The sequence below is a fragment of the Klebsiella sp. GW_Kp182 genome (genome assembly GCF_040062275.1).
Classification (GTDB): domain Bacteria; phylum Pseudomonadota; class Gammaproteobacteria; order Enterobacterales; family Enterobacteriaceae; genus Klebsiella; species Klebsiella michiganensis.
In genome coordinates, this window is the sequence record NZ_JBEAFQ010000052.1 from 1 (window position 1) to 56602 (window position 56602).

53 protein-coding genes (1 of these 53 cut by a window edge) are annotated in these 56602 nt (G+C 57.7%); 27 read left to right on the forward strand and 26 right to left on the reverse strand.

The window, feature by feature from the left end:
- The first annotated feature begins 217 nt into the window (after positions 1-217).
- From paaX to ABLU88_RS22235, 3 genes are read left to right on the forward strand one after another with little or no spacing between them, the layout of a single operon-like run.
- The gene (paaX, locus tag ABLU88_RS22225; protein WP_009652999.1) at positions 218-1144 is read left to right on the forward strand and encodes a phenylacetic acid degradation operon negative regulatory protein PaaX; all 927 of its coding nucleotides are present in this window, start codon (positions 218-220) and stop codon (positions 1142-1144) included.
- 9 nt (positions 1145-1153) lie between these two features.
- The gene (gene paaY / locus ABLU88_RS22230) at positions 1154-1750 is read left to right on the forward strand and encodes a phenylacetic acid degradation protein PaaY (RefSeq protein ID WP_014838356.1); all 597 of its coding nucleotides are present in this window, start codon (positions 1154-1156) and stop codon (positions 1748-1750) included.
- An 8-nt stretch (positions 1751-1758) separates the two neighbouring features.
- A complete protein-coding gene (locus tag ABLU88_RS22235) occupies positions 1759-2169 on the forward strand; it encodes a GFA family protein (protein ID WP_086074107.1) in 411 nt (136 codons plus the stop codon).
- Positions 2170-2206: 37 nt separating this feature from the next.
- Here ABLU88_RS22235 and azoR read toward each other — a convergent pair whose 3' ends face one another.
- Positions 2207-2812, reverse strand: a complete 606-nt coding sequence (azoR, locus tag ABLU88_RS22240; RefSeq protein WP_014229193.1) for an FMN-dependent NADH-azoreductase — start codon at positions 2810-2812, stop codon at positions 2207-2209.
- 204 nt (positions 2813-3016) lie between these two features.
- Between azoR and hrpA the strand changes: the two genes are divergently transcribed.
- On the forward strand, positions 3017-6919 hold the full coding sequence (gene hrpA / locus ABLU88_RS22245) for an ATP-dependent RNA helicase HrpA (RefSeq protein WP_209419960.1): 3903 nt from the start codon (positions 3017-3019) through the stop codon (positions 6917-6919).
- A gap of 48 nt (positions 6920-6967) precedes the next feature.
- Here hrpA and ABLU88_RS22250 read toward each other — a convergent pair whose 3' ends face one another.
- From ABLU88_RS22250 to ABLU88_RS22275, 6 genes are all read right to left on the reverse strand, one after another.
- On the reverse strand, positions 6968-7627 hold the full coding sequence (locus tag ABLU88_RS22250; RefSeq protein ID WP_348837989.1) for an O-methyltransferase: 660 nt from the start codon (positions 7625-7627) through the stop codon (positions 6968-6970).
- A gap of 15 nt (positions 7628-7642) precedes the next feature.
- Positions 7643-9022 (reverse strand): efflux transporter outer membrane subunit, encoded by a 1380-nt coding sequence (locus ABLU88_RS22255; protein ID WP_025107915.1) that lies wholly within the window; start codon positions 9020-9022, stop codon positions 7643-7645.
- The gene (locus tag ABLU88_RS22260) at positions 9019-10104 is read right to left on the reverse strand and encodes an HlyD family secretion protein (RefSeq protein ID WP_014229197.1); all 1086 of its coding nucleotides are present in this window, start codon (positions 10102-10104) and stop codon (positions 9019-9021) included. Before ABLU88_RS22260 ends, ABLU88_RS22255 begins: the two co-directional genes overlap by 4 nt.
- Before the next feature lie 22 nt (positions 10105-10126).
- The gene (locus ABLU88_RS22265; protein WP_014229198.1) at positions 10127-11779 is read right to left on the reverse strand and encodes an MFS transporter; all 1653 of its coding nucleotides are present in this window, start codon (positions 11777-11779) and stop codon (positions 10127-10129) included.
- Positions 11779-12210 (reverse strand): MarR family transcriptional regulator, encoded by a 432-nt coding sequence (locus ABLU88_RS22270; protein WP_014229199.1) that lies wholly within the window; start codon positions 12208-12210, stop codon positions 11779-11781. Before ABLU88_RS22270 ends, ABLU88_RS22265 begins: the two co-directional genes overlap by 1 nt.
- A gap of 175 nt (positions 12211-12385) precedes the next feature.
- Positions 12386-13660: a Glu/Leu/Phe/Val dehydrogenase gene (locus ABLU88_RS22275; RefSeq protein WP_014229200.1), complete on the reverse strand. Its 1275-nt coding sequence runs from the start codon at positions 13658-13660 to the stop codon at positions 12386-12388.
- Between the two features lie 411 nt (positions 13661-14071).
- Here ABLU88_RS22275 and ABLU88_RS22280 point away from each other — a divergent pair, with 411 nt between their 5' ends.
- Together ABLU88_RS22280 and aldA are read left to right on the forward strand one after the other, a co-directional pair.
- On the forward strand, positions 14072-14863 hold the full coding sequence (locus ABLU88_RS22280) for a YdcF family protein (protein WP_025107911.1): 792 nt from the start codon (positions 14072-14074) through the stop codon (positions 14861-14863).
- A gap of 271 nt (positions 14864-15134) precedes the next feature.
- Positions 15135-16574, forward strand: a complete 1440-nt coding sequence (aldA, locus tag ABLU88_RS22285; RefSeq protein ID WP_032719013.1) for an aldehyde dehydrogenase — start codon at positions 15135-15137, stop codon at positions 16572-16574.
- Between the two features lie 168 nt (positions 16575-16742).
- Here the strand turns inward: aldA and gap are convergent, their stop codons facing one another.
- On the reverse strand, positions 16743-17741 hold the full coding sequence (gene gap / locus ABLU88_RS22290) for a type I glyceraldehyde-3-phosphate dehydrogenase (protein WP_004850532.1): 999 nt from the start codon (positions 17739-17741) through the stop codon (positions 16743-16745).
- 255 nt (positions 17742-17996) lie between these two features.
- Positions 17997-18491 (reverse strand): GNAT family N-acetyltransferase, encoded by a 495-nt coding sequence (locus tag ABLU88_RS22295; protein ID WP_014838362.1) that lies wholly within the window; start codon positions 18489-18491, stop codon positions 17997-17999.
- A gap of 89 nt (positions 18492-18580) precedes the next feature.
- Between ABLU88_RS22295 and ABLU88_RS22300 the strand changes: the two genes are divergently transcribed.
- Both ABLU88_RS22300 and ABLU88_RS22305 read left to right on the forward strand, forming a co-directional pair.
- Complete coding sequence (locus tag ABLU88_RS22300) at positions 18581-19504, forward strand: LysR family transcriptional regulator (protein WP_162557344.1); 924 nt, start codon at positions 18581-18583, stop codon at positions 19502-19504.
- Between the two features lie 132 nt (positions 19505-19636).
- Complete coding sequence (locus ABLU88_RS22305) at positions 19637-20608, forward strand: sensor domain-containing diguanylate cyclase (RefSeq protein WP_014229205.1); 972 nt, start codon at positions 19637-19639, stop codon at positions 20606-20608.
- Between the two features lie 65 nt (positions 20609-20673).
- On the opposite strand, the gene ydfZ is transcribed toward ABLU88_RS22305, so the two are convergent.
- The gene (ydfZ, locus tag ABLU88_RS22310) at positions 20674-20877 is read right to left on the reverse strand and encodes a putative selenium delivery protein YdfZ (protein ID WP_004850536.1); all 204 of its coding nucleotides are present in this window, start codon (positions 20875-20877) and stop codon (positions 20674-20676) included.
- 291 nt (positions 20878-21168) lie between these two features.
- On the opposite strand from ydfZ, the gene ABLU88_RS22315 reads away from it, so the two are divergent.
- On the forward strand, positions 21169-21366 hold the full coding sequence (locus ABLU88_RS22315) for a hypothetical protein (protein ID WP_122117060.1): 198 nt from the start codon (positions 21169-21171) through the stop codon (positions 21364-21366).
- 120 nt (positions 21367-21486) lie between these two features.
- Here ABLU88_RS22315 and ABLU88_RS22320 read toward each other — a convergent pair whose 3' ends face one another.
- Complete coding sequence (locus ABLU88_RS22320) at positions 21487-21651, reverse strand: hypothetical protein (protein WP_004850538.1); 165 nt, start codon at positions 21649-21651, stop codon at positions 21487-21489.
- 21 nt (positions 21652-21672) lie between these two features.
- Positions 21673-21915 (reverse strand): DinI family protein, encoded by a 243-nt coding sequence (locus ABLU88_RS22325; RefSeq protein WP_004101739.1) that lies wholly within the window; start codon positions 21913-21915, stop codon positions 21673-21675.
- A 225-nt stretch (positions 21916-22140) separates the two neighbouring features.
- Between ABLU88_RS22325 and cybB the strand changes: the two genes are divergently transcribed.
- From cybB to ABLU88_RS22340, 3 genes are all read left to right on the forward strand, one after another.
- Complete coding sequence (gene cybB / locus ABLU88_RS22330) at positions 22141-22668, forward strand: cytochrome b561 (protein ID WP_048263584.1); 528 nt, start codon at positions 22141-22143, stop codon at positions 22666-22668.
- A gap of 169 nt (positions 22669-22837) precedes the next feature.
- A complete protein-coding gene (locus ABLU88_RS22335) occupies positions 22838-23113 on the forward strand; it encodes a metal/formaldehyde-sensitive transcriptional repressor (RefSeq protein ID WP_004101746.1) in 276 nt (91 codons plus the stop codon).
- 22 nt (positions 23114-23135) lie between these two features.
- Positions 23136-24254: an S-(hydroxymethyl)glutathione dehydrogenase/class III alcohol dehydrogenase gene (locus ABLU88_RS22340; protein ID WP_014229209.1), complete on the forward strand. Its 1119-nt coding sequence runs from the start codon at positions 23136-23138 to the stop codon at positions 24252-24254.
- Positions 24255-24306: 52 nt separating this feature from the next.
- Here the strand turns inward: ABLU88_RS22340 and ABLU88_RS22345 are convergent, their stop codons facing one another.
- From ABLU88_RS22345 to pcaH, 5 genes are all read right to left on the reverse strand, one after another.
- Positions 24307-24582 (reverse strand): hypothetical protein, encoded by a 276-nt coding sequence (locus ABLU88_RS22345; protein ID WP_025107907.1) that lies wholly within the window; start codon positions 24580-24582, stop codon positions 24307-24309.
- Between the two features lie 164 nt (positions 24583-24746).
- Positions 24747-27119: a membrane-bound PQQ-dependent dehydrogenase, glucose/quinate/shikimate family gene (locus ABLU88_RS22350; RefSeq protein ID WP_348837998.1), complete on the reverse strand. Its 2373-nt coding sequence runs from the start codon at positions 27117-27119 to the stop codon at positions 24747-24749.
- Positions 27120-27411: 292 nt separating this feature from the next.
- Positions 27412-28335, reverse strand: a complete 924-nt coding sequence (locus ABLU88_RS22355; RefSeq protein WP_004850547.1) for a LysR substrate-binding domain-containing protein — start codon at positions 28333-28335, stop codon at positions 27412-27414.
- Positions 28336-28507: 172 nt separating this feature from the next.
- A complete protein-coding gene (pcaG, locus tag ABLU88_RS22360) occupies positions 28508-29128 on the reverse strand; it encodes a protocatechuate 3,4-dioxygenase subunit alpha (RefSeq protein ID WP_004850549.1) in 621 nt (206 codons plus the stop codon).
- The gene (pcaH, locus tag ABLU88_RS22365) at positions 29125-29865 is read right to left on the reverse strand and encodes a protocatechuate 3,4-dioxygenase subunit beta (protein ID WP_032749246.1); all 741 of its coding nucleotides are present in this window, start codon (positions 29863-29865) and stop codon (positions 29125-29127) included. Before pcaH ends, pcaG begins: the two co-directional genes overlap by 4 nt.
- A 239-nt stretch (positions 29866-30104) precedes the next feature.
- On the opposite strand from pcaH, the gene ABLU88_RS22370 reads away from it, so the two are divergent.
- The 3 genes from ABLU88_RS22370 to ycaC all read left to right on the forward strand — a co-directional run bounded on the left by ABLU88_RS22370 (position 30105) and on the right by ycaC (position 33796).
- Positions 30105-31448: a VOC family protein gene (locus ABLU88_RS22370; protein ID WP_048263586.1), complete on the forward strand. Its 1344-nt coding sequence runs from the start codon at positions 30105-30107 to the stop codon at positions 31446-31448.
- A gap of 42 nt (positions 31449-31490) precedes the next feature.
- Complete coding sequence (locus tag ABLU88_RS22375; protein WP_048263587.1) at positions 31491-32999, forward strand: carboxylesterase/lipase family protein; 1509 nt, start codon at positions 31491-31493, stop codon at positions 32997-32999.
- 173 nt (positions 33000-33172) lie between these two features.
- A complete protein-coding gene (ycaC, locus tag ABLU88_RS22380; RefSeq protein ID WP_004850558.1) occupies positions 33173-33796 on the forward strand; it encodes an isochorismate family cysteine hydrolase YcaC in 624 nt (207 codons plus the stop codon).
- On the opposite strand, the gene ABLU88_RS22385 is transcribed toward ycaC, so the two are convergent.
- Entirely contained in the window at positions 33774-33923 is a 150-nt protein-coding gene (locus ABLU88_RS22385) for a hypothetical protein (RefSeq protein WP_348838002.1), read from the reverse strand. The genes ycaC and ABLU88_RS22385 overlap by 23 nt on opposite strands.
- 122 nt (positions 33924-34045) lie before the next feature.
- Between ABLU88_RS22385 and ABLU88_RS22390 the strand changes: the two genes are divergently transcribed.
- Positions 34046-35701, forward strand: coding sequence for a glucan biosynthesis protein (locus ABLU88_RS22390; protein ID WP_004850560.1), 1656 nt, complete (start codon positions 34046-34048; stop codon positions 35699-35701).
- A gap of 75 nt (positions 35702-35776) precedes the next feature.
- Entirely contained in the window at positions 35777-36361 is a 585-nt protein-coding gene (gene rimL, locus ABLU88_RS22395) for a 50S ribosomal protein L7/L12-serine acetyltransferase (protein WP_004850562.1), read from the forward strand.
- Between the two features lie 81 nt (positions 36362-36442).
- On the opposite strand, the gene ydcK is transcribed toward rimL, so the two are convergent.
- Positions 36443-37423: a YdcK family protein gene (gene ydcK / locus ABLU88_RS22400; RefSeq protein WP_025107903.1), complete on the reverse strand. Its 981-nt coding sequence runs from the start codon at positions 37421-37423 to the stop codon at positions 36443-36445.
- Positions 37424-37533: 110 nt separating this feature from the next.
- Here ydcK and tehA point away from each other — a divergent pair, with 110 nt between their 5' ends.
- On the forward strand, positions 37534-38532 hold the full coding sequence (gene tehA / locus ABLU88_RS22405) for a dicarboxylate transporter/tellurite-resistance protein TehA (protein WP_046877284.1): 999 nt from the start codon (positions 37534-37536) through the stop codon (positions 38530-38532).
- 2 nt (positions 38533-38534) lie between these two features.
- Positions 38535-39131, forward strand: coding sequence for a tellurite resistance methyltransferase TehB (tehB, locus tag ABLU88_RS22410; protein ID WP_014229216.1), 597 nt, complete (start codon positions 38535-38537; stop codon positions 39129-39131).
- On the opposite strand, the gene pepT is transcribed toward tehB, so the two are convergent.
- Positions 39128-40357, reverse strand: coding sequence for a peptidase T (gene pepT / locus ABLU88_RS22415; RefSeq protein WP_025107901.1), 1230 nt, complete (start codon positions 40355-40357; stop codon positions 39128-39130). The genes tehB and pepT overlap by 4 nt on opposite strands.
- A 113-nt stretch (positions 40358-40470) precedes the next feature.
- Here pepT and ABLU88_RS22420 point away from each other — a divergent pair, with 113 nt between their 5' ends.
- Entirely contained in the window at positions 40471-42063 is a 1593-nt protein-coding gene (locus ABLU88_RS22420; protein ID WP_064375244.1) for an ABC transporter substrate-binding protein, read from the forward strand.
- Between the two features lie 139 nt (positions 42064-42202).
- Positions 42203-42871 (forward strand): DUF3313 domain-containing protein, encoded by a 669-nt coding sequence (locus ABLU88_RS22425; protein ID WP_025107899.1) that lies wholly within the window; start codon positions 42203-42205, stop codon positions 42869-42871.
- A gap of 75 nt (positions 42872-42946) precedes the next feature.
- Here ABLU88_RS22425 and ABLU88_RS22430 read toward each other — a convergent pair whose 3' ends face one another.
- Positions 42947-43864, reverse strand: coding sequence for an EamA family transporter (locus ABLU88_RS22430; RefSeq protein WP_014838374.1), 918 nt, complete (start codon positions 43862-43864; stop codon positions 42947-42949).
- 182 nt (positions 43865-44046) lie between these two features.
- On the opposite strand from ABLU88_RS22430, the gene ABLU88_RS22435 reads away from it, so the two are divergent.
- Entirely contained in the window at positions 44047-44913 is an 867-nt protein-coding gene (locus tag ABLU88_RS22435) for an AraC family transcriptional regulator (protein WP_025107898.1), read from the forward strand.
- On the opposite strand, the gene ABLU88_RS22440 is transcribed toward ABLU88_RS22435, so the two are convergent.
- Complete coding sequence (locus ABLU88_RS22440; protein WP_348838008.1) at positions 44893-46059, reverse strand: benzoate/H(+) symporter BenE family transporter; 1167 nt, start codon at positions 46057-46059, stop codon at positions 44893-44895. The genes ABLU88_RS22435 and ABLU88_RS22440 overlap by 21 nt on opposite strands.
- A 179-nt stretch (positions 46060-46238) precedes the next feature.
- Between ABLU88_RS22440 and ABLU88_RS22445 the strand changes: the two genes are divergently transcribed.
- Both ABLU88_RS22445 and ABLU88_RS22450 read left to right on the forward strand, forming a co-directional pair.
- Positions 46239-46769 carry an XRE family transcriptional regulator gene (locus ABLU88_RS22445; RefSeq protein ID WP_014229223.1) on the forward strand — a complete coding sequence of 177 codons (531 nt, stop codon included), beginning with the start codon at positions 46239-46241 and terminating at the stop codon, positions 46767-46769.
- A 248-nt stretch (positions 46770-47017) separates the two neighbouring features.
- Positions 47018-48982 (forward strand): U32 family peptidase, encoded by a 1965-nt coding sequence (locus ABLU88_RS22450; protein ID WP_032693487.1) that lies wholly within the window; start codon positions 47018-47020, stop codon positions 48980-48982.
- Positions 48983-48993: 11 nt separating this feature from the next.
- On the opposite strand, the gene ABLU88_RS22455 is transcribed toward ABLU88_RS22450, so the two are convergent.
- From ABLU88_RS22455 to ABLU88_RS22470, 4 genes are all read right to left on the reverse strand, one after another.
- Complete coding sequence (locus tag ABLU88_RS22455; protein WP_004850586.1) at positions 48994-49227, reverse strand: DUF2554 family protein; 234 nt, start codon at positions 49225-49227, stop codon at positions 48994-48996.
- Between the two features lie 169 nt (positions 49228-49396).
- Positions 49397-49522 carry a DUF2474 domain-containing protein gene (locus ABLU88_RS22460; RefSeq protein ID WP_004850587.1) on the reverse strand — a complete coding sequence of 42 codons (126 nt, stop codon included), beginning with the start codon at positions 49520-49522 and terminating at the stop codon, positions 49397-49399.
- Complete coding sequence (gene cydB / locus ABLU88_RS22465; RefSeq protein ID WP_004850589.1) at positions 49522-50532, reverse strand: cytochrome d ubiquinol oxidase subunit II; 1011 nt, start codon at positions 50530-50532, stop codon at positions 49522-49524. The genes ABLU88_RS22460 and cydB overlap by 1 nt, the downstream gene beginning before the upstream one ends.
- Positions 50532-51929: a cytochrome ubiquinol oxidase subunit I gene (locus ABLU88_RS22470; protein WP_014229228.1), complete on the reverse strand. Its 1398-nt coding sequence runs from the start codon at positions 51927-51929 to the stop codon at positions 50532-50534. The genes cydB and ABLU88_RS22470 overlap by 1 nt, the downstream gene beginning before the upstream one ends.
- Positions 51930-52713: 784 nt before the next feature.
- Here ABLU88_RS22470 and ABLU88_RS22475 point away from each other — a divergent pair.
- The 3 genes from ABLU88_RS22475 to ABLU88_RS22485 form a co-directional block, all read left to right on the forward strand.
- Positions 52714-54126, forward strand: coding sequence for a PLP-dependent aminotransferase family protein (locus ABLU88_RS22475; protein WP_004850592.1), 1413 nt, complete (start codon positions 52714-52716; stop codon positions 54124-54126).
- 443 nt (positions 54127-54569) lie between these two features.
- Positions 54570-55715 carry a putative ABC transporter substrate-binding protein YdcS gene (ydcS, locus tag ABLU88_RS22480; RefSeq protein ID WP_201994061.1) on the forward strand — a complete coding sequence of 382 codons (1146 nt, stop codon included), beginning with the start codon at positions 54570-54572 and terminating at the stop codon, positions 55713-55715.
- Positions 55716-55734: 19 nt separating this feature from the next.
- A protein-coding gene (locus tag ABLU88_RS22485; RefSeq protein ID WP_348838029.1) for an ABC transporter ATP-binding protein crosses the window boundary here: on the forward strand, positions 55735-56602 show its 5' portion. The gene runs 143 nt beyond the window's last position; only the first 868 of its 1011 coding nucleotides appear in the window; the start codon lies at positions 55735-55737; its stop codon lies off the right edge, out of view.

Sequence of the window (56602 nt, forward strand, 5' to 3'; positions counted from 1 at the left end):
GGCCGGTAGCCCGGGTAAGGCGTTTACGCCGCGACCCGGGGAGTGTGCCGGGGTTCATGTATCAGCTCTGCCTGTTCCCGGCTCGCGCTGCGCTTAGCCGGGCTACGTATTCACCGTCGTCTGCGGGCCGGTCGCCCGGACAGGTGCGCCAGCACCGCCTCCGGGATTTCCTGTGCTATGATTCAAAAAGGACAAAAATCACAACAGAATGAATCAGATGAGTAAACTCGACACCTTTATTCAACAGGCCGTCGCCGCGATGCCCATTAGCGGGACCTCGCTTATTGCTTCTTTATACGGCGACGCCTTGCTCCAGCGCGGCGGAGAGGTCTGGCTCGGCAGCGTGGCGGCGCTGCTGGAAGGGCTCGGATTCGGCGAACGATTCGTGCGTACCGCGCTGTTCCGCCTGAATAAAGAAGAGTGGCTCGATGTGGTGCGCATTGGCCGCCGCAGCTTCTACCGCCTCAGCGACAAAGGCCTGCGCCTGACCCGCCGGGCGGAGCATAAAATCTATCGCGCCAGCGCCCCGGAGTGGGACGGTACCTGGCTACTGCTGCTGTCGGAAGGGCTGGAGAAGAGCACTCTGGCGGAAGTCAAAAAACAGCTGCTGTGGCAGGGATTTGGCGCGCTGGCGCCGAGCCTGCTGGCTTCGCCATCGCAGAAGCTGGCGGACGTGCAATCTCTGCTGCACGAAGCGGGCGTAGCGGAAAACGTTATCTGCTTCGAAGCGCATTCCCCGCTGGCGCTCTCCCGGGCGGCGCTGCGCGCTCGCGTTGAAGAGTGCTGGCATCTTACCGACCAGAACGCGATGTATGAAACGTTTATCGCCCTGTTTCGACCGCTGCTGCCGCTGCTTCGCGACTGCGAGCCCGCGGAGCTGACGCCTGAACGCTGCTTTCAAATTCAGCTCCTGCTGATTCACTTCTATCGCCGGGTGGTGCTGAAAGATCCGCTGCTGCCCGAAGAACTGCTCCCCGCGCACTGGGCCGGACAAACCGCGCGCCAGCTGTGCATCAATATTTATCAACGCGTTGCGCCCGGCGCGCTGGCGTTTGTCGGCGAGAAGGGCGAAAGCTCGGTGGGGGAACTTCCCGCGCCGGGGCCGCTCTATTTCCAGCGCTTCGGCGGGCTGTCGGGCGTATAAGGAGGCACCATGCCCATTTATCAGATTGACGGTATGACGCCGGTTGTACCGGACGAAAGCTATGTTCATCCCACCGCCGTGCTGATTGGCGACGTGATCCTCGGCAAAGGGGTCTACGTCGGCCCTAACGCCAGCCTGCGCGGCGATTTTGGCCGTATCGTGGTGAAAGATGGCGCTAACATCCAGGATAACTGCGTGATGCACGGCTTTCCCGGCCAGGACACGGTGGTGGAAGAAGAGGGACATATCGGCCACGGCGCGATTCTGCACGGCTGCACCATCGGCCGCAACGCGCTGGTGGGGATGAGCGCGGTGATTATTGACGGGGCCAGGATTGGGGAAAACAGCATCGTCGGCGCTTCGGCCTTTGTGAAAGCCAACGCTGAAATGCCCGCCAACCATCTGATTGTCGGCAGTCCGGCAAAAGCCATTCGTACATTAAGTGAACAGGAGCTGGCCTGGAAGAAGCAGGGGACGCGGGAGTATCAGGTGCTGGTGGAGCGCTGCAAACAGACGCTGCATCAGGTGGAACCGCTCAAAGAAGCAGAGTCGGACAGAAAGCGGCTGATCTTTGACGAGAATTTGCGGCCGAAATCATCATCCTGAGGGGCAAAATCATGGCAGAGAAATTATCCGCTCAGTGCCACTGCGGCGCGGTGGCGTTTACCGTTGAGCTTAGCGATGGTTTCAACACCGTTCGCCGCTGTAACTGTTCATATTGCCGGATGCGTGGGGCGGTTGCGGTCTCCGCGCCGCTTTCAGGAATAGAGGTGGTGCGCGGACGGGATAAGCTCACGGAGTATCGTTTTAATACCGGTCAAGCCGTGCACTTTTTCTGCTCGGTATGCGGGATCTACACCTTTCATCAGCGGCGTTCAAACCCGCAGCAGTACGGCGTGAATGTGGCCTGCATTGACGGCGTGTCGCCCTTCGATTTTCCCTGCGTGGAGGTCAACGACGGCGTGAATCATCCGAAAGATGGCGGCGGTGGCGTGGTGGGGTATTTGCGCTACGAGAAAAAATGAAACTCTCCTCCCGCCGGGAAGCGGGAGGAGTCAACTCTTACGCGGCTACAACGCTGTCGATAGCGGCTTTCGCATCAGACTGCGCTTTCGCTGCGACTTCCGGGCCGTAGGCGATGCCTTCAGCAAACACGAAGTTCACATCGGTAATGCCGATAAAGCCGAGGAAGGTGGAGAGGTAAGGGGTCACCAGATCGGTCGGGGTATCTTTATGGATACCGCCGCGGCTGGTGACGACAACCGCACGTTTACCTTTCACCAGACCTTCCGGCCCTTTCTCGGTGTAGCGGAAGGTCACGCCAGCGCGCGCCACCAGGTCGAAGTAGTTTTTCAGCTGGGTCGGGATGTTGAAGTTGTACATCGGCGCCGCGATAACAATCACATCGTTCGCCTGCAGTTCAGCGATCAGTTCGTCAGAAAGCGCCAGCGCTTCCTGCTGACGCGGCGTCAGCGGCGCGTCGCTCGGACGCAGAGCGCCAACCAGCTCACCGTCCAGTACCGGAATTGGGTTTGCAGCCAGGTCGCGCACGGTGATAACGTCTTCCGCGTGCTTTTCACGCCATTGTTCAACAAAATAGTCGGACAGCTGACCAGATTGCGAGTACCCTGCCAGAATACTGGATTTCAGAACTAATACTTTGCTCATGGGTGTTTCCTTTTTTAATGTGATTGACGGGCCGATGCCCTGGTGCTTGTTGACACTCTATTCACAATCATGCCACAGAGAAAGCGCAATAAATCGAACTCTGTATTCAGTTTTTTTGAACAAGGCACGAAATGCGCGGATGTGGTACTCTAACGCAATACTTCAAAAGAGATTTTTCCCGGCAGTGCGCTGCCCGATAACGCTATGACAGAACAACAAAAAATAACCTTCTCATCGCTCTTTGAACGGCTTGATGGCCTGATGCTGCGCGATAAGTCGCGCTTCGCCCGTCGCCTGCACGGCGTGAAGAAGGTTAAAAATCCTGATGCCCAACAGGCCATTCTTCAGGAGATGGCGCAAGAAATTGAACAGGCGGCAGGGAGAGTCCTGCTGCGCGAAGCCGCGCGGCCGGCGATCGCTTATCCGGAAAACCTGCCGGTTAGCCAGAAAAAACAGGAGATTCTCGAAGCCGTTCGCGATCACCAGGTGGTAATTGTGGCGGGGGAAACCGGGTCGGGGAAAACCACCCAGCTGCCAAAAATTTGTATGGAGCTGGGGCGCGGCGTTAAAGGCTTAATTGGCCATACGCAGCCGCGTCGCCTGGCCGCGCGTACCGTCGCCAACCGTATCGCCGAAGAGCTGCAAACGGAGCCCGGCGGCTGCATCGGCTATAAAGTCCGCTTTAGCGACCACGTCAGCGATAACACCATGGTTAAGCTGATGACCGACGGTATTCTGCTGGCGGAAATCCAGCAGGACCGGCTGCTGATGCAGTATGACACCATCATTATCGATGAAGCGCACGAACGCAGCCTCAATATCGACTTCCTGCTCGGTTATTTGCGGGAACTGCTGCCCCGTCGCCCGGATCTGAAAATTATTATCACCTCGGCGACCATCGATCCGGAACGCTTCTCGCGCCACTTTAACAACGCCCCGATTATCGAAGTGTCCGGGCGCACTTACCCGGTAGAAGTGCGCTATCGACCCATCGTTGAAGACGCCGACGACACCGAGCGCGATCAGCTGCAGGCGATTTTCGACGCCGTTGATGAGCTCGGGCGCGAAAGCCCCGGCGATATCCTCATTTTTATGAGCGGCGAGCGCGAAATTCGCGATACCGCCGATGCGCTCAATAAGCTGAATCTGCGCCATACCGAAGTGCTGCCGCTGTATGCGCGACTGTCCAACAGCGAACAGAATCGCGTGTTCCAGGCCCACAGCGGGCGGCGGATAGTGCTGGCCACCAACGTCGCGGAAACCTCGCTGACCGTGCCGGGCATCAAGTACGTTATCGATCCAGGCACCGCGCGTATCAGCCGCTACAGCTTCCGGACCAAAGTACAGCGCCTGCCGATTGAGCCGGTTTCCCAGGCGTCGGCTAACCAGCGCAAGGGCCGCTGCGGCCGCGTCTCCGAAGGGATCTGTATTCGTCTTTATTCTGAAGACGACTTCCTGTCGCGTCCGGAGTTTACCGACCCGGAGATTCTGCGCACCAACCTGGCGTCGGTTATTCTGCAAATGACCGCGCTCGGGCTCGGCGATATTGCCGCGTTCCCGTTCGTTGAAGCGCCGGACAAACGCAATATTCAGGACGGCGTGCGCCTGCTGGAAGAGCTGGGAGCGATTACCACTGACGAACAGCAGACCGCCTATAAGCTGACGCCGATGGGCCGCCAGCTGAGCCAGCTACCGGTGGACCCGCGTCTGGCGCGCATGGTGCTGGAAGCGCAAAAACACGGCTGCGTGCGCGAGGCGATGATTATCACCTCGGCGCTCTCTATTCAGGATCCGCGCGAGCGGCCAATGGACAAGCAGCAGGCGTCCGACGAGAAACACCGCCGCTTCCACGACAAAGAGTCCGACTTCCTGGCGTTCGTCAACCTGTGGAACTACCTGGGCGAGCAGCAAAAAGCGCTCTCCTCGAACCAGTTCCGCCGCCAGTGCCGGGTCGATTTTCTCAACTACCTGCGCGTGCGCGAGTGGCAGGATATCTACACCCAGCTGCGTCAGGTGGTCAAAGAGCTCGGCCTGCCGGTCAATAGCGAGCCGGCGGAGTATCGCGAAATTCACACCGCGCTGCTGACCGGTCTGCTGTCGCACATCGGTATGAAAGACGCCGACAAGCAGGAGTTTACCGGCGCGCGCAACGCCCGCTTCTCCATCTTCCCCGGATCGGGGCTGTTTAAAAAGCCGCCGAAATGGACGATGGTCGCCGAACTGGTGGAAACCAGCCGCCTGTGGGGGCGCATCGCCGCGCGCATTGAGCCGGAGTGGGTCGAGCCGGTGGCGCAGCATCTGATCAAACGCTCGTACAGCGAACCCCACTGGGAGCGCGGGCAGGGCGCGGTGATGGCGACGGAGAAAGTGACCGTTTACGGCCTGCCGATTGTCGCTGCCCGCAAGGTCAACTACAGCCAGATTGACCCGGCGCTATGCCGCGAGCTGTTTATTCGTCACGCGCTGGTGGAGGGCGACTGGCAGACTCGCCACGCTTTCTTCCGCGAAAACCTGAAGCTGCGCAACGAAATTGAAGAGCTGGAGCATAAATCGCGCCGTCGCGACATTCTCGTCGATGACGAAACGCTGTTTGAGTTCTACGACCAGCGCATCAGCCATGACGTCATCTCCGCGCGCCACTTTGATAAATGGTGGAAGCAGGCCAGCCGCGAGACGCCGGATCTGCTCAACTTTGAAAAGAGCATGCTGATTAAGGAAGGCGCGGAGCAGGTCAGCAAGCTCGACTATCCGAACTTCTGGCATCAGGGCAACCTCAAGCTGCGTCTGACCTATCAGTTCGAGCCGGGCGCCGACGCCGACGGCGTGACGGTGCATATTCCGCTGCCGCTGCTCAACCAGGTGGAAGAGGCCGGGTTTGAGTGGCAGATCCCGGGGCTGCGCCGGGAGCTGGTTATCGCCCTGATTAAATCGCTGCCGAAGCCGGTGCGCCGCAATTTTGTCCCGGCGCCAAACTACGCGGAAGCATTTCTCGGCCGCGCGACGCCGCTGGAGCTGCCGCTGCTGGATTCACTGGAGCGCGAGCTGCGGCGGATGACCGGCGTGACTATCGACCGCGAGGCCTGGCAATGGGATCAGGTGCCCGATCACCTGAAAATCACTTTTCGGGTGGTGGACGAGAAAAACAAGAAGCTGCAGGAAGGGCGTTCGCTGCAGGATCTGAAAGATGCGCTGAAAGGTAAGGTGCAGGAGACGCTGTCCGCGGTCGCCGATGACGGTATCGAGCAGAGCGGGCTGCATATCTGGAGCTTTGGCCGGCTTCCGGAGAGCTACGAGCAGAAGCGCGGTAACTACAAAGTTAAGGCCTGGCCGGCGCTGGTGGACGAACGCGACAGCGTGGCCATCAAGCTGTTTGATAATCCGCTGGAGCAGCAGCAGGAGATGTGGCGCGGCCTGCGCCGCCTGCTGCTGCTGAATATCCCGTCGCCGATAAAGTATCTGCACGAAAAGCTGCCGAATAAAGCCAAGCTGGGGCTCTATTTCAACCCCTACGGTAAAGTGCTGGATCTGATCGATGACTGCATCGCCTGCGGCGTGGATAAGCTGATTGACGAAGCGGGCGGCCCGGTATGGAGCGAAGAGGGCTTTGCCGCGCTGCATGAAAAGGTGCGCGCCGAGCTGAACGAGACGGTTGTGGACATTGCCAAACAGGTCGAACAGATCCTGACCGCGGTCTTTAACGTCAACAAACGCCTGAAAGGGCGCGTGGATATGACCATGGCGCTGGGGCTGTCGGATATCAAATCGCAGATGAGCGGGCTGGTGTATCGCGGTTTCGTCACCGGTAACGGCTTCCGCCGCCTTGGAGACACGCTGCGCTATCTGCAGGCGATTGAAAAACGGCTGGAGAAAATGGCCATCGATCCGCACCGCGACCGCGCGCAGATGCTTAAAGTGGAGAGCATCCAGCAGGCGTGGCAGCAGTGGCTGAATAAGCTGCCGCCTCAGCGCCGTCAGGATGACGACGTGCAGGAGATCCGCTGGATGATTGAAGAGCTGCGCGTCAGCCTGTTCGCCCAGCAGCTCGGCACGCCGTATCCGATTTCCGACAAGCGGGTACTGCAGGCAATGGAGCAGATTACGGCCTAGGCCGCCGCTTTCCCCGGTGGCGCAGGCTGCCGGGAAGGGCGGATAGCGTCAGGCGTTCACCCACGCGAGGGTGAACCCATCCCAGCCTTTGCTGCCCACGGTTTGCAGGGCCGTGACCGTCAGTCGCGGGTCGCTGCCCATCATGTCGATAAACGCTCTGACGCCCTGCACCCGATCATCCGCGCTATCCGGATTCGTCACTTCGCCATCGCGCACCACGTTATCGCCCACAATCACTGTCCCCGGACGGGAATAGCGTAACGCCCAGCGCAGATAGTGGGGATTATTGGGCTTATCCGCATCGATAAAAATGAGATCGAACGGCAGGCGTTCTCCCAGCGTTTCGAGGCTGGTCAGCGCCGGACCTTCCAGCACCGCAACGCGATCGTCCACGCCCGCCAGGCGCAGGTTCTCGCGGGCGACGGCGGCATGATGCGCGTCGGCCTCCAGGGTAAGTAATTCGCCATCGGCGGGCAATTCTCTGGCCATCCAGATGGTGCTGTAGCCGCCGAGCGTGCCAATCTCGAGGATGCGTCTGGCGCCCGTCATGCGCACCAGCAGGGCCAGAAACTGCCCCTGATTAGCGGCAACGTCGATAGCCGGAAGCCCGGCGCGCTGGTTATTCTCCAGAACCTGGCTGAGTAGCGGATCGGTGGGGATTAACGCTGTCACGAGATAATTATCTACTGCCGACCACTGTTGTTGCATGTCAGATTTCCCGTATTACATCCCTGATGAATCAGACCAGCCGCCTCCCAGCGACCGGTACAAATCAACTTGCGCCAGCAGCAGGTTGTTTTTCACCTGTACCACGCTGAGCTGGGTGGAAAACAGCGTGCGCTGGGCGTCCAGCACGTCCAGATAGGAAGAGTAGCCGTTGCGATAGCGGTTTTGCGCGATGCGCAGCGTCTCCTGGGCCACCTTCTCCTGCGCCTGCAGCTCCGCCAGCTGCTCGCCGTAGCGGCCGATGGCATCGAGACTGTCATTCACCTCTTTAAACGCGCCGCGTACCGTTTTCTCATAGCTAAACAGCGCCTGATTGCGCTGGGCCATCGAAACGTCCACCTGGGCATTCAGCGCCTGGCGGTTGAGCAGCGGCGCCAGAATGCTGCCGCCGAGGCTCCATAAGCGTAGCGGATTATCCAGCAGGTCGGGCAGGGTGCGATCCTGCAGGCTGCCGGTGGCGGTAAGGTTAATGGACGGCAGCAGCTGCGCCTGCGATGACGCCAGGGTGGCGTCGGCGGCCACCAGCTGACGCTGGGCCTGAACGATATCCGGTCGGCGGTTGAGCAGGGTTGACGGCAGCTGGGAAGGTAGCGATAGCGGCGACAGCTGCGCGAACGCGTTGCGCTTAACGGCGTCCGGATTGGCGCCGAGCAGAAGGCTGAGCGCATTTTCCTGCTGGGCGATTTGGTGGCGCAGCGGCGGAATTTGCGCGCGCGTGGAGCGCAGTTCGGAGTCCGCCTGCATCAGCTCCAGGCGTGAGGTATAGCCCGTCTCAAACTGGCGCTTCGCCAGGTTGAAGGCATCTTCGCGCGATTTTAACGTTTGCTGCGTCACCCGCAGCTGTTCATCCAGCGAGAGCAGGGTGATATAGCCGGCCGCTACCGAAGAGGCGACGGTCAGATTCGCCGCTGCGGCAGCCGCCTTTTGCGCCTCCAGGCTGGCTTGCGCCGCGCTGGCGGCGCTGCGGTTTACTCCCCAGAGATCAACATCGTAGCTGGCGGTTAGCGCGCCTTTATACACCGTACTGTGGACCGGCAGGCCGGTAGCGGCCGACTGTGACCGCGCGCGGGTGCCGGTCAATCCGGCGTCAAGGGAGGGAAACAGGCTGCTATCGGCGGCGTAAGCCCGCGCCTGGTACTCGTTGACCCGTTCGCGGGCTATCAGCACGTCGCTGTTGTAGCGCAGCGCCTGGTCAACGTAGAGATTGAGCGTGCTGTCGTGGAAGTTGCGCCACCACACGCCCTCAACCGGGCTGGAGGGGCCGACATCCGCCCGCCAGGCGGCGGGGATCTGCAGCCCGGGCGCGGCCCGTTGAACGTCGGCGGACTGGCAGCCGGCCAGCGCAAGCATAACGGCGAGAGCGAGCGGACGGATCATTGCTGCTCCTCCGCACGGGTATCGATGGTGACCTGCACCGACATGCCCGGCCGCAGGCGCTGGCCGTTTTTCTGCCCCTCATCAACGGCGATGCGTACCGGAATGCGCTGGGCGATTTTGACAAAGTTACCGGTGGCGTTATCTGGCGAAATAGCGCTGAACTCCACGCCGGTCGCCGGGGAGATGCTCTGCACCGTACCGGTGAATTTCTCGCTGTTCAGCGCATCCACGGTAAAGGTCACCGGCTGTCCGACGCGCACCTGGGCCAGCTGGGTCTCTTTCAGGTTAGCGATCAGCCAGTGCTGCGGCGGCACCAGCGAGGTCAAATGCGTCCCGGCGGTCACGTATGCGCCAAGGCGAACGGAGATTTGCCCAAGCTGACCGTCCGTCGGCGCGATAATACGGGTGTTTTGCAGGTCTATCTGCGCCAGCTCCAGCGCGGCTTTCGCATTGGCGACGTCGGCGAGCAGCGAGTCACGATTAACGATGGTTGATTGCAAATCCTGGCGCGACATCTCCAGCGTTGCTTTGGCCTGCTCGATATCCGCGGTGCCCTGCGCCGCGCTGGCGCGGGCGGAATCGCGTTCGCGAATCGATAACGAGCCGTCGGCGGTCAGCTCCTGAACGCGTTTTAAATCCGCCTGGGTTTTCAGATTCTGCGCGCGGGCGTTTTGCAGCGCCGCTTCGTTACGGGTGATGACCGCTTCGGCGCTTTTACGCTGCTGCTGATTGTTCTTCAGCGCCGCCTCTTTCATCGCCAGCTGAGCTTCCGCCTGATGGACGCGCTGCTTATAGATGCGGTCGTCGATTTGAAACAGCACGTCGCCGGCTTTTACCTGATTAAAATCCTGGACCTTAACCTCGGTGATATAACCGTTGACCTGCGGGCTGATAAACGTGGTTTGCCCGCGAACGTAGGCGTTATCAGTAAACTGGCTTTCTCGGGTAAACGGCGGCAGCTGCCAGGCGTAGAGAATAACCAGTACGCCAACGATGCCAATGGCGGCGGCGGTAAAAATAGAGACGATGCGAATATTATTTCGGGTATTGGCCTGCTGTTTGGCCGCATCCTGCTGACTCATAATAACTCCAGAGTGAAAATTTTTATTTGCTTCCCGTCGCGCGCTTCAGCGCGATACGAGCGGTAATACGTAATCTTATTAAGCGCCAGAAAACCCATACCAGCGTGGCGGCTGAAATCGCCGCCGTCAGCAGATAGGTATCATTGTAAGCGAGAATATTGGCCTGCAGGGTGGCGGCGTTTTGCAGCAGCGTGGTGGCCTGAACGTTGAGCAACGTGCTGTCGCCAATCTGGCTTTGATACATCTGGCTGTACTGCTGCAAACGCTCGGTAATCAGCGGATTGAGCGTGGTAAGCTGGTCGGCGAGCTGGCTGGAGTGAAACTTCTCCCGCCAGGTCTGAAAGGTGCCGAGAATAGCGGAACCCAGCAGGCCGCCGATATTCTGGCTCATGCCGAACAGCACCGAGAAGCTCACCAGGTTGCGCTGGTCGGCAATGACGCCGCCAATCCCCGCCAGCATCGCCGGGGCGAGGAAAAAGGCGCTGCCGAAGCCCAGCAGAAACTGGCTGAACATCAGCTGCTCCGGTCGCGTGAGGATCGTCGACTGGCTGTCGAGCAGTGAGGCAACCATAATCAACGCCAGCGCCGTGGCGGTGGGCCAGTAGAGGCGCTGCGGGTTGAGCGTCAGGCAGCTGGCGACGATGCCGCAGACGATCCCGGCAAAAATTGACCATGCCAGGTTGGTCATCTGTTCATTCTGCAAACCGACGTACTGCAGCCAGCCGATAACGCCGGTATTCTGCTCCGCCAGCACGATGCGGATCAGCAGCATAATCAGCCCGAGACGCAGAATACTGCCGCTGGAGAGCCATTTGATATTGAGCAGCGGGTTGCTGCGGTTATGCTCAAAGGCAATCGCGGAGACAATCAGCACCACCGCGCCCGCCAGCGCCCAGCCGATCCACGGCGCTTCAAACCACCAGTCCAGTCGTCCCAGCGACAGCACCGCGGTGACCAGCGCCATCCCCGGCGCCAGCAGGAAGAAGGTGATGAAGTCTTTCTTCTCAAACACCTTTTTACGATCGCTTGGCGGCAGCTTGAGGGCGATCACGCAGGCCAGCGACACCAGCGCCAGCCCCAGCTCAAAGAAGTACAGCCCGCGCCACTCGTCGATTTGCAGCAGCTCGGTTGAGAACAGGCGCGCCAGCGGGATCGCCAGGGATGAACCGGTGATGCCGATGGTCAGCGCTTTGAGCCGATGGCGGGCGGGCCAGGCCTGCACCTGATAATAAATCCCCAGCGAGCTTAGCGCTGCGGCTACCATGCCGTGGGCGGCGCGCACCATCAGCGCTGAACTGAGGTCGTTAACGAACAGGTGGAAAAAGGTCACCAGCACGTAGAGAACGAGAAAACCCTCGGTAAAAGCGCGCAGGCCGAACTGCTGGCGAAACTTCACCAGCAGCAGGTTGATGGAGACGTTGGTCATCACGTAGACCGCCGGGAGCCAGGCAATCTCGGTTGACCAGGCGGCAAAGGTACCCTGCAACAGCTGCAGATTGGCGGTTACCACCGCGTTGCCGAGCGCGCCCGTCAGGCAGACCAGCAGCCCGACGATCCCGTAGGCAATACGTTTTGGCGTACTGTGAATGGGGGTCGACGGCGAGCCGAGGATCGCCGGTTTTTCGTGCGGGGCCCAGTCGTGAGGAACATAGGGATTAGCGTGACGACGCGGCATTATTTTTTCTCAACCTCGCGCAGCAGCTTCTCCAGTACCCGCTGCGTCTGCCGCTGCTCTTCGGGGGTAATGGCGGTAAGGATCTCCTCCCGCAAATCATCGGCCACCGTTTTCACCTGCTGATACACCTCAAGGCCTTTGGCGGTAGCGATCAGCAGTCGTTTACGCTTGTCGCGTTCGGTTTTCACCCGCTCGACCAGACCGAGATCGACCAGCCGGTTGAGCAGCGGTACGAGGGTTGCGCTTTCGACGCCGAGCTCCTGGGCCAGCTCGCTTTGCGATAGCGGCTTTTCGTTGCGCGCGATGGCGGAAACGGCGACCCAGCTGGCCTGGCTCATGCCGAGGTCCTTGAGCCGACGGTTGACCGCCAGGCGCCAGTGGTGGGCGGTCAGATATAAAAGATGGGAAAAGTTAAGCTGTCGGTTATCCATAGGTCAGTCTGCAATATCGTTAGAGCTCTAATGATTTTTGCCTGACCAGAACGAGAATTCAAGCCTGATTGATAAAAACAGGTTAACGGTATGTGCGTTTATTGTGGAAGATGCTTTGGGAGGGGGGAAGAGAGTTCTGATCTCAGCCCGGCATTAACCGGGCTGAGAAGGGGGATTATCCCGGATAAATACCGCGATCTTTACGCGCCATCAGAATTCGCTCACAGGCCACGATATAGGCGGCGGTACGTAAAGAGCACGCTTTTTCCACCGCTTTTTCGTAAACGTGAACGATCGCATCGGTCATGATACGGTCCATTTTGGCGTTGATCTCTTCTTCGCTCCAGAAGAAGCTGGCCATATCCTGCACCCATTCGAAGTAGCTCACGGTGACGCCGCCGGCATTACAAATAACGTCCGGCACCACCACGATGCCGCGCTCGGCCAGCACGTCGTCCGCTTCCGGATAGGTCGGGCCGTTAGCGCCTTCAAGCACCAGTTTGCAGCTGAGGGTTTCCGCGCGCTCGCGCGTAATCTGACCTTCCAGCGCCGCCGGGATCAGAATATCCATCGGCGTCGTCCAGAACGCTTCTTTGTCAATTTCGCGGGCGCCCGGGAAGCCGGCAATTTGCTTGTTCTCCGCCTGCCATGCGGTCAGCGCGGCCATATCAATGCCGCCCTCGTTATACAGCGTGGCGGTGTGGTCCTGAATCACCACAATCCGCGCGCCGACGCCTGCGAACAGGCGGGCCGCTTCGCTGCCCACGTTACCAAAACCCTGCAGCGCGACTTTGGCGCCCTCAATTTCGATACCGCTGCGGCGAGCCACTTCACGACCGGTGACGAATACGCCGCGGCCGGTGGCTTTTTCACGGCCCAGCGAACCGCCGAGGTGAATAGGCTTGCCGGTGACCACGCCGGTGATGGTGGTGCCGTGGTTCATGGAGTAAGTATCCATCATCCAGGCCATCACTTTACCGTTGGTACCAACGTCCGGCGCCGGAATATCTTTTTGCGGCCCGATGATAATGCCGATCTCGCTGGTATAACGACGGGTCAAACGTTCCAGTTCACCCTCTGATAGTGAGAACGGGTCGACGCGGATACCGCCCTTGGCGCCGCCGTAGGGAATATTGACTGCCGCACACTTGATGGTCATCCAGGCTGAAAGCGCCATCACTTCATTCAAATCGACATCCGGATGGTAGCGCACGCCGCCTTTACCCGGTCCACGCGAGAGGTTGTGCTGGACGCGGTAGCCTTCGAAGTGGCGGATAGTGCCATCATCCATTTGTACCGGAATATCAACGATCAGCGCGCGTTTCGGATGGCGCAGGGTTTCGATCCAGTAGGCGAGATCGCCGAGATAGGGCGCAACGCGATCGATTTGACGCAGGTAGGTGGTCCATGGAGATGTACTACTTTCAGAAGCGTAAGATAACTTTTCCATAAGAGTCCTGTTTCGCAGTGATAATTATTTTGTTAACCGTGGAAAGGTACAGCTATAAACTCTGTAACGAGAATGTTATCACCAATTTAATGGGACGGTATTTGGCAAAAATGCAGAATATGCTGTCGTTGCGGCTGGGGTTCGGCTTTTTATGAATAAAAAAACGGAAAACAAGGCCATCAATGGATGAATATGCACCTTTGTGCATTAAAGCCGTAGTTGTGACCCTTTATCTCTATTTATCAGAATCTTGACCCTCTTCAAAAAGTGAATAAAACGCTATGTATATGTGTTGACTTTGTTGCTTAACGGGCGTGGGTGTTCTGTTCGCACTTTATTACCCCAAAGTACGCTGTACCGTCTAAGATGGTGGCCGATAATGTCAGGCTAAGAACGCTAAAAGGAGAGAACATGTCAGAGCATTTTCCATCGCTGCCGGAGGCGGTACTGGCCGCGGCGAACCAGCTGGGGGCCTGGCTGGCGCAGGATGATTTACCGCAGGATCCGCAAATAGAGCTGGTGGTGCTGGCAGGCAATGCGGTGATCCCGACCATTGATTTCGCCTGCCGGCTGGCAGCGCATCACGCCGTTCCTCTGCTGATCAGCGGCGGTATCGGCCACTCCACCTCGTTTTTATACCAGTCGGTGTTGAATGACCCGCGCTACAGCACCATTCCGGTAGACGATCGCGCCGAGGCGCATATTCTGGCCGACATTGCCCATCAGTTCTGGGCGATTCCGCGCCAACGAATCGTGGTGGAAGACCGCTCCACCAACTGCGGCGAGAACGCGCGTTTTACCCGGCAGATGCTGGAGCACAACGGCATTGCGCACCGTACGGGCGTGGTGGTTCAGGATCCGACCATGCAGCGGCGAACGATGGCGACATTTGCCCGCGTCTGGCAAGACGACCCGCGTGCGCCGACGTGGTACAGCGCGCCGGGCGGTTCACCGGTGTTGTGTAACGGGCGTGACGGCGTCACGTTCAGCGGGAAAGAGGCGGGTCTGTGGCCGGTGGGGCGCTATCTGGCGCTAATCCTCGGTGAACTGCCGCGGCTGGCGGATAACCCGCAGGGCTACGGCCCCCTGGGTAAGGGATTTATCGCTCATGTGGATATTCCGCCGCACATCGCTCAGGCGTGGCAGACGCTGCGCGACGACCGCCTGCTCTCCGATGCGCTAAGCGCGCGTCAGCTGGCTTAGGGAATGGCGCGGCATGCCATGATAGCCAGCCCGCATTTCCCCTTCGAACGCAGGACCTATTAGCCGGTAACTCTCATCCTGCCCGTTTGCGTTAGCGATATCGCAAACGGGCATCATCTGTTATTGAATTGTGATTTTTTACGCCCCGGATTGCTCCGTTTTTATGAAATATCTCACAAAAACAAGCGCTCATGCTGTCCCTTTGCCTGATGGGCGATAATTTTTAACATCTAATTCACCTGTTAAAAACAATAATCCTGAGGAGCAGACCATGACAGCACCCGTTCAACACCCTATGTATATTGACGGCCAGTTTGAACCCGGCCGCGGTGATGCATGGATTGATGTGATCAATCCGGCGACGGAAGCGCTGATTTCGCGTATTCCCGACGGCAGCGCGGAAGATGCCCGGCGCGCGATTCTGGCCGCTGAGCGCGCGCAGCCGGGCTGGGAAGCCCTGCCGGCGATTGAACGAGCGGGGTGGCTGCGCAAAATCGCTGCCGGTATCCGCGAGCGGGCCGAGGAGATCGCCGCGCTGATCGTCGCCGAGGGCGGAAAAATACAGCAGCTGGCCGCGGTGGAGGTCTCCTTTACCGCCGATTATCTGGATTATATGGCCGAATGGGCGCGCCGTTATGAAGGTGAAATTGTACAGAGCGACCGGCCGGGGGAAAATATTCTGGTATTCAAGCGCGCGCTGGGCGTGACCACCGGCATTCTGCCGTGGAATTTTCCGTTCTTCCTGATTGCCCGCAAGCTGGCGCCGGCGCTCATTACCGGTAATACCATCGTGATTAAACCGAGTGAATTTACGCCGAATAACGCCATCGCTTTTGCGCAAATCGTCCATGATATCGGCCTGCCGAAAGGGGTCTTTAACCTGGTGCTGGGGCGCGGCGAAACCGTGGGCCAGGAGCTGGCGAGCAATCCGAAAGTGGCGATGGTCAGCATGACCGGCAGCGTCGCCGCGGGCGAGAAGATTATGGCCGCGGCGGCGAAAAACATCACCAAAGTGTGTCTGGAGCTGGGCGGTAAAGCGCCCGCTATCGTGATGGACGATGCGGATCTTGAGCTGGCGGTTAAGGCAGTGGTGGATTCTCGCGTAATTAATAGCGGGCAGGTGTGTAACTGCGTTGAGCGCGTATATGTGCAAAAGGGCATTTACGATCGCTTCGTTAACCGTCTGGGCGAAGCGCTGAAGGCGGTGCAGTTTGGCGATCCGGCGTCTCGCGACGATATCGCAATGGGGCCGTTGATTAACGCCGCCGCGCTGGAGCGCGTGGAGCAGAAGGTGGCGAAAGCGGTGGCCCAGGGCGCGCGCGTCGTCCTGGGTGGGAAAGCGGTGACGGGTAAGGGCTATTTCTATCCGCCGACGCTGCTGCTGGACGTGCGCCAGGAGATGGATATCGTGCATGAAGAGACGTTCGGTCCGGTGCTGCCGGTGGTGGCGTTTGATACCCTTGAAGAGGCGCTGGCGATGGCCAACGACAGCGATTACGGGCTGACGTCGTCAATCTATACCCGCGATTTGAACGTCGCGATGAAGGCGATCAAAGGGTTGAAGTTTGGTGAAACCTATATTAACCGTGAGAACTTCGAAGCGATGCAGGGTTTCCATGCCGGATGGCGTAAATCGGGCATCGGCGGCGCCGACGGGCGTCATGGTCTGAATGAGTATCTGCAAACCCAGGTGGTCTATCTGCAGGCCTGAGTCAGCAGAGAACCGGTGGGCTTCCCGGAGGCGATGCTGCGCATCTGTCCGGGCTACCCAGCCCGCAGATCGCCTCCCGGGTCGCGGCTGACGCCTTACCCGGGCTACCCAAACGCAGGCCGCACGTACCTGTAGCCCGGGCAAGGCGCGTTGCGCCACCCCCGGGATTTATTTGGCGAACTTATCCAGTACGCGGATAAGCTGGGTAACGAAGCCATACTCGTTATCGTACCAGGAGACGGTTTTCACCAGCTGGAGATCGCCAACCTCGGCAATCTCCAGCTGCGTGGCGTCATAAATGGAACCGAAATGGCTGCCAATCACGTCCGACGAGACGATCTCCTCTTCGGTGTAACCGAATGATTCGTTGTTCGTCGCCGCGTTTTTCATCGCCTGATTGACTTCTTCAGCGGAGACCTTTTTCTCCAGCACCGACACCAGCTCAGTTACCGACCCAGTTTTCGTCGGCACGCGCTGGGCGTGGCCCTTCAGCTTGCCGCTAAGCGCTGGAATAACCAGCCCGATAGCTTTCGCCGCCCCGGTTGTATGCGGAATGATATTTTCCGCCGCCGCGCGGGAAGCGCGTAGATCTTTGCCGCGGGGGCCGTCAACCAGCGATTGCGTACCGGTATAGGCGTGAATCGTGGTCATGGTCCCCACCTTAATACCAAAGGCGTCATTCAGCACTTTCGCCATCGGCGCCAGGCAGTTGGTGGTGCAGGAGGCCACGGAAATAATCGTATCGTTTGCCTCCAGCGTGTCGTCGTTAACGTTATAGACAATGGTTTTCATATCGCCAGCGGGCGCGGAGATAAGCACTTTTTTAGCGCCGGCGGTCAGATGAGCTTGCGCTTTTTCCGCGGAGGTATAAAAACCCGTACACTCGACGATCAGCTCGGCACCGACCGCTTTCCACGGAATATGCTGAGCCTCTTTTTCGGCATAAACGGTAATTTTTTTGCCGTCAACGATAAGCGCATCTTCAGTAAAATCGACGCTCCACGGGAAAGGTCCGTAGTTAGAATCATGCTTAAGCAGGTAGGCCAGTACCTTAGGGGAGGTGAGGTCGTTGATGGCGACGACCTCTAAAGGACTATTAACCTCCAGTAATCGGCGCAGTACTAAACGTCCAATACGCCCAAATCCATTAATCCCGAGTTTACTCATGAAGAATCTCCAGGTCAGTTGAACTGTCAGGTGAAAACTTCTCCAGGCTTAGTTCAGCTGGCGGAATAGGGCAACCAACGATTTTTCCGGCGCCGTTATATGCTGATAAAAACGTGTACGGAAAAGTGAATAAATTCGGCGGGTTGTGGGCGGGGCATTAAGGGTTAATAATTTTTTGTTTCAGCTTTATACGCCGCGGGCATATTGGCAAGGGGTTGAAAAGATGGGCCCAGAAAGGGCCCGCCGGGTGGCCGATTATTCGGCGTTCCCGCCCCGTTCAGCAAAAGCGGCAAGCGCGGCGCCGTCAAGGCGATAGCGAACCCACTCACTTTGCGCAACGGCGCCAATGCTCAGATAAAAATCAATGGCCGGCTGGTTCCAATCGAGCACGCTCCACTCCAGGCGACCGCACTCTCTTTTTACCGCCAGCTGAGCGATGGTTCGCAATAGCGCTTTTCCAGCGCCGCGACCACGAAATTCGGGAGTGACGTACAGATCTTCCATATAGATGCCGTTTCGACCGAGCCAGGTGGAATAGCTGGTGAAGAACACCGCGTACCCGGCAACCTTATTGTCAATCTCGCAGATTAGCGCTTCCGTTTTGCTGTCGCTGGCGAAAAGCGATGCCTGGATTTCATCTACCGTGGTGACCACCTGCTCCGGCGCTTTTTCATAAACCGCAAGCTCGTAAATCATGTCATAAATTGCTTTTGCGTCCGCCGGGCGGGCCTGACGAATGGTCATATTCATTGGAGTACCTGTTGTGCCATCGTGAGTTTGATACCGCCAAGCATAAACGTTAAGGTTAGAAGAATTAAGTGCAATGAAATCACCCAATGATGAATATTATGCATCCTGCGCTTCGCCGTCTTGATTTGAATCTGCTGCCGGTATTTGAGGCGGTCTACCGCTATCGTTCGGTGCGCCTGGCGGCGGAAGAGCTGGCGATGAGCACATCAGCGTTAAGCCACGCGCTATCCAGACTGCGCGCCGCGCTCAACGACCCGCTTTTCTATCGCGAAGGTCATCGTATGTGCCCCAGCGTATACGCCACCCAGCTCGCGCCTTCCATCGCTTCGGCACTCAAGTTTTTAGATCAGGAGCTTACTCCGCAGCCGAAGTTTGTTGCCTCAGCCAGTACCGACTGCCTACAGATAGCGATCACGGACTTCACCGCGCAGTGCGTTTTCCCGACGCTGATGCCCAGGCTACAGCAACAGGCGCCAGGCCTGCGTTTCGAACTGCGCTATCTGCCGCACAGTCCGGCGCTGACGGAACTGCTGGCCGGCGAGGTGGATTTAGCGCTGGGATTTAGCGCGCTGGATGAAGCAGAGCATCCGGAGCTGGATGAGATTTGCTGGCTGAAAGATGATTATGTTGCGATAAGCAGCGCCAGGCGATCCCGGCTCACGCTGACGGACTACCTGGCAGCACAGCATCTGGTAGTCACCCCGTGGAATGAAAGCCAGGGCGTTCTCGACGTGCAGCTTGCGAAAATGGGCTTCTCGCGGCATATCACCATCAAAACCCCCTCTATGCTGAGCGCGCCAGCTATTATTGCGCAAAGTGAACTGCTTATGGCGATACCGCGCTCTGCCGCGGCAAAAATGACTGACGCGGCGACGCTGAAGGTCTTTGAATTACCGTTTGAGGTTCCGCCGTTTGAAGTGAAAATCTATTCCCACAAGCGGAGCGGGCAGCGCGGCGCGAGCCAGTGGCTGAAAGAGAGGCTGAGGGAGTGGGCCGCGACGGAACGAACCTGATGTCTCGTTTGACGAGTCAGCGAAATATGCTTAACTCATGAGACAACAAATGTGAATCGTCTGTTAACAGCCTGATGCGCGCTTCAGTGATAAGCGCAGCGTCATCTATCCTGATAACGTAAGAGAGAAAAATTGAAATTAGCCGGACTCCATCCCGATGAACTGCGTCGCCTGCAATCGCTGCGGGCATCCGGATTACTTAATAGCGGAAAAGAAGAGCGTTTCGATCGCCTGACCCGGCTTGCGCGTACGCTCTACGATCTGCCGGTGGCGTCGGTTAGCCTCGTGGGAGAAAATACCCTGCATGTTAAATCCTGCGCCGGACTTGAAGTCGATACCCTGCCGAGGGATATCACGTTCTGCGCGCATACTATCCTGCAGACCGACCCTTTAATCGTTAATGACCTGCAGCAGGATCTGCGCTTTCACGATAACCCGCTGGTCACGGAAGCGCCTTTTATCCGCTTTTATGCCGGATACCCGGTACAGCTGCCTGACGGCGCGACGGTCGGCGCGTTCTGCCTGATGGACCACAAGCCGCGCGCCTTTTCCGTGCATGAGATACAAATATTAAGCGACCTGGCCGCCATCGTTGAAGATGAATTCAAGGTGCTCGACGCGGCGACCGCCGATGAGCTGACGGGGCTGTTCAACCGCCGGGGTTTTATGTCGTTAGCGGAGTACGCGCTGCTGACGGCCAGGCGGCGCAATGAACCGGCGAGCCTCGTATTTATCGATCTCGATCGCTTTAAGTTGATTAACGATACCTGGGGTCATGAACAGGGGGATAAAGCCCTGACGGCGATGGCTGATTTGATGAAAGCCACCTTCCGGGAGTCGGATATCATTGCCAGGCAGGGCGGAGATGAGTTTATTATCCTGCTTGCTAATACTGCCCAGCAGGCGGCGGGCATCGCGATGGCGCAGCTAAGCAATAACGTTGCTGAATATAATCAACAGGCGGGCAATCCGTGGCAGCTGGCCTTTTCCTGGGGCTGCGTTGAATACGACCCTGCAACGCATCATAGCCTCAATGAGATCGTTGCGGTGGCGGACCGGCGCATGTATCAGGCGAAGACCAGCCATGGCGCCGAGCGCCGGTAGGGAACCGCCCGGCGTCGCCAGCCGATATTCGGCGTCTGGCTGATGCCGCGGCGGCTTGCGCTTCCTTAGTGGAGACCAAGGCGGATCAGTTCAACGGGCTCGAACTTACCTTCCGTCCCTTCCACTTCGACTGTCTTATTACGGCGCAGCTGGGCTGGCGTTAAGCCCGTCGCGTGGATAGCGATAATTTTACCGGTTTTACCCGTCCCGTTAATCATCACCTGGCTGCCGTTAGTAATAGGATTGCGGTTACGATCGTAAGTGATCATGCTGATTTCTCCTTTTAATCATCGGGTGGTAACAATCGCTTCTCGCGCCGGGCTGCCCCCGGCGCGGACGTAATACCAATACGCCTCTCGGCCCGTCATTTTGTTGTTTTTGATCAACTTCACACTTTTTAGCGTCCCTCAACGGGCTAACGAGCCGGAGACAGGCTTTGCCTGACCCGGAATCCGTACTGCTTTTGAAGACGATTCCGCGGGTATCAACCCCCGTGGAGGCCCGGGTTGCAGTCGCTGATGCGGCTGCTAAACTTTTTTCGGGCATAACGGAGCGGAACGATGAAGAACAAAGAAGAGCAAACGGGGCTGATTGGTCTTGCCATTGGCGCGGCGGTTATTGGCCTGGTCTCTGGCCAGAGGCCAATCAACCGGGAAAGCATTGTTGAAGAACTGGTGAGGCTGGGCAGACAGAAGGGGGATGGCGTCGAGGACGAGATTTTTATGCAGGCGGCAACGCTGGTGCGCAAGGGGGTATGATCCCGCCGGTAGAAGAAGCCCGGGTAGGCGAAAACCCGGGATTAAACGGGGAGGAAGGTCATCATAAGATACGCTATCACAATGCATATCAGCGCCATGTACCAGACAAAACTCATTCTGTTACCCGCCCTGTAGCGCCATGCCGGTCACCGCGTTAACCACGGTCGCGGCCATCAAAACGCCGCCGACGATAGCGCAGGCACGGTTTTTCCGGGTCGCCCCCAACGTCAACATCACCACCGCTGCGGCAAAGAGGGGGATGGCTATTATGCTGAAAGTGTTCATCGTTTCCTCAACACTCGTCCGTTAATCTTCCTGCATCCACATATCGGCTTCTTCGAACATCTCCTGCACGGCGCGGCTGATCTGCTCCTTCTCGTGCTTGCTGGCGTCAGTATTGATGGAGGCCAGGGTCATCATCGGCTTAACGCGGACGTCGGCATCGGGAAAAATGCGATGCACTCGCTTCGTCAGTTCATTAAGAATGATCTCTTTAGCGCCGGCCAATCCCTCGAAATTTCTTTTGTCATAAATCAGCTCTACGAACATTTTTTATCCCGTTTATGGTAATAGCAGGGAGTATTGTACTGTGATTATATACAGCGTCAAGGCCGAGGTATACGTTCCCCGTATTCCTGCGCCGGGGATAACTCGCCGCTTTTGCATTAAATGCGTGAAACCGACAATTGTTTTTTTATAAGTACGTAAAAGTTAATGAATTTTTAATAAAAGGTGTTTATGTTGGCGATATCACCGTTTTATTAAGGGTTTCTCATGCGCGATAAATATTCTGGCCTGCAAATTGGCATCCACTGGCTGGTGTTTCTTTTAGTGATAGGCGCTTACGCGGCGATGGAGCTGCGGGGCTTTTTCCCCCGCAGCGCTCGACCCGCCATCAATATGATTCACGTCTCCTGCGGGATTTCTATTTTTGTTCTGATGGTGGTGCGCCTGTTGGTGCGTCTCAAATCCCCGGCGCCGCCAATTGTGCCTAAGCCGTCGCCGATGATGACCGGCTTCGCTCATCTGGGGCATCTGGTTATCTATCTGCTGTTTATCGCGCTGCCGGCCATCGGCATGGTCATGATGTACTACCGCGGTAACCCGTGGTTCGCGTTTGGCCTGACCATGCCGCACGCGGCGGAAAGCAACTTTGAGCTGGTGGATACCCTGAAAGCGTGGCACGAGCTGCTGGCCAATACCGGCTACTTTATCATTGGCCTGCACGCGCTGGCGGCGCTGTTGCACCACTACTTCTGGAAAGATAACACGCTGCTGAGGATGATGCCTCGCAGGCGTTAAACCTCGATAAACCCGCTTCGGCGGGTTTTTTTGTCTCATTCTTCGGGGGCCTCAACTTCCGCTAAGCGCAAATTCTCGCCGCTATGCTACGGTTAAAGCGGCGAAGCCATTTGCCTCATGGCAACAATAAATATAGTATACCCCCCTATATGATATGGAGGGCGTCACCATGCCACATTCACCTGAAGATAAAAAGCGTGCCCTCAGTCGGGTAAGGCGCATCCGTGGCCAGGTTGAAGCGCTCGAGCGGGCGCTGGAATCCGGCGAACCCTGTATGACCATTCTGCAACAAATCGCCTCAATTCGCGGCGCCGCCAACGGCCTGATGGGAGAGATGGTTGAAATTCATCTGCAGGATGAACTGGTCAGCGGCGAAACGACGCCAGACCAGCGCGCCGCCAGAATGGCGGAAGTCGGGCATCTGCTACGGTCCTATTTAAAATAAAATCACCACGAGGAAGAGAGATATGAAATCACGTGCAGCCGTCGCGTTTGGCCCAGGCCAGCCGCTTTCAATCGTTGAGATTGACGTCGCGCCGCCGAAAAAAGGCGAAGTGCTGGTCAAAATCACCCATACCGGCGTATGCCACACCGATGCCTTTACCCTCTCAGGCGACGATCCGGAAGGCGTTTTCCCGGCGGTACTGGGCCATGAAGGCGGCGGGATTGTCGTCGAAGTGGGGGAAGGCGTGACCAGCCTGCAGCCGGGCGACCACGTTATTCCTCTGTATACCGCCGAATGCCGCGAGTGTAAGTTCTGTAAATCCGGCAAAACTAACCTCTGCCAGGCGGTGCGCGCCACTCAGGGTAAAGGCCTGATGCCGGACGGCACCACCCGTTTCTCCTATAACGGTGAACCGATTTATCACTATATGGGGACCAGCACCTTCAGCGAATACACCGTAGTGGCCGAAATTTCGCTGGCAAAAGTGAACCCGCAGGCGCCGCTGGATAAAGTCTGCCTGCTGGGCTGCGGCGTCACTACCGGCATCGGCGCGGTGCACAATACGGCGAAAGTAAAAGAGGGCGATACCGTCGCCGTCTTCGGCCTCGGCGGGATCGGCCTGGCGGTGATCCAGGGCGCGGTACAGGCGAAAGCCGGGCGCATTCTGGCGGTGGATACCAACCCGGAAAAATTCACCCTCGCGAAAGAGATGGGCGCGACCGACTTTATCAACCCGAATGATTACGATAAGCCGGTGCAGGATGTGATTGTTGAACTCACCGACGGCGGCGTCGACTTTAGCTTCGAGTGTATCGGTAACGTCAACGTGATGCGCGCGGCGCTGGAGTGCTGCCACAAAGGTTGGGGCGAAAGCGTCATCATCGGCGTTGCCGGCGCGGGCCAGGAGATTAAAACCCGCCCATTCCAGCTGGTCACCGGGCGCGTCTGGCGCGGCTCCGCGTTCGGCGGCGTGAAAGGGCGTACCCAGCTGCCGGGAATGGTTGAAGAGGCGATGGCGGGGAAAATTCGCCTCGATCCGTTTATTACCCACCGTATGCCGCTGGATCAAATCAACGAAGCGTTTGATCTGATGCATGAAGGTAAATCCATTCGTACCGTCATTCATTTCGGCGAGAATTGATTTTCCTGGTGAAAAATAACCCGGGCATGCCCGGGTTATCGTTTAAGAGGGATTACTCCCGCCGCAGGTTTTCATAACCATTCTGCCATCGCCGCTGTTCCCGCCGCTCCCGTTCACGCTGAATATCCGATTTCTCATCTTCCCAGACCGCGCAGTGCGGGCCGCTGAACACCTCGCAGGGTTGTGGGCTGGCGGTGAGCGGAGACGCCGCTTTCTCTTCCCAAATCGTCGGATCGCGCAGGTCCACTTCCGGGGCTTTTAACGCCTGAGCCGAGGCGGCGGCTAACATAAAGGTGCCTGCGAGCAGGCGGCAGGGTGAACTTTTCATCCATTATCCTTGTTCAGTTGTTATTATTGATAACCATTCGCAATAGTAACATAGCTGAATGAAAATGGCTTGCTTAGGGGGGCTGAAGATGATTTTGCTTTCGCGCCAGCCGCCACCGGGCGGTTCCCGGGCCGCAAAAAGGGCCCCGTTTGGGGCCCTGGCGGTTACTTCTGCTGCGGAAGCGCGTAGGCGATAATATAATCGCCGCGGTCCGGCGACTGGCGAGCGCCGCCCGCGTTGATGATGATGTACTGCTTGCCGGTTTTCGGCGATACGTAGGTCATCGGGCCGGACTGACTGCCGACCGGCAGACGCGATTTCCAGATCTCTTTCCCGTTGGCGGTATCAAACGCGCGCAGGTAGAAGTCCTGGGTGCCCGCGAAGAACAGCAGGCCGGACTGGGTTGATAACGAGGCGCCCAGCGTCGGCATACCGATAGGGATTGGCATATGCATGCGGATCCCCAGCGGGCCGGTGTCCTCAACGGTGCCCACCGGAACCTGCCACACCAGTTTGCCGGTTTTCAAATCAACCGCTGACATAGTGCCGAACGGTGGTTTCTGGCACGGAATGCCCAGCGGCGACAGGAAACGTTCGCGCATGGCGCCGAACGGCGTGCCCTCCATCGGCACAATCCCCATTTCGATACCGCTGGCGTCCTTCGCCACTTTGGCGCGCGGTACCATATAGTTGGCGAGGCCAAGGCGCATATCATTGACGAACATCAGGCTGTTGTTCGGGTCAACCGACACGCTGCCCCAGTTCATCCCGCCCAGCGAGCCGGGATACTGCAGCGAACGATCCTCGCCCGGCGGGGTGAAGACGCCCTGGTGACGCATCTCTTTAAACTGGATGCGGCACAGCAGCAGGTCGACAGGCGTCGCGCCCCACATATCCGACTCGGTCAGCGTCTCGTTGCCGATCATTGGCATGCCGACGGAGTAGGGCTGGGTCGGCGAGTAGCGCTCGCCCTTGACGTTGCCCGCCGGGACTGGACGTTCCTCAACCTTGGCGACCGGTTCACCGGTGGCGCGGTTCAGCATAAAGATCATGCCCTGCTTGCTGGTTTGCACCAGCACCGGCGTGGTGCCGCCTTTACCGTCAGGCAGATCGTACAACAGCGGCTGGGAAGGCAGGTCGAAATCCCAGAGATCGTGATGGGTGGTCTGATAATGCCAGCGTACCTGGCCGGTCGTGGCGTCAACGGCCACGATGGAGGAACTGTATTTATCGTCCAGCGCGGTACGTTCGCCGCCAAAGAAGTCCGGCGTCGCGTTACCGGTTGGCAGATAAATCAGATTCAGCTTCGCGTCATAGGACATGGCCGACCAGACGTTCGGCGTACCGCGGGTGTAGGTCTGTCCTGCCGGCGGTTCGCCGGTCAGGTTCGGGTTGCCCGGATCCCATGCCCACGCCAGTTTGCCGGTATGAACATCATAGGCGCGAACGACGCCCGGGGGCTCGCCGGTGGAGAAGTTATCCGCCACGCGACCGCCAACCACGACCACGTTACCCGCCACCAGCGGCGTGGAGGTCTGCTGGTAGTAACCCGCTTTGATTTCCCCCATGCCAACGCTCAGGTCCACAATACCGTGGTCGCCGAAGGCGTCGCACAGTTTACCGTTATCGGCATCAATAGCGATCAGACGGGCGTCGGTGGTTGGCAGGAACAGGCGGCGGGAGCAGGCGGCCGGGTGCGCGTCGGCGGCAGGGGAAACCTGGGCCTGGCTCTCTTCGTAATAGCCTAAGCCGCGGCAGCGCTGCCAGTTCGGCGCGGTAGCTTTTGAATCATAGCGCCATTTCTCTTTACCGCTATCGACATCCAGCGCCAGCACCTTGCTGTAGGGCGTACAGACGTAAAGCGTATCGCCAATTTGCAGCGGCGTATTCTGGTCTTCCGCGCCGGAGCCGTTGCTCTGCGGGATATCCCCGGTGTGGGCGACCCAGGCAACCTGCAGCTGGTCAACGTTCTGTTTGTTAATCTGGTCGAGGGCGGCGAAACGGTCGCCGTGGGTGGTGTTGCCCCAGTGCGCCCAGTTTTTCTGCTGCTCGCCCGCGGCGACCGGTTTAACCGGCACCGCCTCGCTGGCGCTGACCAGCGGCTGGGATTTAAACATCCAGCCGAAACTAACCAACAGTACCACCGCCAGCACCGCTGCCAGGCCAAACGACGGCCCTTTTTTCGCCGGCTGCCGGGACAGATACGGCCAGACCAGCGCGGCAAGGAAGGCCAGTACGCCGAGCGCGAACAGGCGCGAGAACAGCGGCCAGTAGGTCCAGCCGGCATCGCTAATGGCCCAGACGATCGAGGCGATAAACGCTATCGCGTACAGTATGATACCGCCGCGACGGCTGCGGAAAATGAGCACCGCGGCGATAACCATCACCAGGCCCATAATCGCAAAATAGAAGGTCCCGCCAACGGAGGCGAGCTTTGCACCAAGAATACCGATAGCCAGGCCGATGATCAGCATCAGCCCGGCGAGAAGCCACTGCAGGACCCGGGGGAATCCTCGCGGCGCGTTGCCAGTTGCCATTTTTTCTCCTTAACCACCCCTGAACAGGCGTGAACCAGATGAATCAATTTCTCAAGTGAAGGCTTTTGAATGAAGCGATGTTGACCTTCATAAAAGCAGGTTTTTTACTGTTATTGATTTCGAGTGAACCATTTGGTGAAATCGTGGCTATGATAGATCTGTTAAAGAAATTTACGCAATTGTTAATGAATGATTTCGCACTAATTGATTATTGTGGTGAATATGGTGGGTGCGAAAAGGAAATCAGGCGGTCAGATCTCCCCGACGCGGATAACGGTCGGGGAGAGGGCGATCAGACGGGCATCGATTTACGAATGGCGCTCAGCAGGGTTTGTGTTCCCGCGGTGAGCGTGGCGTCCACCCGGGTGAGAATACCTATCGGTTCGCCCGCGCCCTGGGTGGGCACCGGCAGCGCGGCCAGCAGCCCACGGCGCAGGTCGTCTTTGACCGCACCGGAGGGGACAAACCAGACGTAGTCGTAATCGACGGTGAGCTGGCGCGACAGGGAAGCCGACAGCGTCTCGATGCAGCCAGACGGAATTTTGCAGCCCTGGCTTTGCAGCAGGGTTTCGGCGTTCTGTCGCGGCAGCGTACCTTTGGGCGAAACCACCACCGGCCACTCCATGACCCGACTCAGCGTAACCGTTTCCTGCAGCAGCGGATGCCCCGGACGAACCACCAGCTTCAGGGATTCGAGAAACAGCAGTTCATAGTTCAACCCGCTCATCAACTCCGGATCGGACATCCGTCCGATACCGATATCGATTTCTCCCGATTTTAGTCCGGCCAGCAGCATGGTGTTATTCATGGTCGCCACCTGCAGGGTGATATCTTTTTGCTGCTGATGGAACTGGCCGATCACCGAGGGCAGGATCCCCAGTGCGGCGGTGGGGAGCGCCCCGATGCGCACGATATCGCTGTTGAGGCCTTCTTTACGGTTTAGCGCCTGTCCCGCGGTATTGAGCGCGTCGAGCACTTTAACCGCGTGGGTGAGAAACTGTTCGCCGACCAGCGTGAGCTGCGCGCCGAGGCGTCCACGCTCAAACAGCCGGGTACCGGTCAGCTGCTCCAGTTCGTTTAGCGTTTTGGATAAGGCCGGTTGACTCAGATTTAAGGTTTCAGCCGCGCGCCCAAGAGTTCCCTGTTGAGCGACGGCCACGAAAGTATGTAGATGGCGCAAGCGAATGCGCTGACTGAAAAGACCATTTTTTTGCATAATCAATGTTAAAAACAGAGGCGTCCCAGTGACAAGTAAGGGCGATTAAAATTGTTAACTTCATAGCAAAATATTATTAACATTTTATATTATTATTTTACAAGTTGATTTTATTGAGTTTGCCATATAGCGTCGCCCCTGACCGGCAGGGGCGGAAAAAGGAAGAAAAAACTCAGATATCGAAGAAGACGGTTTCGTTTTCGCCCTGCAGGTGAATATCGAAGCGATACACGATCTCCGCGCCGCGAACCTCGCGCTGCGCGATGAGGGTCTGGCGACGCACTTCCCACTCAATCAGATTCAGCACCGGGTCGACCTGGTTGGCATCCTGCTCGTCGGAAAAGTACATCCGCGTGTTGAGGCCAATATTAATCCCGCGGGCGACCACCCACAGATTGACGTGCGGCGCCATGGTGCGCCCGTCGCGACCTACCACGGCCCCGGGTTTAATGGTTTCGAAGCGCCAGACGCCGCTGGTGAAGTCCGAGCAGCTGCGTCCCCAGCCGCGAAACGCCGCATCCAGCTTCTTGCCCTGCTGTCGGTCGTCGGGATGGTTATAGCGCCCGGCGGCGTTGGCCTGCCAGATTTCCAGTAGCACATCGCGCACCGGCGTGCCGGAGCCATCGATGACTCTGCCTTCGATAGTAATACGTTCGCCCTCGGTGTCTGCTGTTGTCAGCGTCGGGCCAAAATTTTTCTCAAAGATATGGAAACCGGCGGCGTCCGGCGCGAGGCCGATATGCACATAAGGGCCAGCGGTTTGTGACGCGGTTTCAGGTAAATAATCTTTCATCGGGCGGCCCCCTGCGTGCGGTTTTCAAACAGCGTTGCGCGATGGCCGCGCAGCACGAGATCAAAACGGTAAGCCAGAGAGTCCAGCGGTACGGCGGCATGGGTATCCAGCTCGGCGATTAATGTCCTGATGGCATCATCGTTATTGATGGTTTTGACAATAGGACACTGTTTAATCAGCGGATCGCCTTCGAAATACATCTGCGTGATCAGGCGCTGTGCCCAGGCGTCGCCGGAGAGCGAAAAGTGAATATGCGCCGGACGCCAGTCGCTTACCTGGTTGCGCCACGGATAGGGGCCGGGCTTGATGGTGCGGAAACAATAGTAGCCGTTTTCGTCGGTCAGCACCCGTCCGCAGCCGCCAAAGTTCGGGTCGATAGGCGCCAGATATTGATCTTTCTTATGCCGGTAGCGTCCGCCCGCGTTGGCCTGCCAGACTTCGACCAGCGTATTTTTCATTGGTCGGCCAAATCCATCGCGAACGTAGCCGTGGACGATTATCCTTTCGCCAATCGGCAGGCCGTCTTTGGCGTAGTTGAGGATCAGGTCGTTATCGAGCGCGCCGAGATCGTCGCTGCTGAACACCGGTCCGGTGATTTCAGAAAGGGAATTCTGCAGGGAAATGAGCGCATTGCGCGGCGAGCGCAGCACGCTGGTTTTATAGCCCGGGGCGTAAGCGGGAGGATGGCTGCTGTAGTCGCGGTGCAGGACCTCGCGCGGTGACCATTTTTCGTTCATGAGGGTACTCCATATTATCGGTAGAGAGGCATGTTGTTGTAATGTCGCCACTCGCAGTGTGTGTAAATGTTTTGTTAATTTAAAGTGAAATTAAAGGGTGTTTAACATAACCGGCGGTTATGAAGTGAGCGGGTGAAAATAAACCGGCCAGCTACCGGCATCACAGTTTGTAAATTCTTCCCGCCGTCTGCAGAGAGCTTTCCTACACTCCAGGGAGAATTCACTGGAGGTAAGACATCATGGCGAACACCATCACGGCTGATGAGATTCGGGAAAGCTTTTCGCAGGCGATGTCGGCGATGTACCAGCAGGAAGTTCCGCAGTACGGGACGCTACTGGAGCTGGTGGCCGACGTTAACCTGGCCATACTGGAGAATAACCCGACGCTGCACGAACAACTGGCCAACGCCGATGAACTGGCGCGGCTGAACGTTGAACGCCACGGCGCGATCCGCGTCGGTACGGCGGAGGAACTGGCGACCTTGCGTCGCATGTTTGCCATTATGGGAATGTATCCCGTCAGCTATTACGATCTGTCGCAGGCCGGCGTACCGGTTCACTCCACCGCGTTTCGCCCCATTGATGACGCCGCGCTGGCGCGCAATCCGTTTCGCGTTTTTACCTCGCTTCTGCGACTTGAACTTATCGCCAATGAAGCTTTGCGTCAGCGGGCGGCGGATATCCTTTCCCGACGCGATATCTTCACGTCGCGCTGTCGTGAACTGATCGCGTTACATGAACAGAAAGGGGAGTTTACCGCCGCAGAGGCGCGCGAGTTTGTGCAACAGGCGCTGGAAACCTTTCGCTGGCATCGACACGCCACCGTCGATGAGGAAACCTATCACGCGCTGCATGAAGAGCACCGGCTGATTGCCGATGTGGTCTGTTTCCCCGGCTGCCACATTAATCATCTGACGCCGCGCACCCTGGATATTGACCGGGTGCAGGCGTTAATGCCCGAGTGCGGTATCGCGCCAAAAGCGTTGATAGAAGGGCCGCCGCGCCGCGATGTGCCCATTTTACTGCGCCAGACCAGCTTTAAGGCCCTTGAGGAGCCGGTGATGTTTGCCGGAGAGCATAGAGGCACGCATACGGCTCGCTTTGGCGAAATCGAGCAGCGCGGTATCGCCTTAACGCCGAAGGGCCGCGCCCTGTACGACCGACTGCTTGGCGAGGCGGGGGTAGGCAAAGATAATCTCACCCATCAGCGTCATCTGCAGGAGGTGTTTAGCCCGTTCCCGGACAGCGAATTCCTGCTGCGTCAGCAGGGGCTGGCGTACTTTCGCTATCGCCTGACGCCCGCCGGCGAAGCGCACCGTCAGGCGTTTCGTCCGGGTGACGATCCGCAGCCGCTGATTGAACGCGGCTGGGTCATCGCACAACCGATTATTTATGAAGACTTTTTGCCGGTCAGCGCCGCCGGGATTTTTCAGTCTAACCTGGGCAACGAGATACAGACCCGCAGCCACGGCAACGCCAGCCGCCAGGCCTTTGAGGAGGCGCTGGGCTGTCCGGTTTATGATGAGTTTGCCCTTTATCAACAGGCGGAAGAGCGCAGTAAACGACGTTGCGGTCTGCTGTAAAATCAGTACTCTGCTGGCATGAGTCGTTAAAGGAAGCAGGTCATGCAGAATCCGTCTACCCCGCTGGTGAAAACCCGGCAGGGCACCCTATCCGGCACCGCTGAAGAGAACATGCATATCTGGCGCGGTATACCCTATGCCGCGCCGCCCGTCGGCGATCTCCGCTGGCGCGCGCCGCAGCCTGCCGCCCGCTGGCAGGGCGTGCGCAGGGCGGAGAATTTCTCGGCCTCCAGCTGGCAGGATATTGAGTACTGTCGTGAGCTCGGCGGCGGCGATCCCGGCCGCTTTTCCGAGGATTGCCTGTACCTTAACGTCTGGTCACCCGCTTCGCGCGCGCAGCCGCTGCCGGTGATGGTCTGGCTACACGGCGGCGGCTATACCATCGGCGCGGGAAGCTTACCGCCCTATGACGGTAAAGCCTTAGCCTCCCGTGACGTGGTGGTAGTCACGGTTAACTACCGGCTGGGGCATCTGGGCTTTTTTGCCCATCCGGCGCTGGAGAAAGAAGAGGGGGAGCGCATCTATAATTTCGCGCTGCTCGATCAGATCGCCGCCCTGCAGTGGGTTCAGGAGAACATTCATGCCTTCGGCGGCGATGCGGCCAACGTGACGCTGTTCGGCGAGTCCGCCGGGGCGCGCAGCGTGCTGTCGCTCATGGTTTCGCCAAAATCCAGAGGGCTGTTCCATAAGGCGATTATTCAGAGCGGCTATACCTTGCCGGATCTGCCGCGGGAAAAGGCGCTGGCCAAAGGGCAGCTCATCGCGGAGCACTTCTCTTTACCGCAGGCCAGCGCCGAACAGCTGCGGGCGATTCCGGCGGACGCGTTCTGGTCGCTGACCGCGCCGCTTACCATCGGCCCGGCGCCCATTGTTGGCGATGCCGTACTGCCGCAGCCGATGCTGGAGACTTTTTTTAGCGGGCGTCAGCACCCGCTGCCGGTGATGATCGGCTCGAACAGCGATGAGGCCAGCGTCATGGCGGTGTTTGGCGTCGATATCGCCGGGCAGATCCAGAAGCTTCGCCGCGAACGCCGTTTTGGTCTCGGTTTGATTAAGCTGCTCTATCCCGGCGTCAAGGGCGATGAGGCATTAGGGCGTGAAGTCTGCCGCGATATGGCCTTTACCACCCTGGGTTACGTGGTGATGCAGGCGCAGCAGCGGGTAGGGCAACCGTGCTGGCGATACTGGTTTGACTACGTTGCCGAGGCGGAACACCAAACCTATCCGCACGGCGCGTGGCACGGTAATGAAGTGGCGTACGTTTTTGACAATCTCGACCTTGCCGAGCCGGTACGACAGTATGCGAACGAGCGCGACCGGACCTTTGCCGCCCGGGTTGCCGACTATTGGGCTAGCTTTGCCCGTGTAGCGGGTAACGGCTGCCACGAGCTCTCCGGGCCGGTGCGCTGGCCCGCCAGCGTGCGCGGACGGGACCGTCTGTTGCGTATCGGTTTGCACAAGCGGGCCGGTTTTAAAGTGGAAAACCGTTTTATGCGCGCGCGTCTGGCGCTGTTTCGGCGGGTGATGAAGCACCATGTGACGCTGGATTAACGCTGTCCGGAAGATCTCCGTTTGCCGCGGTACGTTCTGCAAATGGAACAATGCGTCCCACTTTAGGCGGCTAATCCTCAGCCAGCGATTACACTAAGATCGGCTCTGTTAACCCTGCATCCGCAGAACCTGCGTTCTGACGGAAGATCTGACGTTAAAATGAGGAAGAAACCATGGCCAAACCGTATGTTCGTCTGGATAAAAGTGATGCCGCCGTGCTGCTGGTCGATCACCAGACCGGATTACTCTCTCTGGTACGCGATATCGATCCCGATAAATTCAAGAACAACGTCCTTGCCCTTGGCGACCTGGCGAAGTACTTCGGTCTGCCGACTATCTTAACCACCAGCTTTGAGAACGGCCCCAATGGCCCGCTGGTGCCGGAGCTGAAAGCGCAATTCCCCGATGCGCCCTATATCGCGCGCCCGGGTAATATTAACGCCTGGGATAACGAAGATTTTGTTAAAGCAGTCAAAGCGACGGGCAAAAAGCAGCTGATTATTGCCGGGGTGGTGACGGAAGTTTGCGTGGCCTTTCCGGCGCTTTCGGCCATTGAAGAGGGGTTTGAGGTGTTTGTGGTGACCGACGCTTCCGGTACCTTTAACCCGATTACCCGCGATGCCGCCTGGGATCGTATGTCGCAGGCCGGGGTACAGCTGATGTCGTGGTTTGGCGTTGCCTGTGAACTACACCGCGACTGGCGTAATGATATCGAAGGGCTGGGAACGCTGTTCTCCAACCATATTCCGGATTATCGCAACCTGATGACCAGTTTTAATCTTCTGCAGCAAAAATAATCGCCTGCGCGGCCAGCGTTCGTCTGGCCGCTTCCTGATTCAGCATGAAGCGCCGCCGGTTGGCGAAATCATCGCCGCCCCCGGATATCGGTGATTCGGTCTGGTCCGGTGGACATATTTTTTTCACGCATTTCTGCCGTCAACAATTGGATTATCAATCATTTTTGTCTAGAGTGAGCGACATTCACGACGCATGGGTTTGTTACGTCGCGTCTCAATTCACATATGAAGAAGGATGCTCTCTCAGGCATGAACCGCAGACGTTTTCTCAAATCTTCCATGGCTGTTGCCGCCGTATGCGGAACGTCAGGAGTTGCCTCTCTATTCTCGAAAGCGGCCTTCGCCGAGGACTCGGGAATTGCCGACGGCCAGACCCGTCGCTTTGACTATTCCGTACTTCAGTCGATGGCCCACGATCTTGCGCGTCAGCCCTGGGGCGGCGCGCCGCGCGATCTGCCGCCAACCCTGGCAAACCTGACCCCGCAGGCCTACAACAGCATTCAGTATGATGCTGCGCACTCCCTGTGGAGTAATATCGAAGAGCGCAAGCTGGATATTCAGTTCTTCCACGTCGGGATGGGGTTCCGCCGCCGCGTACGGATGTTCTCCCTGGATTCACAAACCCAGCAGGCGCGGGAAATTCACTTCCGTCCCGAGCTGTTTAAATATAATGACGCCGGCGTCGACACCAAACAGCTGGAAGGCCAGAGCGATCTCGGCTTTGCCGGGTTCCGCGTATTTAAGGCGCCGGAGCTGGCGCGCCGCGATATCGTCGCCTTCCTCGGCGCGAGCTACTTCCGCGCGGTAGACAGCACTTACCAGTACGGTCTTTCCGCCCGCGGCCTGGCGATCGATACCTTTACCGATACGCCGGAAGAGTTCCCGGACTTCACCTCTTTCTGGTTTGAGACCGTTAAACCGGGGGCGACGGTCTTTACCGTCTATGCGCTGCTCGACAGCCCAAGCGTCACCGGCGCCTATAAGTTCGTGGTGAACTGTCAGGAGACGCAGGTGATTATGGATGTGGAAAACCACATCTACGCGCGTAAAGACATCAAACAGCTGGGCATCGCGCCGATGACCAGTATGTTCAGCTGCGGCAATAACGAACGGCGGATGTGCGACACTATCCATCCGCAGATCCACGACTCCGACCGCCTGTCGATGTGGCTGGGCAACGGCGAGTGGGTATGCCGCCCGCTGAACAACCCGCAAAAGCTGCAGTTCAACGCTTTCCAGGATAAAAATCCGCGCGGTTTTGGCCTGCTGCAGCTGGATCGCGACTTCTCCCACTATCAGGACATCATGGGCTGGTACAACAAGCGCCCGAGCCTGTGGGTGGAGCCGCGCAACCAGTGGGGTAAAGGGGCCGTCAACCTGATGGAGATCCCGACGACCGGTGAAACGCTGGACAATATCGTTTGCTTCTGGCAGCCCGAGAAGCCGGTTAAAGCAGGGGATGAGCTGGACTTCCGCTATCGACTCTACTGGAGCGCGCAGCCGCCGGTCCGTTCGCCGCTGGCGCGGGTATTGGCCACGCGCACCGGAATGGGCGGTTTCCCTGAAGGCTGGGCGCCGGGTGAGCACTACCCGGATAAATGGACCCGTCGTTTTGCTATCGATTTTGTCGGCGGCGACCTGAAGGCCGCGGCGCCAAGAGGCATTGAGCCGGTGATTACCCTGTCGAGCGGCGAAGCGAAGCAGATAGAAATTCTCTACGTGGAACCGTTTGATGGCTATCGCATCCAGTTTGACTGGTACCCGACCTCGGATTCGACCGACCCGGTCGAAATGCGCATGTTCCTGCGCTGCCAGGGGGAAGCGATCAGCGAAACCTGGCTCTATCAGTACTTCCCGCCAGCGCCAGACAAGCGTAACTATGTTGACGATCGGGTAATGAAATAATTGCCCTTTATTCCGCCCGTTAAGGTAACTTAGCGGGCGTTTGTTTTTTAATCAGACTATTAATCAGAGTCCATTATGACTGACGAAAACGCGCCTGCGAGAGAAACTATCCCCGTCACCGAGTCGCTTTCTCTGCGCGCTGTGGATGAAAGCCACGTCGCTGAGCTGCATCAGCTGGTGATCAAGAACCAGCGCTGGCTCCAGCAATCGCTGAGCTGGCCCGCTGACGTCAGTCACGAAGACGAAACCCGCCGCCACGTGCAGGGCAACGTGATGCTGCACCAGCGCGGTTACGCCAAAATGTTTTTGCTCTTTCTGCGCGAAGAGATCGTCGGCGTGCTGTCGTTTAACCAGATTGAGCCGATCAATAAGACCGCATACATCGGCTACTGGATAGATGAAAGCCACCAGGGGCAGGGGCTGCTTTCTCAGGCGCTGCAGGCGCTGATGGACGCTTTTGCCCGCAGCGGGACGGTTCGCCGCTTCGTGATTAAATGTCGGGTAGCAAACCAGAGAAGCAATCAGGTCGCCCTGCGTAACGGTTTCACCCTCGAAGGGTGCCTGAAGCAGGCCGAGTATCTGAACGGTTCGTACGATGACCAGAATATCTACGGGCGCATTATTGATTGTGACACCGGGCAATTCCCGGCTCGCGGCTGACTACGGGCCGCGCTGAGATGTAGCCCGGGGAACAGCGCGCAGGGGCCTGAAGCTGATAAACCACGCGGTCGGGAGCAAAGGTTATAGAAAGCCGACAATGGGCGTGCGGGTAAAAAGTTCGTCGCCGTTTATCACTTTCTCCCCTCTGATAGAAATGGCGTCGCCCGCGCTGGCTTCAATTCGCGCCCTGTCGCCGATCGTCACCTGATGTTCAATCACCACATCGCCGCAAATCACCGCATGCCCTTCAATTAACACGCTATCGTCCAGCAGAATCGGCCCGCCGCGCAGGTGCGCATGCCCGCCGACCATCACCCGATGCTTCAGCAGGCAGTTGCCTTCGACCACCGCGTGCTCCGCCACCTGCGAGCTGTAGCGCAGGGTGGGGATGGCGTCCTCTTCCCGCCCGGCGATAATCCTCGCGTGGCCATAAACTCGCGCGTTATCGCAGACCCAGACGTCGTTTTCGTCGTTACCCTCCAGCCGCGCGCAATCGAAGATTTCCGCCCGATGCTCAACAAACGCGTGTTCGACAAACGCGTCGCCGTAAACTTGCGCCTGGTGAACGATGCGCGAAGCGCTGACCGTTGCCCGCTGATAAATGCGCAGGATTTTGTCGCTGTCGGCGGTCAGACCCTGGGCGGCGATAATAAGCGAGTGGGGGAGGATCTGCGCATTGTCGGCCAGGTGACAATAACCCCGAATCTGCGAATGCGAAACGGTGACGTTGTCACTTATTCGCGCGCAGTGGCTTGCCTGCACGCTGTCCAGTCGCGCGTTATCGCTGACGATGGCGCCATGGCTGATAATGCACTCGCCGGTTAAGCGGGCATTGCCCTCGATTTTCGCACCGGCAAACACCGCGCTATTCGGGTCATAAATCCAGCACTCGCCTTCGTGGCTCAGGGCTGCTTCATTGTCCAGCCAGCCGCCTTCATCGCCGCGCTTCACGTCAGCGAAATCGCGTAAGGCGACAATTTGCCGCAGATTGACGCTATGTTTGTTTCCGTCGGCGTCATAGTGAAACTGGCGAACCTTCTCGCTGAGGTAATATTTGCGCATCTGCCTTTCTCATTACGTATGGTTAACATAAACATAGCAAAAAACGCCGTAGCGCGTTTTTGAAGGTTCCTTTAGAATGCAACTTAAGATAAATTGAAAATTTAAACAAAATGAATAAAAAGCTGGGCACAAGCCGGGTGCTGAATCTCCCGGCGGGCTATTTTGGTATGGTTCTGGGCATTATCGGCATGGGCTTCGCCTGGCGCTACGCCAGCACGATCTGGCCGGTGAGCCGGATCGTCGGCGACGGTCTGGTGGTCACGGCGACGGTCATCTGGGCGCTGCTGGCGCTGGCGTTTATCAGCCGGGCGGTCCGTTTCCCGCACAGCGTACTGCAGGAGATGCGCCATCCGGTGGCCAGCAGTTTTGTCAGCCTGTTTCCGGCGACGACCATGCTGGTGGCCATCGGCTTTGTTCCCTGGCTGCGGCCGCTCTCGCTGGTGTTATTCGCGATTGGCGTAGTGCTGCAGCTAAGCTATGCGGCCTGGCAGAGCGCCGGGCTATGGCGGGGGAAGCATCCCAATGAGGCGACCACCCCGGGTCTCTATCTGCCGACGGTGGCGAATAACTTTATCAGCGCCATGGCCTGCGGCGCGCTGGGCTTTACCGACGCCGGTCTGGTGTTTCTTGGCGCCGGCTTATTCTCCTGGCTTAGCCTTGAACCGGTGATTCTGCAGCGCCTGCGCAGCGACGGCGAACTGCCGATGGCCATGCGCACCGCCCTCGGCATTCAGCTGGCGCCGGCGCTGGTGGCGTGCAGCGCCTGGCTGAGCGTGAACGGCGGCGAGGCGGATACCTTCGCTAAGCTGCTGTTCGGCTATGGTCTGCTGCAGCTGCTGTTTATGCTGCGCCTGATGCCGTGGTACCTGCGCCAGCCGTTTAACGCCTCGTTCTGGAGCTTCTCGTTCGGCATCTCCGCGCTGGCGACCACCGGCCTGCATCTCGGTCATCAGCATCCGGACGGCTTTTTCCATACTCTCGCGCTCCCGCTGTTTCTCTTCACCAATCTGATCGTCGGGCTGCTGCTGATTCGTACCTTCCTGCTGCTGATGCGCGGTAAACTGCTGATTCGCGTTGAGCGCGACACATTATTAAAAAATAAGGATTAACCATGACGCTTCGTGACGAAAATTACTTCACCGATAAATACGGGATGACCCGCACCCACTCTGAGGTGCTGCACGCCGCCACCCTGATCGCGCCGGGCAAGGCGCTGGATCTGGGCTGCGGCAACGGGCGCAATAGCCTCTACCTCGCGGCCAACGGGTTTGATGTCACCGCGTGGGATAAAAATCCGGCCAGCATCGGAAATCTTGAGCGCATTCGTCAGGCGGAAGGGCTGGAGAATCTGCGGACGGCGATTAAGGACCTTAACGCCCTCAGCTTTGACGGCGAGTATGACTTTATTCTTTCGACCGTGGTGATGATGTTCCTCGACGCGAAGACCATCCCGGGTCTGATTGCTAACATGCAGCGCTGCACCAGACCCGGCGGCTACAATCTGATTGTTGCGGCTATGGATACCGACGATTATCCGTGCAGCGTCGGCTTCCCGTTCGCGTTTAAACCGGGAGAGCTGCGCAATAATTATGAAGGCTGGACGTTGCTCAAATATAACGAAGACGTCGGTGAACTCCACCGCACCGACGCCAGCGGGAACCGGATTAAGCTGCGTTTCGCCACGATGCTGGCGCGCAAACCGGCTTAACGCGCCGCTAACAGGCAGAGCTGTAACGCGGTCTGATAAGAGGCCTCAAAGGCGCGCAGCGGCAGAAACTCAAATTTCGAGTGGAAGTTGTGCGCGCCGGTAAAGAAGTTGGGCGTTAATACGCCTTTTGCCGACAGGGCCGCGCCGTCGGTGCCGCCGCGCATCGGCGTCGGTTTCGGCGTAATGCCTAAGCTTTCCATCGCTTCGAACATCAGATCAACGGCGCGGCGGTCTTCGCCGATGGCATTGCTGATGTTGCTATAGGTATCGCTGATGTGAAATTCCACCTTTCCGGTCGGATACTGCGCGGCGATTTTCTGCGCCACCTCGCTAATTTGCTGCTTACGGCGATGAAAACTTTCGAGGTCGAAATCGCGAATGCTGGCCTGCAGCAGGGTGCTGTTCTGATCGCCCTGGATACCGTTGAACCAAACGTAGCCCTCGCGTCCGGCGGTATGCTCCGGCGTTTGCTGGCGATCGAAATGGCTCATGTAATCCGTGGCCATCAGCAGCGGGTTCACCAGCACCCCCTTTGACGACATAGGGTGAGCGGTCACGCCGGTAAAGCGAATCTCCGCCGCGGCGGCGTTAAAGTTCTCATAGACGATTTCGCCGAGCTCGCAGCAGTCGATGGTCCAGGCAAAATCGACGGCAAAGCGCGCGAGATCCAGCGCCTTCGCGCCGCGCAGGCCCACTTCTTCATCCGGCACAAACGCGACCACGATGTCGCCGTGGCGGTGTTCCGCCGTCAGGTTTTCCAGCACCGTCATCACCACCGTAACGGCGGACTTGTTATCCGCCCCGAGCACGCTGGTGCCGTCGCTGAAAATAATCTCTTCATTGGGATAAGCGAGGATTTCCGGATGTTCCGCAACGCGCAGCCAGATATCTTTATCCCTGTTCAAACAGAGATCTTCACCAGTAAAACGCAGAATTTGTGGATGAATATCCGGCGACAAACCGACGTCAACGGTATCGATGTGGGTAATAAAGCCAATCCGCGGCGCGCCTGCGACGTTGCCCTTTTTCACCGCCGTGACGGTGGCGCGCTCGTCAATCACAATCTCATCCAGCCCCAGCAGGCGTAGCTCATCCGCAAGGGCCTGCGCCATCGCGTGTTGCCCGGCGGTGGTAGGCAGCGTCGTGGCTCGCGGGTCGCTTTGGCTGGTTATCGCCAGGTAGCGAAAGAAGCGTTGGGTTAATTGACTGGCCAGGGCTGATGACATAGTGATTCCTTCTTTATTCGAGTTTTCAGGTGTTTGCAATCAGGCTTTAGTGTTATGTATGGAAGGGAAAACAACAAGCTATTCATTAGCTGACAAATTAAAAAGGAAAACCTATGCAACGCAGATTCACGACGCTTGCTCTGGCGTTAGCGGCCCTGACGGCCAGCTCGGCCATTAGCGCAAAAACGCTGGTCTACTGCTCAGAAGGATCGCCGGAAAACTTTAACCCGCAACTCTACACCTCCGGGACCAGCGTGGACGCCAGCGCGGTGCCGGTCTATAACCGACTGGTCGATTTCAAAGCCGGCACCACAGAACTGGTGCCGAGCCTCGCCGAAAGCTGGGAAGTCAGCGAAGATGGGAAAGTTTATACTTTTCATTTACGCAAAGGCGTTAAATTCCAGAGTAATAAATATTTTAAACCCAGCCGCGATTTTAATGCCGACGACGTTATTTTTTCGTTTATGCGGCAAAAAGATCCTCACCATCCTTATCATAATATCTCCAGCGGCAATTACTCCAATTTTGAAAGCCTGGAATTTGGCCAGTTAATTACCGCGATTGATAAGCCTGATGAATATACGGTGCGTTTCACGCTGGCCCATCCCGAAGCGCCCTTTGTGGCCGATCTTGCCTGGTATTTCGCTTCTATTTTATCGGCGGAATATGCCGATACGATGCTAAAAGCCGGCACGCCAGAGCGCGTGGATATGGACCCGATTGGTACCGGACCTTTCAAACTCGCGCAATATCAAAAAGATTCCCGAATTCTTTTCACCGCGTTCCCGGAATACTGGCAGGGGAAGGCGCATATCGATCGTCTCATTTTTAGTATCACGCCGGACGCCTCGGTGCGCTACGCCAAGCTGGAGAAAAACGAGTGTCAGGTGATGCCGTTCCCCAATCCGGCCGACCTGCCGCGAATGAAAGAGAACAACGCGATCAACCTGATGAGCAAAGCGGGCCTTAACACCGGTTTCCTGGCGTTTAACACCCAAAAAGCGCCGCTGGACAACGTTAAGGTGCGTCAGGCCCTGGCGATGGCGATCAATAAACCGGCGATCATTGAAGCGGTGTTCCACGGTACCGGTACGGCGGCGAAAAACCTGCTGCCGCCGGGCGTATGGAGCGCGGATAGCCAGCTGAAGGATTATGACTACGACCCGCAGAAAGCCAAAGCGCTGCTGGCGGAATCGGGCGTTGCGGGGCCAATTACCATCGATCTGTGGGCGATGCCGGTGCAGCGACCCTATAACCCGAATGCCAAACGCATGGCCGAAATGATCCAGGCCGACTGGGCGAAAATTGGCGTGCAAACGAAAATCACAACCTATGAGTGGGGTGAATACTTAAAGCGGGTGAAGGATGGCGAACATCAGGCGGCGCTGATGGGCTGGACGACCGCGACCGGCGATCCGGATAACTTCTTCGGCCCACTCTTTACCTGCCAGTCGGCGAACGGCGGGTCAAACTCGGCAAAATGGTGCTATCAGCCGTTTGATAAAATTATCGCCGAGGCAAAATCGATAACCGATCGCCAAAAACGCGAAGCGCTCTATCGCCAGGCGCAGCAGATGATGCATGACCAGATGCCGGCAGTCATGATTGCCCACTCGACAATATTTGAACCGGTGCGTAAAAACGTGTCAGGCTACGAAATAGACCCCTTTGGCAAGCATATTTTTTATCAGGTTGATATCAGATAAACAGCCAATCACGGCCCGCCGGTAACGGCGGCTTTATTTTTTCCAGCTACTTGACGTAGCACCGCTTTTGCCACAAAACTTACCCCTGTTATTTGCTATAACTCTTGCCGATAAATGGTATTCACAGGGATTAACCTATATGCGTACTCCGTTATTTTTTAAAGTCGCCGCGCTTGCTGGCCTGTTAGCATTGGCCGGCTGCTCATCCAAAATCGCTCAGCCGGAACAATATTCGGGATTTTTAAAAGATTACTCTAACTTAAAAGAAACCACCTCGGCGTCCGGCAAACCGGAACTGCGCTGGATTTCGCCGGATTACAATCCGAGCAACTATGACAATATCGTCTATAACCCGATCACCTATTACCCGGTACCAAAACCCACCACCCAGGTGGGCGAGAAGGCGCTCAGGGATATCCTGAATTACACCAATAAAGAGATGAAACAGGCTATTTCCGAGCGTAAACCGCTGGCAACCACCCCGGGCAAGCGCAGCCTGATCTTCCGCGGCGCCATCACCGGCGTGGATTCCAGCAAAGAAGGGCTGCAGTTCTACGAAGTGATTCCGGTGGCGATGATTATCGCCGGTACGCAGGCGGCAACGGGCCACCGTACCATGGACACCAACCTGTTTTTTGAAGGGGAGCTGATTGATGCGGCGACCAAAAAGCCGGTTATCAAAGTGGTCCGTAAGGGCGAAGGTAAAAACCTGTCCAACGAAAATACGCCGCTCACCGTCGAGACCCTGAAGCAGGTCATTGATGATATGGCGATTGACGCGGTGAAATTCGACCCCAATAACCGTTAATCAGGCGTAGCCGTGAATAAAGGCGCTAGTGGTTGATAGCGCCTTTTTCATTTCTCCTCGACGGCAGCGCGAGCGTCAGCAGCGATCCGAGCGAACCCAGGCCAGCCTGCGCCGCAGCAGCCACTGCTCCGGGCGAGCGAACATCACCAGATTTCCGACCAGGATCAGCGCCAGTCCGGCCACGGCGCTACTGTGCCAGACGTAACCTTCATAAAAAGTCGAAATGGTCAGCGCGACGAGTGGAAACAGCAGGGTGCTGTATGCCGCTTTACCCGCGCCGATTCGCCCCACCAGCGTAAAATAGGCGCCAAAGGCAATCACCGAGCCAAACACGGCGAGATACAGTAGCGCGCCCATATAGCTGAGGGTCCACTGCGGCGCGAAATTATCACCGCGAACCAGCGCGATCGCGCCCATTACCAGAGTGCCGTAAAGCATGGCCCAGCTGTTGGTGGTCAACGTCTCCAGACCGCGGCGCTGGTGGCGGATGCTGAGCATATTGCCGAGCGAAAACCCATAGGTGCCCAATGCGCTGAGGGCAATACCCAGCAGGAGCGAGGCGTTCAGGCCGCTGGCCCATAAATCATCCCAGAATAGCGTCACGATCCCCGCCAGCCCCAGCGCGGCGGCCAGCCAGAATCGGCCCGGAGGCTGCTGGCGATAGAAGAGAAAGCTATTGATCGCGTTAAACAACACCGCCATGGAGAAGATCACCGACTCCAGCCCGGTATTGATATACGCGGCGGCGGTATAGAAACACCAGAAATTAAAGCAGAAAACGCAGCAGCCCTGTAGCAGGCAAAAGAGATGGTCGCGCGCGGCCAGCGGCCGCAGGCGGCGGGTAACCAGCAGAATGGTCAACATCGCGACGCTGGCGACGGCGAAGCGCCAGAAAATAGACACCGGCGCGGCAACCGGCCCCTGCTGCAAAAAGATAGCAATCCAGGTGGTGCCCCAGATAACCACGACCAAACCGTAGAGTAATGCGTTCAAAATGTCTCTCCTGTGAGTGTTGTACCGGTCATTCTGCGGCCCGGGCGAATTCGGCGCTGTCATCAGCTTGTCGCCGACTTGCAAATTCTTGCGCTTATTTTTCATTAGCGGCGGGGGAATGCTGGTATCTGCCGGCGACTCTTCTTAGACTAGCGATCTGCGGAATCTGAACTGTGAAGGCTATGGCTTACGGGACTTTCGAAACATTGCGTCAAAAAAATGCCGTGCTGCGGGGGACGGTGAACCTCAACTCCGGTATTCAGCTGGCGGCGTGGTATAACAATCTTGATACCATCACGGTACAAAGTGACCACCATACCCTGAGCCTCTATATTGCCGATGGCTACGAAAGCTACCAAAAAACGCCCCACGGCTGGAAAAACGGCGGCGGGCCGGATCGTTTTTGCCTGATGCCGAAAGGCGATGAGAGCACCTGGGATATCCGCGGCGATCTCTCTTTTGTGCATCTTTACTGCACCGATGAGCACCTGCGCCGGGTAGGCGAGCAGATTTGGGACCGCAGCCCGGCCTCGTTCACGCTGCAGGAGAAAACGTTTTCCAGCGATGACAAAATCACCGCCGTCTACCGCCAGTTTCTCCTCGACAACGACTGGCAGCAGCAGGCGAATCAGCTGACGTTGAGTTCGGCCAGCACGCTGCTGCTCACTCACCTGATTCAGCACTATTCGAACGTTCAGTGGCGTTTACCGACCGTGACCGGCGGGCTGGCGCCGCACGTCTTGCGCAATCTGCTGGCATGGATTGAGGAGAACCTCGACCAGCCGCTCACTCTTGCCGAACTGGCGCAGGAAGCGGCGTTAAGCGAATACCATTTTGCGCGGATGTTTCGCCAGTCGATGAAGATGGCGCCGCACCAGTACGTTATGCAGCGCCGGATGGTTAAAGCGCAGGCGCTGATTAGCCAGAGTCGGCTGCCGTTAACCGATATCGCCATGGCCTGCGGTTTTAGCAGCGCCAGCCACTTCAGCAACCGGGTGAAAAGCGCCACTGGCCTGACGCCCTCGCAGCTACGCGCGGCGCAGCGTTGACAGCAAAACGTAGCTGACGCCGCCGAGAACCAGCCCCCAAAACGCTGAGCCGATACCGGCCAGCGTCACGCCGCTGGCGGTGACCAGAAACGTTACTACCGCCGCATCGCGCTCACTCTCATGATTCAATGCCTGAAACAGGCTGCCGCCGATGGTACCGAGCAGCGCCAGCCCGGCAAGCATCTGGACCCACGCTATCGGCAGCGCCGACATCAACGAGGTGATTGAGCCGCCAAATATCCCCGCCAGCAGATAAAACACGCCCGCCGCCGCCGCCGCGAGCCAGCGTTTTTGCGGGTCCGGATGGGCTTCCGGGCTCTGGCAAATCGCGGCCGTAATGGCGGCGATGCAGATCGAGTAGACCCCGAAAGGCGACAGCAGCAGCGCCAGGCCGCCGGTGACGACAATAAGCGTTGAAGCGGGGACCCGATAGCCTGAGGCCTGGAGGGTGGCGAAGCCGGGGGCGTTTTGCGACGCCATGGTGACGAGGAAAAACGGTATACCGACGCTGATCAACAGCGCCGGCGTGAATTCAGGGGCGATCCAGGAAGGGGCGACAATGCTGAAGTTTATTTGTGACGTTGTCACTTCTCCGCTCAATCCGGCCACCGCGCTTCCTGTCAGCAGGGCGGCGACAACCGCGAAGCGGGGAAGCCAGGCTTTGCACAGTAACCATACGGCTAACATACTGCCGCATAACAGCAGATTAGCCTGCAGGCTGGCGAAAGCCTGCATGCCAAAGCGCAGCAATATGCCGGCCAGCATCGCCGCCGCCAGCGAATGGGGAATAATCTTCATGAGCCGGGCAAATATGCCGGTGATGCCGCAAAGCACGATTAAGGCGTTGGCAAAAATAAAGACGCCAACCGCCTGGGAGAGCGTGACCCCCTGCAGACCGCTGACCAGCAGCGCCGAGCCGGGGGTTGACCAGGCCGTCAGGATGGGCACCTTTCGCCAGACGGTGAGGGCCAGGGTGCTGATGCCCATTCCCAGACCTAAGGCGGTCATCCAGCCAGCGATTTGCGCAGCATCGGCGCCTGCCGCCGCCGCTGCCTGCCAGATAATGGCGGCAGAGCTGGCATAGCCGACCAGCACGGCGACGAAGCCGGCGAGCAGACTCGGAAAAGGGAGAGTGAAAGAGCGCATGGGGGTGCCTTGTGCGTTATAACGGTCGGTATAATGTAGCATTGTGCGTTATAACGCACAACTGGCTTTTCGGCAACGCCAGACCTGGATAGCGGAGCCCGGGTGAGCGCTATACGTCAATTCCCTGTAGAATCAGGTGAATGTGCGTATAATTCCTTCAGATATTATTGGGAGGTTGAATGGATATTGCGCAACACCTGTCGGCAACGTTAAAAACGCTGCGCCAGCAGCGCGGCTGGAGCCTGTCGCGCCTGGCGGAAGAGACCGGCGTGTCGAAGGCCATGCTGGGCCAGATTGAACGCAACGAATCCAGCCCGACGGTAGCGACGTTATGGAAAATCGCCACCGGGCTTAACGTGCCGTTTTCCGCCTTTATCGTTGCCGATGAGGCCGGTGAACCGACGGCATTTGATCCCCAGCAGCAGGCCATGGTGGTCACGCCGCTATTCCCTTGGGACCCGGTGCTGCGCTTCGATCACTTCTCCATCACCCTGGCCCCGGGCGCGCTGAGTGAGTCAACGCCGCATGAGCAAGGGGTTATCGAACATGTGGTGGTGATTAGCGGTGTGCTGGATCTTTGCCTGCAGGACAGCTGGCAATCGCTGCAGCCAGGGGAAGGGCGGCGTTTCGCCGGCGATTTAGCGCACGCCTATCGCAATAGCGGTGGGCAGACTGCCCATTTTCATTCGCTGATCCATTACCCGAAATAAAAAAGCCGCGAGTAAACTCGCGGCCAGGCAAATGACTGAGACAACAAATCACAACGTGACGAGGAAAATCCGGAATACGTGATGACTCTATCCTTAGGCACTTTTTCTGGGAAATATCTTTTCCTTCAATGCTTTGCTAAAAACTGAAAATTCCTTCCGCGGCGGCGATGGAAAATGTTTTGGTCTGCGCCAGGTTCTGACTACAATAGCCGCCATTTCGACCCCCTATAATGGATAACGACGAGCGTATGCGCCTGCAAAACCATCATCTTGAACTACTGAGTCCTGCCCGCGATGCCGGGATCGCCCGTGAAGCGATTTTACACGGCGCGGATGCGGTCTACATCGGCGGGCCGGGCTTTGGCGCGCGCCACAACGCCAGCAACAGCCTGAGCGATATCGCCGGTCTGGTACCGTTTGCCCATCGCTACGGCGCGAAAGTGTTCGTGACCCTGAACACCATTCTTCATGATGATGAGCTGGAGCCGGCGCAGCGCCTGATAACCGACCTGTATGAAACCGGCGTCGACGCGCTGATTGTCCAGGATATGGGGGTCATGGAGCTGGATATTCCGCCGATTGAGCTGCACGCCAGCACCCAGTGCGATATCCGCAGCGTTGAGAAAGCGAAATTTCTCTCCGACGTCGGCTTCAGCCAAATCGTGCTCGCCCGCGAGCTGAATCTTCAGCAGATCAAAGCGATTTACGATAACACCGACGCGACCATTGAGTTCTTCATCCACGGCGCGCTGTGCGTGGCCTATTCCGGCCAGTGCAATATTTCCCATGCTCAGACCGGGCGGAGCGCCAACCGCGGCGACTGCTCGCAGGCCTGCCGTCTGCCCTATACCCTGAAAGATGACCAGGGCCGCGTGGTGGCGTATGAAAAGCACCTGCTGTCGATGAAAGACAACGATCAGACCGCCAACCTGGCCGCGCTGATCGATGCCGGGGTACGTTCCTTCAAAATTGAAGGCCGCTACAAAGATATGAGCTATGTGAAGAACATCACCGCGCACTATCGCCAGATGCTCGACGCCATTATTGACGATCGCGGCGACCTGGCCCGCGCCTCGGCGGGGCGTACCGAACACTTCTTTGTTCCGTCAACGGATAAGACCTTCCATCGCGGCAGCACCGACTATTTTGTCAACGCGCGCAAAGGCGATATTGGCGCGTTTGACTCGCCAAAGTTTATTGGTCTGCCGGTGGGGGAAGTCCTGAAAGTCGGTAAAGATTTTCTCGACGTTGAGGTGAGCGAAACGCTGACCAACGGCGACGGCCTGAACGTGATGATCAAACGTGAAATCGTCGGCTTTCGCGCCAACACGGTGGAGAAAACCGGCGAAAACCGCTATCGCGTATGGCCGAACGAGATGCCCGCGGATTTACACAAAGTGCGTCCGCATCAGCCGTTAAACCGCAACCTCGATCATAACTGGCAGCAGGCGCTGCTGAAAACCTCCAGCGAGCGCCGCATCGCCGTCGATATCGAACTGAGCGGCTGGCAGGAGCAGCTGGTCCTGACGATGACCAGCGAAGAGGGCGTGAGCGTCACCCACACGCTGGACGGCGAGTTTGCCGAGGCGACCCAGGCGGAGAAAGCGCTGGCGAACCTGCGCGATGGCGTGGCGAAGCTCGGCCAGACTCTTTACTATTCGCGCAATGTTGAGATTAACCTGCCCGGCGCGCTGTTCGTGCCAAACAGTCTGCTGAACCAGCTGCGCCGTGAAACGGCGGAAATGCTTGATGATGCGCGTCTGAAGGCCGTGGTGCGCGGCAGCCGCAAGCCGGTTTCGGTGCCGCCGCCGGTCTATCCGGAAACGCATCTGTCGTTTCTGGCTAACGTCTACAACCACAAAGCGCGCGAGTTTTATCAACGTTACGGCGTTCAGCTGATCGACGCCGCCTATGAAGCTCATGAAGAGAAGGGCGACGTGCCGGTTATGATTACCAAGCACTGCCTGCGCTTTGCCTTCAACCTGTGTCCGAAACAGGCCAAAGGTTCGATTAAAAGCTGGAAAGCGACGCCAATGCAGCTGATCCACGGCGATGAAGTGCTGACGCTGAAGTTTGACTGCCGCCCATGCGAAATGCACGTGGTCGGTAAGATAAAAAACCATATCCTGAAAATGCCGCTGCCGGGCAGCATCGTGGCGTCAGTGAGTCCCGATGAGCTGATGAAAACCCTGCCGAAACGCAAGGGCGCCTGATAACGAAATCGCTACTGGTAGTGATGCATTTTTGGTTTCCGCGCATTCTGCCAGTGGTGCTGCTCGCGCAGGTCGGAGGCGGCGTCTTCCGCCTGGCTGCGCAGCTCGTCGCTATCGGCTTCGTGCTGTAACTGCTGTTCGAGACTCTGTACCGGGAAGAAATCGTGTCCGTGCTGGCGGGCCAGCACGTGCCCGGAAAACAGGGCGCACGCCAGCAGTAATGTTGAAACGCTTCTTCTGAACATCTCTTTTTCCATGCTATCGGCGAATGAGGCTACTATGCCAGGGGCTGGGTGAGCTTATTACGTCGGTTGTCAAAGAAGAGAAAAGGCTTTGTCAGCATCGCCTGACGGATGGCGAAAAAAAGCCCGATGGTGTCGCCATCGGGCCGAATAACATAACGTGACGGGCGGATCAGGCCTTCAGCCCGGCGGCCGTCATCAGCAGCCGAAATCCCATGCTTACCGCCGCCAGCGCCAGCACGCTGCCTCCCCACAGGACCACCATCCATAATGTGCGCTTAAGCCATACTCGTTGCATCAGTGATACCCCTCGCCGTGTTGAACTTTGCCGCGAAAAACGTAGTAGCTCCAGAAGGTGTAGCCGAGGATCACCGGCAGAATAAGCAGCGCGCCAACCAGCATAAAGCCCTGGCTTTGCGGCGGCGCGGCGGCCTGCCAGAGGGTGATGCCCGGTGGAATAATATACGGCCAGATACTGATTCCCAGCCCGCTAAAGCCGAGAAAGATCAGCCCCAGCGTGAGGACAAACGGCAGCAGGTGGCTGGCGCTGTTGCGCAGCGCTCGCCACAGCCAGGCGCTTATCGCCGCGACCAGCAGCGGTACCGGCAGCAGGAAGAAGAGATTTGGCAAGCTAAACCAGCGCTCGGCGATGGCCGTCTGCGCCAGCGGGGTCCAGATGCTGATGGCGACAATTACCGCCAGCAGCGCCAGCAGCAAACCGCGCGCGGTCACGCGCATATTGCGGTGGAGCGCATTCTCGCTCTTCATCACCAGCCAGCTGGCGCCCAGCAGCGCATACGCAATGCACAGTCCCAGGCCGCAGAACAGGGTAAACGGCGTAAACCAGTCAAACATCCCGCCGCTGAAGCTGCGGCCGCTGACCGCGAAGCCGTTGATCACCGCGCCGACGACCATCCCCTGGGTGAAGGTGGCCAGAATCGAACCGCCCATAAAGGCGCGATCCCAGAACGGGCGGTGCGATGGCGTCGCGTTAAAGCGGAATTCAAAAGCGACGCCGCGGAAAATAAGCCCGATCAGCATCAGGGTAAGGGGGATCGCCAGCGCGTCGATAATTACCGCATAGGCCAGCGGAAAAGCGCCAAACAGGCCCGCGCCGCCGAGCACCAGCCAGGTCTCGTTGCCATCCCAGACCGGCGCGACGCTGTTCACCATGACGTCGCGATCCGCCGCGTCCCGCGTGGTACTGAATAAAATGCCAATGCCCAGGTCGAAGCCGTCCATCACGATATACATCAGGGTGGCGAAGACGATGATGACAAACCAAATAACCGATAAATCGATACCCATTACCAGGACTCCTTCTGCTGTACATGGTCCGTTGCGGCGGAAAGCGGGCGGGCAGGCGTACCGGCGCCAGGCGGCTGAGCGTCCTGCGGCCCTTTGCGAATCAGACGCAGCATATAGCTATAACCGACGCCGAATACCGAAGCGTAGACGACGATAAACGTCAGCAGACTGATGGACATATGCAGGTCGCCGTGAGCGGAGACGGCATCTGCGGTACGCTGTACGCCGTAGACGACCCACGGCTGGCGGCCCACCTCGGTGGTCACCCAGCCCGCGAGGATAGCGATAAGCCCCGATGGCCCCATCCATAGCGCAAAGCGTAAAAAGGGTCGGGAGTGATAGAGGCGACCGCGATAGCGCAGCCACAGGGCCAGCGCGCCGAGCAGGATCATCAGCATGCCGAGGCCGGCCATCAGACGGAAGGACCAGAACACGATGGTGGCGTTAGGGCGATCTTCCGCCGCGAACTCTTTCAGCGCGGGAACCTGTTTATCCAGGCTGTGGGTGAGGATCAGGCTGCCGAGGGCCGGGATTTCCAGACCATAGCGCGTCCGTTCCTGCTGCATATCCGGCCAGCCGAACAGCAGCAGCGGGGTGGGTTCTCCGGGGATATTCTCCCAGTGACCCTCGATAGCGGCGATTTTCGCCGGTTGGTGCTTGAGCGTATTCAGCCCGTGCATATCGCCAATCATGGCCTGAACCGGGGCGACAATCAGCGTCATCCACAGCGCCATGGAGAACATCGCGCGAACGGCGGGCGTGTTGTTGCCGCGCAGCAGGTGCCAGGCGGCCGATGCACCGACGAACAGCGCGCTGCTGAGAAAGGCCGCCACCGACATATGCAGCAGACGGTAGGGAAACGACGGGTTAAAGATAACCGCGAACCAGTCCACCGGCACCACCTGGCCATTGACGATCTCAAACCCCTGCGGCGTTTGCATCCAGCTATTGGACGCGAGGATCCAGAAGGTGGAGATTATCGTCCCCAGCGCCACCATGCAGGTGGCGAAGAAGTGCAGGCCCGGCCCGACGCGGTTCCAGCCGAACAGCATGACGCCGAGGAATCCGGCTTCAAGGAAGAAGGCGGTCAGAACTTCGTAGGTCAGCAGCGGGCCGGTTATGCTCCCGGCAAACTCGGAGAATCCGCTCCAGTTGGTACCAAACTGGTAGGCCATGACCAGACCTGAGACCACTCCCATGCCGAAGTTGACGGCGAAGATTTTCGACCAGAAGTGGTAGAGCGAGCGCCAGGTCGGGTTTTTCGTTTTTAACCATAAGCCTTCGAGAACCGCCAGGTAGCTGGCTAACCCGATGGTGATGGCGGGGAAGATGATATGAAATGACACGGTGAAGGCGAACTGGATCCGCGCCAGGTGGAATGCATCAAGACCGAACATGCAGAACTCCGCAATAAAATTGATTCAGCGCAATTCTAGGCCTCCGCTATGGCGGATAGCAGGAACAGAAACCCTGTTTTTATCTATAACAGTTATGGATTTGAGTTTCGGTTATCTTGTGATAAATCCTTTTTTCTAAAATCAAGCTATTTCACACCCGCGGATAGTATGTTATTTTAATTAGACGTTAGCGCTGCAAGTCAGCATTTAAACGTTCCTTTGGGTAAGCAATATTTATATATCTATTATAAATATAGATGTGCTGAATAATTCATAAATTGTGTATCAATCCTACAATAAAATAATTGATTGTTTTTACTGCACGCACGTATGCCTTCATTAACGCTGGTTTCGTATGCTGTGGGTTTTAATCTGGGATTTTAACTCAGCCTGATTTGAGCGCTGAGTTAAGGATATGTTTAATACATACCCGTAATTTTATGGGTTGTTATTGGATAGTGTATTTATTGATTATATTTTACAGAGGATGTGATTGTGTCGACTAATGGACTTCGTAGCTTATGTACTGTTTTGTTAATTATGACTTTTTTCTGGATACTGGTTGTTAGTGGGATGGTTATGCTATTTTAAATAATAGCTTATCGTTTAATCACCTGAGTTTATTCTGCATCAGGTGGATATATGAGCAATAAACGAATGGCTTAGCTGTAAGTAATTCGTGCTATCGCCAATGCCAATCTTTGTAAATAGGTCAGTATATAAATACTGGCCTATTTTATAAACTGATATACAATTGTGCTGACATTTTCTTGCGGATTGTTATATGAAAAAGTACCAGCAGCTGGCGCAGCAGATTACCGAACAGATTGGCCTTGGGGTGTGGTTACCCGGCGACCGGCTGCCCTCACTGCGGGAACAGGTGGTCAGCAGCGGGATGAGTTTCATGACCGTCAGCCACGCCTACCAGCTGCTGGAAAGCCAGGGCCGGATCATTGCCCGCCCGCAGTCCGGCTATTATGTCGCGCCGCAGCCGATCAAACAGCGTCAGCCTGAGCCGCCCGCCCAGGTGACGCGCGATGAGTCCGTTGATATCAATACCTACATCTTCGAGGTGCTGCAGGCCAGCCGTCAGGCGTCCATGCTGCCCTTTGCCTCCGCTTTTCCCGATCCGCGCCTGTTTCCGCTGCCGCAGCTTAACCGCTCTCTGGCGCAGGTCAGCAAAACCGCCACCGCCATGAGCGTGATTGAAAACCTGCCGCCGGGGAATGATGAACTCCGCCATGCCATTGCCCGCCGCTACGCGCTGCAGGGAATGAATATCTCGCCGGATGAAATCGTCATCACCGCCGGAGCGCTGGAGGCGTTGAACCTTAGCCTGCAGGCCGTTACTGAACCGGGCGATTGGGTCGTTGTGGAAAACCCCTGCTTCTACGGGGCGCTGCAGGCGCTGGAGAGGCTGCGCCTGAAGGCGCTGTCGGTGGCGACCGATGTCAAAGAGGGCATTGACCTCGACGCGCTGGAGCAGGCGTTGCAGAATTACCCGGTTAAAGCCTGCTGGCTGATGACCAACGGGCAAAACCCGCTCGGCTTTACCCTCAGCGCGGAGAAAAAAACGCAGCTGGTCGCGCTGCTGGCGCGCTACAAGGTGATGCTGATTGAAGATGATGTCTACAGCGAGCTCTATTTCGGCCGCGAGAAACCGCTGCCGGCAAAGTACTGGGATCGCGACGACATGACGCTGCACTGCAGCTCTTTTTCCAAGTGCCTGGTGCCCGGGTTCCGCATTGGTTGGGTGGCGGCGGGCAGACACGCCCGACGCATTCAGCAGCTACAGCTGATGAGCACGCTCTCAACCAGTTCACCCATGCAGCTGGCGCTGGTGGATTACCTCTCGACCAAGCGCTATGACGCCCATTTGCGGCGTTTGCGCCGCCAGCTTGCCGAGCGCAAGCAGCTGGCCTGGCAGGCGCTGCTGCGCCATCTGCCCGCTGAGGTGAAAATCCATCATAGCGACAGCGGCTATTTTCTCTGGCTTGAGCTCCCCGCCGGGAGCGACGCGGGGGAGCTGAGCGCCCGCGCGCTGGCGTATAATATCAGCATTGCGCCGGGGAAAATGTTTTCCACCTCCGCCAGCTGGACCGCATTTTTTCGCTTTAATACCGCGTGGGGCTGGGGCGAAAGAGAGGAACAGGGGGTTAAGCGGCTGGGCGAACTGATTCGCGAGATGCTGGCGTAGCTGGGATGGCGGTCCGCTTGCCCGGGCAGGGGAAGTTTATTGGCGCCCGGGCAAGCGCAGAATATCCCTGACCGGTCCGGCCGCCACCCGGCAAAAAACCGCGGCGGCAGAGAAAACGGTTTTTTCATTTATCCGGGGTTTTGTTTATATCCAGCGGTTATCACTTTCCTTAAAAATATGCCGCTGACGCAGGCTGAATATCATGCCCGTTATTATTGTTTCGCGGTAAACCATATGAAATTTGCATAGTCATATTAACTCGCTAACCGCTTGTCTATAATCCGCAAAGTCAGCCCGTGTCGCACGTTTTGTGCGTAATGCGCCCCTTGTCACAACCTGAATAAATTTCCCCGGGAGGCCATAGCGCGCCGTCTACTGTTATTAAGGGAGATATTTTTACGGCATGGCTGCCGCTCATTTTCTTGTGACAGGAGTAAGACCCGATGAGCAAAAAAATTGCCCGTGGCAGCCTTTGCGTGCTGGGTATGGTTTGCCTGACGGCGCAGGCCGCCGAGCCGCCGACATCTCTCGATAAAGGCGAAGGCCGTCTCGATATTATCGCCTGGCCGGGATATATCGAACGGGGACAGACCGATAAAAGCTACGACTGGGTAACCCAGTTTGAAAAAGAATCCGGCTGTCAGGTCAACGTCAAAACCGCCGCCACGTCCGACGAGATGGTCAGCCTGATGGCGAAAGGCGGTTATGACCTGGTCACCGCGTCCGGCGACGCCTCGCTGCGCCTGATTATGGGCAAGCGCGTGCAGCCGATTGACACCGCGCTGATCGCTAACTGGAAGTCCCTCGACCCGCGCGTGGAAAAAGGCGCGTGGTTCAACGTCAACGGTAAGGTTTACGGCACTCCCTACCAGTGGGGGCCGAACCTGCTAATGTACAACACGAAAACCTTCCCGACGCCGCCGGACAGCTGGAGCGTGGTGTTCGTCAAACAAAACCTGCCGGATGGTAAAACCAACCTGGGCCGCGTGCAGGCCTATGACGGGCCGATTTATATTGCCGATGCCGCGCTGTTCGTCAAAGCCACCCAGCCGCAGCTGGGCATCAGTGATCCCTATCAGCTTACCGAAGCGCAATATCAGGCGGTACTCAAGGTGCTGCGCGATCAGCACGCCCTGATTCATCGCTACTGGCACGATACCACCGTACAGATGAGCGATTTTAAAAACGAAGGCGTCGTGGCCTCCAGCGCCTGGCCCTATCAGGCCAACGGTCTGAAGGCGGAAGGTCAGCCGATTGCGACCGTTTTCCCGAAAGAGGGCGTCACCGGCTGGGCGGATACCACCATGCTGCATAGCGACGCGAAACACCCGGTCTGCGCCTATAAATGGATGAACTGGTCGCTGACGCCGAAAGTGCAGGGGGATGTCGCGGCCTGGTTTGGTTCGCTACCGGTGGTACCCGAGGGGTGCAAAGCCAGCGCGCTGCTGGGGGGCAAAGGCTGCGAGACCAATGGTTACAACGAATTTGCCAAAATCGCGTTCTGGAAAACGCCGGTAGCGGAAGGCGGGAAATTTGTTCCCTATAGCCGCTGGACCCAGGATTACATTGCGATTATGGGCGGTCGTTAAGTCGCCGGAGGCGAAGAACATGCACGCGGTAGAGTTCGATAATGTTTCGCGGCTGTACGGCGACGTGCGGGCGGTGGACGGCGTCAGCATCGCCATTCGCGATGGCGAATTTTTCTCCATGCTGGGGCCCTCCGGCTCCGGCAAAACCACCTGCCTGCGCCTGATTGCCGGGTTTGAACAGCTTTCGGGCGGCGCCATTCGCATTTTTGGTAAAGCGGCCAGCGAACTGCCGCCGTGGCAGCGCGACGTGAATACGGTGTTCCAGGATTACGCGCTGTTTCCTCATATGTCGGTCCTCGATAACGTCGCCTACGGGCTGATGGTCAAAGGCGTCGGTAAGAAAGCGCGGCATGCCCGCGCGCTGGAGGCGCTGGAGAAGGTCGCGCTCGCGTTTGTCCACGCGCGCAGGCCATCGCAGCTTTCCGGCGGCCAGCGCCAGCGGGTGGCGATCGCCCGCGCGCTGGTGAATCAGCCGCGCGTCCTGCTGCTGGATGAGCCGCTCGGGGCGCTGGATTTAAAACTGCGTGAACAGATGCAGCTGGAGCTGAAGAAACTGCAGCAGGCGCTGGGCATTACCTTTATTTTTGTGACCCACGATCAGGGCGAAGCCCTGTCGATGTCCGAACGCGTGGCGGTGTTTAATAATGGGCGAATCGAACAGGTTGATGCGCCCCAGGACCTCTATTTGCGGCCTAAAACGGCGTTTGTGGCCGGCTTTGTCGGGACCGCCAACGTATTCAGCAGCGAGCAGGCGCACAAGCTGTGCGCGATGGCGGGAACGTGGTCGCTGCGCCCGGAACATATCCGGCTGAACGTTGCCGGGGAGATCCAGACGGAGGGCGTTGTGCAGGCGGTGCAGTATCAGGGGGCCGCGACCCGCGTCGAAC

Bases quoted from the DNA above. Each gene is read 5' to 3' on its own strand.
- ABLU88_RS22425 (WP_025107899.1), top strand. From the start codon at position 42,203: ATGCGTACTCCGTTATTTTTTAAAGTCGCCGCGCTTGCTGGCCTGTTA.
- ABLU88_RS22325 (WP_004101739.1), bottom strand. From the start codon at position 21,915: ATGTTCGTAGAGCTGATTTATGACAAAAGAAATTTCGAGGGATTGGCC.
- ABLU88_RS22295 (WP_014838362.1), bottom strand. From the start codon at position 18,491: ATGAATATGACCATTCGTCAGGCCCGCCCGGCGGACGCAAAAGCAATT.
- ABLU88_RS22335 (WP_004101746.1), top strand. From the start codon at position 22,838: ATGCCACATTCACCTGAAGATAAAAAGCGTGCCCTCAGTCGGGTAAGG.
- ABLU88_RS22470 (WP_014229228.1), bottom strand. From the start codon at position 51,929: ATGTTCGGTCTTGATGCATTCCACCTGGCGCGGATCCAGTTCGCCTTC.
- ABLU88_RS22340 (WP_014229209.1), top strand. From the start codon at position 23,136: ATGAAATCACGTGCAGCCGTCGCGTTTGGCCCAGGCCAGCCGCTTTCA.
- ABLU88_RS22350 (WP_348837998.1), bottom strand. From the start codon at position 27,119: ATGGCAACTGGCAACGCGCCGCGAGGATTCCCCCGGGTCCTGCAGTGG.
- cybB (WP_048263584.1), top strand. From the start codon at position 22,141: ATGCGCGATAAATATTCTGGCCTGCAAATTGGCATCCACTGGCTGGTG.
- ABLU88_RS22450 (WP_032693487.1), top strand. From the start codon at position 47,018: ATGCGCCTGCAAAACCATCATCTTGAACTACTGAGTCCTGCCCGCGAT.
- ABLU88_RS22300 (WP_162557344.1), top strand. From the start codon at position 18,581: ATGAATATTATGCATCCTGCGCTTCGCCGTCTTGATTTGAATCTGCTG.
- ABLU88_RS22370 (WP_048263586.1), top strand. From the start codon at position 30,105: ATGGCGAACACCATCACGGCTGATGAGATTCGGGAAAGCTTTTCGCAG.
- ABLU88_RS22315 (WP_122117060.1), top strand. From the start codon at position 21,169: ATGAAGAACAAAGAAGAGCAAACGGGGCTGATTGGTCTTGCCATTGGC.
- ABLU88_RS22260 (WP_014229197.1), bottom strand. From the start codon at position 10,104: ATGAGTCAGCAGGATGCGGCCAAACAGCAGGCCAATACCCGAAATAAT.
- ydcS (WP_201994061.1), top strand. From the start codon at position 54,570: ATGAGCAAAAAAATTGCCCGTGGCAGCCTTTGCGTGCTGGGTATGGTT.
- ABLU88_RS22250 (WP_348837989.1), bottom strand. From the start codon at position 7,627: ATGCAACAACAGTGGTCGGCAGTAGATAATTATCTCGTGACAGCGTTA.
- ABLU88_RS22440 (WP_348838008.1), bottom strand. From the start codon at position 46,059: ATGCGCTCTTTCACTCTCCCTTTTCCGAGTCTGCTCGCCGGCTTCGTC.
- ABLU88_RS22420 (WP_064375244.1), top strand. From the start codon at position 40,471: ATGCAACGCAGATTCACGACGCTTGCTCTGGCGTTAGCGGCCCTGACG.
- ABLU88_RS22375 (WP_048263587.1), top strand. From the start codon at position 31,491: ATGCAGAATCCGTCTACCCCGCTGGTGAAAACCCGGCAGGGCACCCTA.
- ABLU88_RS22445 (WP_014229223.1), top strand. From the start codon at position 46,239: ATGGATATTGCGCAACACCTGTCGGCAACGTTAAAAACGCTGCGCCAG.
- pcaH (WP_032749246.1), bottom strand. From the start codon at position 29,865: ATGAACGAAAAATGGTCACCGCGCGAGGTCCTGCACCGCGACTACAGC.
- cydB (WP_004850589.1), bottom strand. From the start codon at position 50,532: ATGGGTATCGATTTATCGGTTATTTGGTTTGTCATCATCGTCTTCGCC.
- ABLU88_RS22255 (WP_025107915.1), bottom strand. From the start codon at position 9,022: ATGATCCGTCCGCTCGCTCTCGCCGTTATGCTTGCGCTGGCCGGCTGC.
- ABLU88_RS22280 (WP_025107911.1), top strand. From the start codon at position 14,072: ATGTCAGAGCATTTTCCATCGCTGCCGGAGGCGGTACTGGCCGCGGCG.
- ABLU88_RS22265 (WP_014229198.1), bottom strand. From the start codon at position 11,779: ATGCCGCGTCGTCACGCTAATCCCTATGTTCCTCACGACTGGGCCCCG.
- tehA (WP_046877284.1), top strand. From the start codon at position 37,534: ATGAATAAAAAGCTGGGCACAAGCCGGGTGCTGAATCTCCCGGCGGGC.
- ydfZ (WP_004850536.1), bottom strand. From the start codon at position 20,877: ATGATCACTTACGATCGTAACCGCAATCCTATTACTAACGGCAGCCAG.
- ABLU88_RS22435 (WP_025107898.1), top strand. From the start codon at position 44,047: ATGGCTTACGGGACTTTCGAAACATTGCGTCAAAAAAATGCCGTGCTG.
- hrpA (WP_209419960.1), top strand. From the start codon at position 3,017: ATGACAGAACAACAAAAAATAACCTTCTCATCGCTCTTTGAACGGCTT.
- tehB (WP_014229216.1), top strand. From the start codon at position 38,535: ATGACGCTTCGTGACGAAAATTACTTCACCGATAAATACGGGATGACC.
- paaY (WP_014838356.1), top strand. From the start codon at position 1,154: ATGCCCATTTATCAGATTGACGGTATGACGCCGGTTGTACCGGACGAA.
- ABLU88_RS22275 (WP_014229200.1), bottom strand. From the start codon at position 13,660: ATGGAAAAGTTATCTTACGCTTCTGAAAGTAGTACATCTCCATGGACC.
- ABLU88_RS22475 (WP_004850592.1), top strand. From the start codon at position 52,714: ATGAAAAAGTACCAGCAGCTGGCGCAGCAGATTACCGAACAGATTGGC.
- aldA (WP_032719013.1), top strand. From the start codon at position 15,135: ATGACAGCACCCGTTCAACACCCTATGTATATTGACGGCCAGTTTGAA.
- ycaC (WP_004850558.1), top strand. From the start codon at position 33,173: ATGGCCAAACCGTATGTTCGTCTGGATAAAAGTGATGCCGCCGTGCTG.
- azoR (WP_014229193.1), bottom strand. From the start codon at position 2,812: ATGAGCAAAGTATTAGTTCTGAAATCCAGTATTCTGGCAGGGTACTCG.
- pcaG (WP_004850549.1), bottom strand. From the start codon at position 29,128: ATGAAAGATTATTTACCTGAAACCGCGTCACAAACCGCTGGCCCTTAT.
- ABLU88_RS22390 (WP_004850560.1), top strand. From the start codon at position 34,046: ATGAACCGCAGACGTTTTCTCAAATCTTCCATGGCTGTTGCCGCCGTA.
- paaX (WP_009652999.1), top strand. From the start codon at position 218: ATGAGTAAACTCGACACCTTTATTCAACAGGCCGTCGCCGCGATGCCC.
- ABLU88_RS22270 (WP_014229199.1), bottom strand. From the start codon at position 12,210: ATGGATAACCGACAGCTTAACTTTTCCCATCTTTTATATCTGACCGCC.
- ABLU88_RS22455 (WP_004850586.1), bottom strand. From the start codon at position 49,227: ATGTTCAGAAGAAGCGTTTCAACATTACTGCTGGCGTGCGCCCTGTTT.
- pepT (WP_025107901.1), bottom strand. From the start codon at position 40,357: ATGTCATCAGCCCTGGCCAGTCAATTAACCCAACGCTTCTTTCGCTAC.
- ABLU88_RS22355 (WP_004850547.1), bottom strand. From the start codon at position 28,335: ATGCAAAAAAATGGTCTTTTCAGTCAGCGCATTCGCTTGCGCCATCTA.
- gap (WP_004850532.1), bottom strand. From the start codon at position 17,741: ATGAGTAAACTCGGGATTAATGGATTTGGGCGTATTGGACGTTTAGTA.
- ABLU88_RS22320 (WP_004850538.1), bottom strand. From the start codon at position 21,651: ATGAACACTTTCAGCATAATAGCCATCCCCCTCTTTGCCGCAGCGGTG.
- rimL (WP_004850562.1), top strand. From the start codon at position 35,777: ATGACTGACGAAAACGCGCCTGCGAGAGAAACTATCCCCGTCACCGAG.
- ydcK (WP_025107903.1), bottom strand. From the start codon at position 37,423: ATGCGCAAATATTACCTCAGCGAGAAGGTTCGCCAGTTTCACTATGAC.
- ABLU88_RS22460 (WP_004850587.1), bottom strand. From the start codon at position 49,522: ATGCAACGAGTATGGCTTAAGCGCACATTATGGATGGTGGTCCTGTGG.
- ABLU88_RS22345 (WP_025107907.1), bottom strand. From the start codon at position 24,582: ATGAAAAGTTCACCCTGCCGCCTGCTCGCAGGCACCTTTATGTTAGCC.